Origin of the sequence: Amycolatopsis anabasis (assembly GCF_009765355.1) — a bacterium.
GTDB lineage: Bacteria > Actinomycetota > Actinomycetes > Mycobacteriales > Pseudonocardiaceae > Amycolatopsis > Amycolatopsis anabasis.
Genome location: NZ_VTHK01000032.1, coordinates 57,672 through 115,342 on the forward strand (window position 1 = coordinate 57,672; position 57,671 = coordinate 115,342).

A 57,671-nucleotide genomic window follows, 5' to 3' on the forward strand; every position below is an offset into this window, starting at 1 on the left:
GCGTCGTATTCCGCGAAGGGGGCGGCGTCGCGCCTGGTCCGGGACGTGCACGCGGTCCGCTTCCACCCGCCGACCAGGTTCGTCACCCGCCAGTTGCTCGGCCGGTGGGCGCTCGGCCTGCCGTGGAGCTTCGAGTTGACGGAGCAGCCGATGGAGGACGTGCTGCGTTGACACGGCCGCTCGGGGTGGCGGGACCGGCCGCGTGCTGGGCACAGCCGGTCCCGCCACCCGAAATCACGGGACGAGGCGCTTTCCGTCCCCGTCGCGCAGCACGGTGCACACCGACCGCAGCGCCGCCTCGGTGCGCTCGATGTCCTCGTCGGTCAGGTAGATCGACGGTTCGAAGCGCACGAAGTTCCAGCCGGGACCGGCCGGAAGCACGCGGATCCGGTGTTCGCGCAGGATGTAACCGGCGATGAGGAAGCCGAGGACTCCGGACTGGGCCTTCTCCCGGATGATTTCCGAAGCCGCGTTCGACTGGTCCTGCAGCTCCACCGCCAGCATGAGGCCGAGCCCCCAGACCTCCTTGAGCACCTCGGGGAAGTCCGCCCGCACCGCGTTGAGCATCGCGATCAGGCGCTCGCCGCGCTCCGCGGCGAGCCGGTAGGCCCGGCCGTCGTCGGCCTCCAGCATGTCCAGCACCTTGAGGGCGATGGCTCCGGAGAAGCCGTCCTTCGCGAACGTCGAACTGTGGATCACCTCGAACTCCGGGCGGAACCGGTCCTGGCGCACGAGCACGACGGAGTTCTTGGCGATCCCGCCGCCGATGCTCTTGGCCAGCGTGTAGTAGTCGCCCCGCAGCCCCATGTGGGAACTGGCGAGGAACGCACCGGACCGACCCATACCGCTCTGCACCTCGTCGACGACGAGAGGGCAGCCGAGGGCCTCGCAGACCTTCTCGATCTCGCGCGCGAACTCCGCGGTGACCGGTTTCATCCCGGCGCCGCCGCGGATCGGCTCGACGAAGAACGCGCCGACGGCCGGGAAATCCCGTTCGACGACCCGGACCACGCCCGCCTCGACCACGACGTCGTACAGGCTCTTGCGCTCGTCCTCGATGATCTTCGCGAGGACCTCGGGCTGGTCGACCGGGACGAATCGCGCCGAGGAGGCCAGGGAGGTGAACGGGGCCCGCCACTGCTCGTTCTGGGTGAGCTGGATGCTGCCGACCAGCTTGCCGTGGAACGCGCCTTCCAGGGTGAGGTACACCGGAGGCTGGGCGAGCCGTTCGGCGTTCCGGCGTTCGATCTCGGCGATCAGGCTCTCGAAATCGTGAGCGCCCCGACCGCTGGCCACGACGATCGCGTCGTCGGCGACGGTGGCGGAACCCGCCCGGACCGCCTCGCGTGCCTCGTCGAGGTGCGCGGTGATCTCCGCGGTGAGTTCGGCGATCCGGCCCTGCCGTTCGAGCTCGGCGTGCTTCATGCAGATCTCGATCGCCTCGGCGCCGCTGTTGGCGAATACCGCGGAATAGGGCTCATTGGTGCCCGTTTCACGGTGGATGATCTCGTTCAGCTTGGTGGCGATCCGATTGGCATGCGATTGGACCGACAGTTGCGCGTGCACCGGGTATTGGGTATCCAGCGCCGATTTGGCGTGCGCCACGATCTCCGGGTGGTGGTGGCCGAAGATCAGGGAACCGAATCCGCAGGCGTGATCGAGAACCGGGACCTCCTGGCCGTTTTCGTCCAGGTAGTACAGCGTGTTGCCCTCGGCACGAACGTACTCGACCCCGAGTCCCATACCGGACAGCCACTCGTTCAGGAGGGAGTCCGCGAAGGCGGGCTCAAGGGATGAAGCACTCATTGCTACCTCTTTCTGTTACCGGGTGACGACAACTTGTGTGTGATTCACCTGCGTCGGTTGCTGCCATTACAGTCCTTCCCGGCGACGCGTACAACGGGCTTAAATCGCGCGATATAAAACGACCCCCAACTTTCGGTTATGTTGTGCGGGCGTGATCTCCCTGCGAGGGTTGAGCGGTGACGGAGCGCCTTGTTGAAAGAGATCTGGAACCCTTCCAGCGGGAGGGCGAAATCAATGCTTCCGCGCGGAAGGCGGTGACGGTCACCCCGGACGACATCCGTTATGCACAACTGGGCAGGGCGGACAACTACCGATTCATCGCGCGACCGGAATACTTCCGGCTGGCCTACACCACCCGGCAGGTGGAACAGGCGGTCGGCGAGGCGGTGACCGCGGGAAAGCGGCTCACGGTGCGCTCCGGCGGGCACTGCGGCGAAGCGTTCGTCGCGTCCCCGGACGTCGAGGTCATCCTGGACCTCTCCGGGATGGACCGGGTCGACTTCGACCGGAAGCGCAACGCCTTCGTCATCGAAGCCGGCGCGACCGTGGGGCACATCCTGGAGACCCTCTTCCAGAACTGGGGCGTGACCATTCCCGGCGGCTTCTGCATGGGCGTCGGCGCCGGTGGGCACATCTGCGGCGGTGGCTACGGCCCGCTGTCCCGGCTGCTGGGCCTGACCGTGGACTACCTGGACGCGGTCGAGGTGGTGGTCGTGGACGAGCACGGCACCGCGTCGACCGTGGTGGCCACCCGCGCCGAGGACGATCCGAACCGGGATCTGTGGTGGGCGCACACCGGTGGCGGCGGCGGAAACTTCGGCGTCGTCACCCGGTACTGGATGCGGTCGCCCGATGCCACCGGCAACGATCCGGCCCAGCTGCTGCCCCGCCCGCCCGGCTCGGTGCACGTGGCGGAGGTGGAGTGGCCGTGGCCGGAGCTCACCGAGGCCGATTTCGTCCGGCTGGTGCGGAACTTCATCGACTGGCAGCTGGCGAACAGCGCCGTGGATTCCCCGAACGTGGGCCTTTACGCGCTGATCAGGTGCCTCCACCAGTCCGCCGGGCACGTCGCCATGCACACGCAGATACCGGTCGACGTGCCGGACGCGAGCGGGCGGCTGGACCGTTTCCTCGCCGAGCTCAACCTCGGCGTCGGGGTCAAGCCGGTGATCCGGCGGCAGACCCTCCCGTGGCTGGCCGCGAGCCAGTACCTCGCGGTGCCCGACACCGGTCCCTGGGCGATCGCGGTGCGGCGCAAGGTTAAATCGGCGGACCTGCGCGGCCCGCACAGCGAAGAGCAACTCGCCGCGGCCTACCGGCACCTCACCAACGCGGACTACTTCGGCCCCAATTCGTCGCTGGAGTACATCGGCTACGGCGGCAAGGTCAACACCGTTTCGGCCACCGCCACCGCCATCCCCCGGGCCGCGGTGCTCAAGACCTTCTACATGGCGGCGTGGAACGACCCCGCGGAGGACGAGCAGCACCTCCGCTGGATGCAGGAGATCTACCGGGACGTGCACGCCGCGACCGGCGGGGTGCCGGTGCCCAACGAGATCAACACCGGCGCCTACATCAACTACCCGGACATCGACCTGCTGGACCCGGAGTGGAACACCTCCGGGGTGCCGTGGTCCACTTTGTACTACCGGGAGAACTATCCGCGCCTGCAGCGGATCAAGGCGAAGTGGGATCCCCGGAACTTCTTCCGGCACGTCATGTCCATCCGCCCGAGCTGACCGGTTGCCGCTCGAGCTGGGTCCGGGTCCAGGCGAGGGCGACCGCGGTCCCGGCCACCGCGAAGAACACCGCGGCACCGATCAGCCACGGGTAGCCGACGCGCGCGACCAGGCCGAGGCCGGCGGAACTGACCACGATCCGGAGGATGCCGACCATCGACATCGGCAAGGTCACGTCGGTGGCCGCCGAGGATTTGCGGGCGAGATCCATGGAAACCGTCGAGACCCAGGTGAGCTTCGCGCCGTAGGCGACCGCCCCGGCGATCAGCGCGGCCGTGGTCAGCCCCGGGCTGTCGTGCCCGGTGGCGAGCGGGAGGAGCGCCGCCGTCGCCGCGACCGCCAGCACGCCGGCCACCAGCGCCGGTCGCGTTCTGCCGTACCGGGTGATGGCCGCGCCGGCGGCGAGCGCGGCGAGGATCTGGGTCCCGGTCGCCAGCGTGTACTGGACGAACGCGATCCGGTCCAGCGACCACCCGGCGGCGAGCAGCATGGGGGACTGGGGCACGTTCGCCAGCCAGTCGCCCAGGACGAACAGCGGGATCACCAGCACCGTCCAGGTGGCGGTTCGCCGGCGGCGGAAGAAGCTGAACAGCGCCAGCCACTGCGCGGCGCCGCGTTCCGGCCGCCCGGCCGGTGGTTCGGCGAGGCGGGCGAGCACGAGCAGCGGGATGCCGAACACCGCGGCGAGGGCGAACAGGGTGGTGGTCCAACCGGCGCGCGCGTAGAGCAGGAGGGCGCCGCCGGAGCCGATGATGATGGACAGGCTCGCGGCCGCGACCTGGATCCCGTTCGCGATGCCGTGGTCGGCCGCGGGCAGCATCCGCACGGCCAACCCGTTGATGGCGGTGTCGTGGAACGCCGAGAGCGCCAGGACGGCCGTCAGCAGGGCCAGGACCGCGGCCAGGTTCGCGATCGGATCCAGCAGGGCGACCCCGGCCAGGATCAGGATCATCGCGATCTGGGTGAGTACCAGCCAGCCGCGGTAGTGGCCGAGCCGGGGTGAGCCGAACCGGTCCACCAGCGGGCCGATCAGGAACCGGGCGAAGTAGATCATCCCGAGCAGGTTGATCAGGGCCACGGTGTTCAGCGAGACTCCCCGGCTGAGCAGGATGGTGCCCAGCGCGGCCAGGAAGAACGAATAACCGATGTCGCTCACCAGGTACAGCGAACCGATGACCAGCAACCGCCGCCGCCGCGACGACCCGGACCGGTCGCCGTGCCTCGCCGGATCATCGGGATTCGCCGGCGCGGCACTCCGTTGGGTTCCGGGGTCCGTTCCGGTCATCGGGGCTCCTTCCGAGTTTTAGCGAAAATGAATGTCATATACGCGGTAACGTTGGGCGTCTCGGCCGATAGGCTGAGCGGTAACGGAAGGGGACGAGGTGGCACGGACGAAGCCGGGCGAGCAGCGGCGGAGCGAACTACTCGACGCGGCGGAATCGCTCGTGCTGCGCGACGGCATCGATTCCCTCACCGTCGACGACGTCACCGTCGGCGCCGGTGTCGCGAAGGGGACCTTCTACCTGCACTTCACGAACAAGGCCGATCTCATCGGCGCGCTCCGGGACCGCTACCGGGAACGCTTCGTGAGCCGGCAGCGCGAGGCCGCGCGCACGGCCGAGGGCATCGCCCGGGTCGAACAGTGGATCCTGGCCGGTATCACCGAATACCTCGGTGACATCCGGCTCCACGACGTGCTGTTCCAGCACACCTCGCGGCCCGAGCAGCCGACCCCGAACCTCGCCGTCGACGCCCTGCGCGACCTGATCAAGGAAATCGGCGCCGGTGTCCCCGATCCGGAAGCCGCGGCGGTCGTCCTGTACCACGCGATGCACGGCACCGCCGACCACATCCTGCACTTCCCCGGCGACCGGGAACGCATGCTGGCCGAAGTCACGCGTCTCTGCCGCGCGCTGCTGGCCGAGGTTCCCTAGCGCCGGGGCTGATCCGGCCACACTGTTCCTCCCCGTCTTCGGTGGTCACGGCCCTGGTCGAGGGCTGCGAATTAGGTTAGCCTATCCTCTTGAAGATAAGTGACTGACTGTCGGTCATTTCACGGGGACACTGGGACGTAGTGGCGTGAACTGACGACACGACGGGAAAGGCTCATGACAACCACGGACACGGCGACAACCACGGACCAGAACCGGGCGGCCCGGCCCGCCACACCCGACAAGCCGGCGCCGCCCGATCGGGACGCCCCGCGGCTGATGCGCGCCGGTGCGCTGGCCCGGCTGCTCCGCCCGGTGCGGACCCACCTGGTCGTCTGCGCAGTGCTCTCGGCGGTGGGCGCGGCGGTCGGGCTTGCCCCGTACGTGGCGGTCGCGGAGATCGCGCGCGCGGTGCTCGGCGCGGGCGGGGCGTCGGCGGCCACCGTGTGGACCTGGGTCGGCATCGGCGCGGCCGGTGCGTCCCTGCGGCTGGTGCTCGTCTTCGTGTCCTCCCGCCTCGGGCACTACGCCGACGCGGAGACGCTGCACCACCTGCGGGTGCGGATCGTGCGGCACCTGGGCGTCCTGCCGCTGGGCTGGTTCCGGGCGACCGGTTCGGGCGCGGTGAAGAAGGCGATGACCGACGATCTGGAGGAGATGCACCAGCTGATCGCCCACTCGCTGGGCGAGATGGTGGGCGCGGCCTCCGCGATCGTCGTCGGTTTCGGCTACCTGGTGTTCGTGGACTGGCGGATGGCGCTGATCACCATCTCGGTCCTCGTCCTGATGGTGCTCTTCTTCCAGGTCGCGATGCGGTCGATGCCGGCCCACATGGCGCGCCTGTTCGCCGCCGAACGGCGGATCAGCACCGCCAGCGTCGAGTACGCCGACGGGATCACCGTGGTCAAGACGTTCGGCATGGGCGGCCGCATGCTGGAGCGGTTCTCCGACGCGGTGCGCGAGCACTCCGCGGCGTTCAAGGCCTGGATCGACGAGGTGAAGTACAGCTCGGCGCTGGACCGGTTGCTCGCGTCGGAGATGGCGGTCCTGGGCGTGGTGATGATCGCCGGACTGGGTTTCGTGAGCGCGGGCTCGCTCACCGCCGCCGATCTGCTGCCGTTCCTGATCGTGGGTGTCGGGCTGCCGACCTCGATGGTGCCCGCGGTGCACGGTTCCCAGGGGCTGCGCAAGGGGCGGATGGCGGCCGGGCACATCGAGAGCCTGCTTTCCCGCGAACCGCTGCCCGAACCCGCGCGGCCTCGGCAGCCCCAAGGGCACCGCATCGAATTCGACCGTGTGACGTTCTCCTACGACGGCGTCACCAATGCGGTCAGCGAGATCACCGCGGTCTGCGAGCCCGGCACGGTCACCGCCATCGTCGGTCCCTCCGGCGCGGGGAAGTCCACTTTGGCCAGTCTGCTGCCGCGGTTCTACGACGTGACCGATGGCGCGATCCGCATCGGCGGCGCGGACGTCCGCGACCTCGCCTCGACGGATCTGCTGGCGTCGATGTCGCTGGTGTTCCAGGACGTCGTGCTGCTGCGCGATTCCGTCACCGAGAACATCCGCATCGGGCGTCCCGGCGCCACCGACGAGGAGGTTCGCGCCGCCGCCCGGGCGGCCCGCGTCGACCACGTGATCGAGCAGTTGCCGGACGGCTACGACACGGTGCTCGGCTCCGCAGGGGGCGGGCTGTCCGGCGGGGAGCGGCAACGCCTGACCATCGCCCGCGCGATCCTCGCGGCGGCGCCGATTGTCGTGTTGGACGAGGCTACCGCCGCACTCGACCCGGACAACGAGACGGCCGTGCAGGACGCGCTGGCCGAACTCGCCGCCGGGAAGACCGTGCTCGTGATCGCGCACCGGCTGCACACGATCGCGGGCGCCGAGCAGATCCTCGTCCTGGACGAAGGCCGCCTCGTCGAATCCGGCACCCACCACGAACTCATCGCGCGCGACGGGTTGTACGCCCGCATGTGGCGAGCCCAGCAGAACGGAGACCACGCATGATCCGCCACCTCTACCGGCTGTGGCCGCACCCCGGGCTGCTGATCCGGCTGGGGCTGCTGCACGCCGTGCTAGCGGTCCTGCAGGGACTGCTGCTCGGCCTGCTGGTGCCGATCCTGCGGGCCCTGTTGCAGGCGCAGCCCGATTTCGCCGCGGCGAAGCCCTGGCTGATCCTGGGTGCGATCGGCCTCGCCGTTTACGTGGTGCTCAACGTGATTTCCACACCCATCGGGTTCGCCGCCAGCGGCCAGCTCACCGCGCAGCTCCGCCACCACCTGATGCGGCATGTGACCACGTTGCCGCTGGGCTGGTTCACCGCCGAACACAAGACGCGGCTCGCCCGCACCGTCACCGCGGCCGCCGGTGGGGTCGGCCAGCTGGCCGTGACGATCGGGGCTCCGGCCATCACCTCGACGCTCGTGCCGCTCACCATCGTCGGGGTCACCTTCGCGGTGGACTGGCGGCTCGCCTTGGTGTTCCTCGCCATCCTGCCCGTCGCGCTCCTGACGCTGCGGCGGGCCGGCCGGATCGCCGGGGTCGCGGAACGCAAGCTGGACGCGGCGGCGACCGAAATCGCCGGGCGCGCCATCGAACTCGGCCAGGCGCAGACCGTGCTGCGCGCCGCGGGCCACGGCGCCACCGGCGGCACCCGGATGCGGAACGCGCTGGACGTGCACCGCCGGACCTACCGGCAGGGGCTGAACCGGTCGATGGTTCCCGATCTGACCTACACCGGCGTGGTGATGGCCGGTTTCGTGGCCATTCTCGTGGTCGGCGCGCTGCTCCTGCTCAACGGAACCCTGATGATCGCCGACACGGTCGCGCTGCTCGTCCTGGCCGTGCGCTTCCTCGAACCGCTCGGCAACCTGATCGAACTCATCGGGGCACTGCGCGCGATGGACAACAACATCTCGCGCGTCGAGGCGATCCTGCACACCCCGGCGCTGCCGCACAGCCGGAATCCGGTGCGCCGCGTGCAGAGCGCCGACATCGAATTCGAGGACGTGACCTTCTCCTACGGGGACACCCCGGCCCTGTCGGAGGTGTCGTTCCGGTGCCGTCCCGGGACGACCACGGCGCTGGTCGGGCCGTCCGGCTCCGGGAAGACCACGGTCACCCGGCTCATCGCCCGGTTCTTCGACGTGGACTCCGGCAGCGTGCGGGTCGGCGGCGTGGACGTCCGCGAGTACGACCACCCCGTCCTCCTCGGCGATGTGGCCATCGTCTTCCAGGACGTCTACCTGTTCGACGACACCATCGAGGAGAACCTCCGGCTCGCCCATCCGGAGGCCACCCGCGCCGAACTCGAGGCCGCGGCCGCGGCGGCGCGCCTGGACGAGGTCGTCGACCGGTTGCCCGACGGCTGGCAGACCCGGGTCGGCGAGGGCGGCGCGCAGCTCTCCGGCGGCGAACGCCAGCGGGTGTCCATCGCCCGCGCCTTCCTCAAACACGCCCGGATCGTGCTCATCGACGAGGCCGCCTCCGCGCTCGACCCGGAGAACGAGCGGGCCATCAGCCAGGCCATCGCGAACCTCGCCCAGGACCCGGACCGCACGGTGATCGTGATCGCGCACCGGCCGGCGACCCTGGCCACCGCCGATCAGGTCGTCGCGCTCGACGGGGGCCGGGTCACCGAAGTCGGGACCCCGGCCGAACTCCGCGATTCCGCCGGGACGTTCGCCCGCCTGTACGACCAGTACGAACACGCGCGGAGCTGGCACATCACGGCGAAAGCCTGACGTCTCGCCGAAGTCGGGGTCGTGAGCGGTACGGGCGGTTCTGACCGGTCTGACCACGCGTTGTCGGCTAAGAGGGACCGCCACGAGGCCGTGCTCGTCGGGGTGCCCGGGGGGACCTACCGAAATGGGGAACTCGGCCTACCGAAACGAGGGACTCGCACGTCCGAAACGGGGGACACGCGCCAGCGGGATCCCCGCCCGCCGCGAGTCCCTCGTTCTGGTCGCGTGTGTTCCCCGTTCCGGTAGGCGGAGGACACCACTGTGGCTTTCGGGGCGTTGAAGGTACCGCTCACGACCCCTGCTTTATGTAATGGCCAAAGGGAATAGGCAGTGGCGCCTGGTTGCCTGCCAGAACACGGAGGTGCTTGACTCCTGCTCTCGCTCCTGTCGATCTTGGTACCCCGGGAATCGGTGACACCGGCCTACCCCTATGGTTAGGCTAACCTTTGTTGCTGGGTGGCCAGAGTCCGACGAAGTCGGCAGGTTGACGCTGGAGTTGTACGTATGACCGCGATCCCGGGTTCCGCCGTTGGCGTCGAGCCGTTCCTGCACTTCGACGCCGAAGTCGTCGCGGTGACCAGAATCGGCGAACATCTGGTCCGGGTGACCTTCGGCGGGGACGGCCTGCGGGGCATCGCGACCGGCGGGCCGGATCAGCGGATCAAGGTGTTCCTGCCGCAACCCGGTTCCGGTGAGCTCGCGGTGCCGACCGGTGCCGACTGGTACGCGCGGTTCCGGGAGATGCCGGACGAGCGGCGGCCGGTCATGCGCACCTACACCATCCGCGCGTTGCGGCCCGGCGAGATCGACGTGGATTTCGTGTTGCACGGCGACACCGGGCCCGCGTCGCGGTGGGCGGGCCGGGCGAAACCGGGGGATCGGGCGATCATCTGGGGCCCGAACGCCGAACACGGTTCGCCGCTGGGCGCGGAATACGGTCCGGCCGAGGACACCGCGTGGCAGCTCATCGCGGGGGACGAGACGGCGTTGCCGGCGATCGGCGGGATCGTGGAGAGCCTCCCGGCCGGTGCGCGGGCCCTGGTCTTCGTCGAGGTTCCCGGGCTCGGCGACCGGCAGGACTGGCGCACAAGCGCCGAGGTCGAAGTGCGCTGGCTGCCGCGGGACGGCGTCCCGGCCGGGCGGAGCACCGCACTGGTCGATGCGATCCGCGCCGCGGACCTGCCCGAGGGGCCGGTGTACGCCTGGCTCGCCGGGGAAGCCGGTGGGGTGCGGGCGCTGCGCCGCCACCTGGTGCGCGAGCGCCTGATCGATCGCCGCCGGATCAGCTTCTGCGGCTACTGGCGGTACGGCAAGAACGAGGACGCTCCGCACGTGGCCGCCGATCACCAGGACGACTGATCCGCGAAGAAGGCCGAACCGGGGGAACAACCGATGACCGAAGAGCAGGGCGTGCGCGGCTACCCGCGGCATGGCGCGGCGCGTCTGCTCGCCCATTGCCTGCGCCGGTATTGGCCGCTGCTGGCGGGTGCGGTCGCCGGCGGCACGATCTTCCAGCTGTCCACAGTGATCTTCCCGCTGTGCGTGCAGTACGCGATCGACACCGGAATCCAGCGCGGCGACCTGGCGGCCACCGCGCGCTGGGCGGCGGTGATCGTCGGCATCGCGGTGACCCTGGTGGCCGGGCTCGCCCTGATGCAGTGGCTGGTCACCGTCGCCGCGATCCGGGCCGCCAACGAACTCCGCGGCGCGCTGCTCGACCGCGCCCTGCGACTGGACCGGCGGACCCTGGCCCGGTTCGGGCGCGGAGACCTGGCGACGCGCGGAACCCGCGACGTCGATCTCGTGTACACCTGGCTCGCCGGATGCGCCTCCATGGTCACCGGGCTCGTCGGTTTCGCGGTGATCCTGGTGCTGGTCGCCGACCAGGACGGCGTGCTGGCGATCGCCGGGCTGGCGACCGTGCCGGTGCTGGTCGTGCTGAACATCGTGCTGCCCCGCCGGTTCGCCGCGGTCAATTCCCGGCTGTCCGCGGCACACGGCGCGCGGGCCGACGCGGTGGAGGAACTGCTCACCGCGAGTGCCGCGGTCCGGGGGATCGGCGGCGAGGGCCCCCTGGTCGAGCGGCATGCCTTGCGCAGCGCCGAAGTCACCCGGGAAACCGTGGCCACCGCCCGGGTCGCGGCGTGGTGGGCCGCGGGCGCGCCGTTCGTCCCCGGCGCCGCGACGGCCGTCGGCCTGCTCGTCGGCGGGCACGCGGTGATCGGCGGTTCACTCACCGTCGGCGGCCTGGTGGCGTTCACCAGCTGGATGAGCATGCTCGGCGTCTGGGTCGGGGTGCTGACCGGCCGGTTCACGCAACTGGGCGAGGCGTTCACCGCCGCCGGACGGATCAACGAGGTACTGCTGGTGACGCCCGCGTTCACCGATCCCGCGGATCCGGCGGAACTGCCCGCGTCCGGCACGCTGGTCGCCGACGGCGTGGCGGCACACGGCATCGGCCCGATCGAGCTGACCGTCGAACCGGGTGAGTTCGTGGCGGTCACCGGGCCGCTGTCGTCCGGGAAGTCCACGCTGCTGCGTTTGCTGGGCCGCTGGGACGATCCGGACGCCGGGGCCGTGCGGTACGGCGGCGTCGATCTGCGCGCGGCGCGGCTGGCGGAGGTGCGCCGGCGGTTCGTCGTGGTGGCGCAGCGGCCGGAGGTCGTGTCCGGGACGGTCGCGGACAACCTCCGGCTCGGCCGCCCCGGACTGACCGACGAGGAGTTGCGCGCGGCGTGCCGGATCGCGGCGATCGACACCCATTTCGACGCCCTGCCCGACGGGTACCGGACCGAGGTGGGGGAACGCGGCAACACCTTGTCCGGTGGGCAGCTCCAGCGCCTCGCCCTCGCGCGGGCCGTGCTGCACGGCGCGAATGTCCTGCTGCTCGACGACATCACCTCGGCCGTGGACGCCGCCACCGAGCGGCGGATCCTGGAGCGCCTGCGGGCGTGGGCCTCCGATCCCGCGGCACCGCGGACGATCGTGTTCGCGAGCCACCGGGAGGCGGTGATCGCCGCGGCGGACCGGCGGGTGGCGCTGCCGGATCCCCGGCGCGCGGGGGAATCCGCGGACCGGGCGCCGAGCCTGGCGATCGGGGGCACGGGTGGCTGAGGCCCCGGTTCTGAGCGAACGGCCGTCGCAGGCGCGGGTGCTGCGCCGGGCCTGGCCTTATCTGCGGCCGCACCGGCGGGCCGTGGCGGCCGCGCTCGTGCTCAGCGCCGCCGCCACGCTGGCCATGACGTTCCTGCCGCCGGTCGTCGGCTGGGCCGTCGACCGGGTGGAGCAGCGCGACGGTCCGGGCCTGTACGCGGTGGCCGGGGTGTTCGTCGTGCTGGTGGTCGCCCGGATGATCCTGTTGCGCAGCGCCGAGTTGTGGCTCGCGCGCGCGGGCGAGCGGGTGGTGTCGTCGCTGCGGGAGCTGGCGGTCGCCCGGCTCGCCACGGCGCCCCTGCGGTTCCTGGAAGCCCAGCGGTCGGGTGATCTGCTGCGCCGCACCACCAGCGAAATCGCCGACCTGTCCTCGTTCGTCCGGTCGGATCTGCCGGATCTGCTGTCGGTGGCCGGATACCTCGTCTTCACCACGGCGGTCCTGCTGGTCTACTCGTGGCAGCTGACGCTGGTGCTGGTGCTGGTGTTCCTGCCGCTGGCCGCGCTGACCATGCGCTGGTTCCAGCGGGGCGCCAAGGAAGCCTTCGCCGCGGAGGCGGCCGAGAAGGCGACCGTCGCCGCGACCTACGCCGAGGGTGTCGGTGCCCAGGAACTGCTGGCCGCGTACGGCGCGGAAAGCCAGTGGTCCCAGCGGTTCCGGCGCGATTCCGACCGGCTGCGCAAGGCCGCGGTGTGGTCGGAGTTCACGGTGCTGCGCGCCAGCGGGGTCACCCTGGCGCAGGGCGTCGCCGACGCGGTCATCCTCCTGCTGGGTGGCTGGCTGGTGATCGGCGGCGGGATGCCGGTGAGCACGGTGGCGGTGTTCGTGCTCGCGATGCGCCAGCTCTTCGAATCGGTCAACCAGCTCAGCGGCCTGGTCGGGCAGCTGCAGACCTCGCGGGTCGGGCTGGCCCGGTTGCTCGATCTGCTCGACGGGACCGCGCGGGCCGATCGCACGCCGAAGGCCGCGGCCGCGCCCGAACGCGGCGCCCTGCACGCGACCGGGTTGCGTTACTCCTATGTGGACGGTGTACCGGCGCTGGTCGACGTGTCCTGCGAGTTCCCGCCGGGTTCGCGGGCCGCGCTGGTCGGGCCGACCGGATCGGGTAAGACCACGCTCGCGAAACTGCTGGCCGGGCTGTACCTCCCGGACGAGGGCGAGGTCCGGTACGCGGGGATTCCACTGCCGGACCTGCCGCCGGACGAGCTGCGCCGCCGGATCATGCTGATCCCGCAGCGGGTGCACGTGGTTTCCGGGACACTGCGGGAGAATCTGCGGCTCATACCATCCACTCCGGACGATGACCGGATCGACCGGGCGCTGGCCGAACTGGGCCTGCGGGAGTGGGTCGCGAGCCTGCCGCGGGGTCTGGACACGCCGCTGACCCCGGCCGGGGACGCGCTGTCGGCGGGGGAGCGGCAGCTCATCGGGCTGATCCGGGCGGCGCTGGTCGATCCGGCGGTGCTCATCCTCGACGAGGCGACCGCGGACGTGGACCCGGTCACCGCGGAACGGATCGAGGCCGCCCTCGACCGGCTGCGGGAAGACCGGTCGCTGATCGTCATCGCGCACCGCAAGGCCACCATCGACCGCCTGCCGTACGCGGTGCGGCTGGAAGCGGGGCGAACCGCGGAGCTGGGGCGGCTGTGACGACACGTTCGGAATCACTGGTGCGGGACACGCCCGTCGCGTCCTGGCCCGTGCGCCGCCGCCGGGTCGCCGCGCGGAGCGGCGGGTTGCTCGTCGGCGCCGGGCTGATCCTGTTCGTCGGACTGGTCAGCGTCGCGGTGGGAGCCAAACCGATCCCGCTCGACGTGGTGTGGCACGCGATCTTCGGTTACGACGGGTCCTACGACGCCAACGTGATCTGGGACCAGCGGATGCCCCGCACCCTGCTCGGCCTCGCGGTCGGCGCGGCGCTGGGCGCCTCCGGCGCGCTGATGCAGGCCCTGACCCGCAACCCGCTCGCGGACCCCGGTGTGCTCGGCGTCAACGCGGGCGCGTCGGTGGGTGTGGTCGCCTCGGTTCTCCTGTTCGGGCTGACCCAGCTGGCGCAGTACGCCTGGTTCGCGTTCGCCGGCGCGGCGATCGCCGGGGTGGTCGTCTACCTCCTCGGTTCGACCGGGCGGGGCGGGCCGACGCCGGTCCGGCTCGCGCTCGCGGGCACCGTGGTCGGCGCCGTGCTGACCGGGATCATCACCGCGATCACCACGACGAACGCGCAGTCCTGGCAGCTGATGCGGTTCTGGACGATCGGTTCGCTGGTGAACCGGAACGCCGAGGTGCTGGTGCAGGTCGTGCCGTTCCTCGCCATCGGCGCGGTCATCGCGTTCTCCATCACCGGTGCGCTGAACGCGCTCGCCCTCGGGGATCAGGTGGGCCGCGCCCTGGGCGCCCGCGTGGGCCGGACGCGACTGCTGGCCGGGGTCGCGATCGTGCTGCTGTGCGGCGGCGCGACCGCGGCGGCCGGCCCGATCGGGTTCGTCGGGCTGGCGGTGCCGCACGCGGTCCGCGCGATCGTCGGTCCCGATTACCGGTGGGTGGTGCCCTATTCGCTGGTGGCCGCGCCGCTGCTGGTACTCGGTTCGGACATCCTCGGCCGGGTCGTGCTGCCGTCCGGGGAACTCGAGGTCGGCGTGGTCACCGCGGTGGTCGGGGCGCCGGTGTTCATCTACCTGGTGCGCCGGAGGCGGGTGGCGGCCCTATGACCGCGAATCGGTGGATCCTGCGCACCGCAAGCGAAACGGTGGCCCTGCGCGTGCACCGGCGCGCCGCGGTCGTCGCGCTGGTGCTCGCCGTGCTGTGCCTGGGCGTGGTGCTGGTCAGCCTGTTCGCCGGGAACTTCCCGATCTCGTTCGGCCAGGTGTTCCGGGCACTGGCCGGTGAGGGGACGCGGCAGCAGCGTTACTTCGTCAACGACGTCCGCCTGCCCCGTGCCCTGGTCGCGGTGCTGGTGGGCGCCGCGCTGGCCGTGGCCGGGGCGATTTTCCAAAGCCTCACCGGGAATCCGCTGGGCAGCCCGGACATCATCGGCTTCAACGGCGGCGCCGCGCTCGGCGCGGTGTTCTGCATCCTCACCCTGAAGGGCGCCGGACTGGTTTCGGTCGGCGCCGGCGCGATCGTCGGTGGCGCGGTGATCGCGGGCCTGGTGTACCTGCTCGCGTACCGGGGCGGGGTGCAGGGTTACCGCCTGGTGCTCGTCGGCGTCGGCATCAGCGCGCTGCTGAGCGCGGGGACGGCGTACCTGCTCAGCCGGGCGGAGCTGACCGATTCGCTGAACGCCCAGGTCTGGATGGTCGGCAGCCTGAACGGCCGGTCCTGGGACCAGGTCTGGATCCTGCTCGTCGTGCTCGCGGTGGCGCTCCCGGCGGCGTTCGCGCTGAGCGGTCCGCTGCTGACCCTGGAACTGAGCCCGGACACGGCGACCGGGCTGGGGCTGCGGGTCAACCGGATCCGGCGACGCGCCATCGTGGTGACGGTCATGCTCAGCGCGGTGGCCGTGGCGACCGCGGGGCCCATCACGTTCGTCGCGCTGGCGGCGCCGCAGATCGCCAAACGGCTCGCGCGTTCGGCGGGCCCGTCGCTGGTCGTCTCCGCGCTCGCCGGTGGGTTCCTGCTCGCGCTCGCGGACCTGGTGGCGCAACGGGTCCTGCCGTCCACGCAGCTCCCGGTCGGGGTCACCACGGTGGTGTTCGGCGGGCTCTACCTGGGGTGGTTGCTGATTGGCGAATCGCGGCGCGGAAAAGCTTGAGAGGTCACACGTTCGCCTCTGCCACCCGCGAGGAAATTAGGCTAGGCTCACCTAAGAGTTGATCAAGATCGCCTGGGTGGAGAAGTACAGATGACGAATCCCTTCGATGACGAGAACGGCCGGTTCCTGGTACTGGTGAACGCGGAGAACCAGCATTCGCTGTGGCCGTCCTTCGCCGACGTTCCGGCCGGCTGGGAGATCGTCAAAACCGAGTCGAGCCGCCAGGAATGCCTGGGCTACATCGAGGCGAACTGGACCGATCTGCGCCCGAAGAGCCTCATCGACGCGATGGAGGCGGCGGGGACAGACCAGGCGTGAGCGGGGTCAACCGGCGTGACTTCCTGATCAAGGCCGGGGCGACCGGCGCGGTCGCGCTCGGAATCGCCCAGGTGACCGCGGAATCCCGGCCCGCGCGGACCGGCAGCGGCGCAGCGGCGGCGGGCGCGCCCGCGGCGGGACACGCGCACGGCGCCGCCGCACCGGTCGCGGACCCGGCCCCGGCCGCGCCGGTGACGCGGGTGCCCGGCGGCACGGTCACCACGCTCGAAGCGTTCCGGGACCCGCTGCGGATTCCGCCCCGGATCCGGGGTTACCGGGCGGACGGGACCACCCAGCTGACGATCCGGATGCGTCCACTGTGGACGAGGCTGCACTCGCAGCTGCCGCCGTCGTACCTGTGGGGCTACGAAGGCCAGTTCCCCGGTCCGGTCATCGAAGCCCGGCGCGGGCAGCGGTTGCGGATCACCTGGGTGAACGAGCTTTCCGGGCGGTACCCGTTGCCGGTGGTGGAGGTGCCCTTCGACGAGAACGCCGATCCCTTCCAGTGGGACGTGCCCGGCAGGGAGGGCGTCGAGCCGCGCGCGGACGTGGCGGCGCTGCCGCCGTGGACGTCGGTGCACCTGCACGGGGCGTTCAGCAACGGCAGCAGCGACGGCTGGGCCGAAGACGCGATCCTGCCCGGGAACGGGCAGCCCGCGGAATACGCGAACGACCAACCGGCCACCGCGTTGTGGTACCACGACCACGCCATGCACATCACGCGCTGGAACGTGATGTCCGGGCTGCTGGGGATGTACCTCCTGCGCGACGACGAGGAAGCCGCGCTGCGGCTGCCCGCCGGGGACCGCGAGGTGCCGCTGATCCTCTGCGACCGCAATTTCGACACCGACTCCGCCGGTCGGCTCACCGGAACCGTCCTGCACAAGACCACGGTCATGCGGACCGAACCGCTGCGGCAGGTCCGCTCGTTCGCCGGGCCGTACACCCTGGTCAACGGGACGGTGTGGCCGCACCTCGACGTCGCCCCCGGCTGGTACCGGTTCCGGATGCTCAACGCCTCCAACACGCGGCCCTACACCGTGCGGCTGGTCGGGGAGGACGGGAATCCCCTGCCCGCCGGGACGATCTTCGTGATCGGCACCGACTCGGGCCTGCTTGCGGCGCCGGTCGACGTCCGCGACGGGTTCGGGCTCGCCGCCGCCGAACGGGCCGACGTGCTGATCGACTTCCGGGCGCTCGCCGGGCGGAAACTTCGGCTGCGCAACGTCGACTACGACCCGGGTCCCTGGCCGGAGTTCCTCGAGTTCCGGGTGGGCACGCGGCGCACCGCCGAATCGTTCACGCTGCCGCCGCGGTTGTCCCGGTCGTTCGCGCGGGTCACCGCCGAGGCCGTGCGGGACAGGCCGGAGCGGATGGTGATGCTCACCCCGGTCGGCGTGAGCCACGCGCGGATGTGGGAGATGACCCGGATCGATCCGCCCGCCGGGCCCGGTCCGGTCGACGGGGTGGTGCAGGTCCGGGAGAAGGACGGATCGGTGACCACCTGGCGGCGCCTGGCCTACCGGTGGAGCGATCCGGTGCAGTACGCCGCCGAGACCGGCGGCTGGGAGCGGTGGCGGTTCCTGAACCTGGACTATTCGGGCTGGCCGCATCCGATGCACCTGCACGTGTCCGCGTTCCAGCCGCTGTCCCGGGAGTTCTACGACATCGACGGGTTCCAGTTCCTCGACCTGCCCGGCGGCGGGATCGGGGGCGGAACCGCGAAACCGGTGGCGTTCAAAGAAACCCAGCCGATCGCGCCCGCGGAACAGGGCTGGAAGGACGTGATCACCGTCGCGGCCGGGGAATGCGTCGACCTCGCGGTGAAGTTCACCGAGGTGAGCGGCAAGTTCGTCTACCACTGCCACATGTTCGAACACGAGGACATGAGCATGATGCGGCCGTTCCTCGTGCAGCCCAGGCAGGTGCTCGCCATCGCGCGCTCGATGGAACACGAACTCGGCCACGGGCAACACTGACCACTGTGGACATTCGAAAGATTTGGGGGATTCGTTGGCAGGGAACGAGCCGACCGGGGCCGGGAACCGGCTGCCGCTGACCGCGGCCCAGCTGGGCGTCTGGTTCGGCCAGCGGATCGATCCGGCGAGCCCGGCCTACAACACCGCCGAGTACGTGGACATCCGCGGCGACCTCGACGTGGCCGCGTTCGCCCGGGCGATCCGGGAAACCTCGGCGGAGGCGGAGATCTTCTCCGTCCTGTTCGGACAGGACGAGAACGGTCCGTGGCAGCGGACCGGCGCGTCCGTTCCGCCGGTCCCGGTGCTGACCGATCTCACCGGTGAGGAGGATCCGGAACGCGCGGCGCTTTCCCTGATGCGGGCCGAACTCGCCCGGGTGCCCGACCTCGAGCGCGGCCCGCTGGTCACCCAGTTCCTGCTGCGGATCGCCGCGGACCGGTACCTCTGGTTCCAGCGCTGCCACCACATCCTGCTCGACGGCTACGGGTTCTCGATCGTCGCGCGCCGGGTCGCCGAGTTGTACACGGCCGCGGTGACGGGAACCGAGGGCGGGGAAAGCCCGTTCCGGCCGCTCGCCGAGCTGGTCGCCGAGGACCTGGCCTACCGCGAGTCACCCCGTCACGCGGCGGACCGGGAGTTCTGGGCCGAGCGGTTCGCCGATCGGCCAGCGGTCGTCTCGCTCGCCGAACCCGCGCCGCCGAGTCCCGAATTCCTCCGCGAACGCGCGACGGTCCCGCCGGAAACCGTCGCGGCCCTGTCCGCGCTGGGCAAGCGGATCCGCGTCGGTTGGGCGGAACTGGTCGCGGCCGCGGTCGCGCTGTTCGTGCACCGCGCGGCCGGCGCCGGGGAGGTCGTGCTCGGGCTGCCGCTGATGAACCGGCTCCGCTCGGTCGCCGCGCGGGTTCCGGCGACCACGGTCAACGTCGTGCCGCTGCGCGTCGCGGTGACCCCGGCGAGCACGGTCGCCGAACTCGCGGCCGCGGTCACCGCCGAGCTGAAGGCCGTCCGCAAGCACCACCGGTACCGCGGTGAGGACATCCGCCGGGATCTCGGCCTGCTCGGCGCCGGGCGGCGCGCGGTGGGACCGTGGATCAACATCAAACCGTTCGACGGCGAACTGCGGTTCGGCGAACTGCCCGGCACCACCCACTATCTGGCGGCCGGTCCGGTCGACGATCTGTCGATCACCGTGCAGGGCGGCCCCGGCGACGACGGCCTCGCGCTGGAGTTCGACGCCAATCCGGCGGCCTACGACCGGGAGGCGCTGGGCGCGCACGCCCGCCGGTTCGTCGCGCTGCTCGGCCGCCTGGCCCACGCCGAACCGGACGATCGTGCCGGAACCCTCGACCTGGCGACCGCCGCGGAACTGCGTACCGCCCTGGCGCACGGCCGGTACGAGCGAACCGGGCACGACGAGCTGGATCTGGTGGCCTGCCTCGCCGGACGGGCGCGCACCGCACCGGAGGCGGTCGCGGTGCGCGACGCGGCTGGCGCCCTCACCTACGCCGAACTCGACGAGCGGTCCACCCGGCTCGCACGCGGCCTGGCCGCCCGCGGCGCCGGACCCGGCGCGGTCGTGGCCGTCGTGCTGCCGCGTTCGGCCGAACTCGTGGTGACGCTGCTCGGGGTGCTCAAGAGCGGCGCCGCCTACCTGCCGGTCGATCCGGACTTCCCGGCCGAGCGGATCGAACTCATGCTCGCCGACGCCAAACCCGCGCTCGTGGTCACCCCGGACGAGGTGGTCGAGGGTTCCGGCGAGGCGTTGCCGGTGGTGCCCGCCGACGCACCCGCGTACGTGCTGTACACCTCCGGTTCGACCGGGCGCCCCAAGGGCGTGGTGGTCACCCGCCGGAACCTGGCGAACTTCCTCGGCTCGCTGCGCGAACGGTTCGGTTTCGGCTCCGGGGACCGGTTTCTCGCGGTCACCACGATCAGCTTCGACATCGCCGCGCTGGAACTGTTCCTGCCCCTGCTCGGCGGCGCGACCGTGGTGCTGGCCGGGAAGGAGGACGCCCGGGACCCGGTCCGGCTGGGCGAGCTGATCCGGACCGAGCGGATCACCGCGATGCAGGCCACCCCGTCGCTGTGGCAGGGGCTGGCCGATCTCGCGCCGCACGCCCTGTCCGGTCTGCGCGTGCTCGCCGGTGGTGAGGCGCTGCCCGCCGCGCTCGCGCGCACCCTGACCGCCGCGGCCGCCGAGGTCACGAACCTGTACGGCCCCACCGAAACCACCATCTGGTCCACCGCACGCACGCTCACCACCGACACCGGGCGGCCGCCGATCGGACGCCCGATCCACAACACCGCCGCCTACGTGCTGGACGCCGCGCTGCGCCCGGTGCCGCCGGGGGTGACCGGCGAGCTGTATCTCGCCGGAACCGGGGTCGCGCTCGGCTACCTCGGGCGTCCCGGGCTGTCCGCGGAACGGTTCGTCGCCGATCCGTTCGGACCCGCGGGCAGCCGCATGTACCGGACCGGTGACCTGGCGCGCCGGCTGCCGGACGGGGAACTCGACTGCCTCGGCCGGGTCGACCAGCAGGTGAAGGTCCGCGGGTTCCGGATCGAACTGGGCGAGATCGAATCGGTGCTCGGCGAGGTTCCCGGGGTCAATACGTGCGCGGTGGTCGTGCTGGGGGAGGGAATCGCCACCCGGCTGATCGCCTGCTTCACCCCGGCCGCCGGAGGCCCCGGGGAGGACGAGGCGCGTGAGCACCTCGCGGCCCGGCTGCCGGAGTACCTCGTCCCGTCCCGGTTCGTGGCCATGCCCGCGCTGCCGCTCACCCCGAACGGCAAGATCGACCGGCGGGCGCTGGCCGCCGTCGCGGCGTCCCGCGCGGGCACCAGGGAGACCGCGCCGGGCGATCCGCGCGCCGCGACCCTGGCGGCGATCTTCGGGGCGGTCCTCGGCGTGCCGGATTTCGGGGTGCGTGACGACTTCTTCGCGCTGGGCGGGCATTCGCTGCTCGCGATCCGGGTCATCGGCCGGATCCGCGCGGAACTCGGCGTCGAGGTGCCGGTGGGCGCCCTGTTCGACGCGCCCGCCCCGATCTCGCTGGCCGAGCGGCTCGGCGAGGCGGTCTCCGCCCGGCCGGTGCTGCGACCGTACGAGCGCCCGGACACCGTGCCGTTGTCCGCCGGGCAGCGCCGGTTGTGGGTGCTGCAGGCGCTCGAAGGCCCGAGCGCCACCTACCACCTGCCGCTCGCGCTGCGGCTGCGCGGCGCGGTCGACCGGGACGCGCTGGCCGCGTCCGTGCGGGACGTGGTGGCGCGGCACGAAATCCTGCGCACGGTGTACCTCGAGCAGGACGGCGAGGTGCGGCAACGGATCCTGGCCGACCCGGCGGTGCGGTGCCGCTTGGCCACCACCACCGCGGCCGAACTGCCCGGCCTGATCGCCGAAGAAGCCGCCCGCCCGTTCGATCTCGTCGCCGAGCCGTCCGTGCGCGCGGCGCTGTACTCGGTCGCGGCGGACGACCACACGCTGGTGCTCGTCGTCCACCACATCGCGACCGACGAATGGTCGCTGCGGCCGCTGCTGGCCGATCTGGAAACCGCGTATGCCGCCCGCCGGGATGGCCGGGCCCCGGACTGGTCCCCGCTTCCCGTGCAGTACGCGGATTACGCGCTCTGGCAGACCGAACTGCTCGGCGATCCGGCGGAGCCGAGCGCGCTGGCCGCGGCACAGCTGGACTTCTGGGCGGATGCCCTGGCCGGGCTGCCGGACGAGATCGCGCTGCCCGCCGATCGGCCCCGCCCGGCGCGGCCGAGCCACCGGGGAATCGTGGTGGACCTGACCGTCCCCAGTGGACTGCTCGAGCGGATTCGCGCGCTGGCCGCGGACACCGGCACCAGCGTTTTCCTCGTGCTGCACGCCGCGTTCGCCGCGCTGCTGTCCCGCTGCGGCGCCGGGCCGGACGTGCCGATCGGGGTTCCGGTGGCGGGTCGCCAGGATCCGGCCGCGGACGAGCTGATCGGCTTCTTCGTCAACACGCTGGTGCTGCGCGCGGATCTGTCGGGCGCTCCGACCTTCCGTGAACTGCTCGACCGGGTGCGCGCGGCCGATCTCACCGCGCTCGCCCACGACGACGTGCCCTTCGAACAGGTCCTGGACCGGCTGAACCCGCCGCGCTCGGCCGCGCGCCACCCGCTGTTCCAGGTGATGCTCGCCTACCGCAACACCGCCGCCGACTCCGATCGGTTCGCCGGGCTGCCCGCGACGACAGAACTGGTCACCACCGGCACCGCGAAGTTCGACCTCACCCTGAACGTCACCGAAACCGCCACCGGGTTGCACGGTTTCGGCGAGTTCGCCGCGGACCTGTTCGACCCCGACACCGCGACGGCGCTGACCGAACGGTTCACCGCCTTTCTCGCCGCGGCGGTCGGCGAGGCGGACCGGCCGCTCGGCGCGCTGCCCCTGCTGCTGCCGCGGGAAACCGCGGTCCTCGACGCGGTGCACGACACCGCCCATCCGGTGCCGGACACCACGCTCACCGCGCTGCTGACCGAAAGCCTCACCGCGCACGGTGACGCCGAGGCCGTGGTGTCCGCCGGGCGGCGGCTGACCTACGCCGAACTCGGTGCACGGACCGCCCGGCTCGCGGGCGCGTTGCGGGCCCGGGGAGCCGGGCCGGAGCAGGTCGTGGCCGTGGTGCTGCCGCGGTCCGCCGATCTCGTGGTCACCCTGGTGGCCGTCCTGCGCGCCGGGGCCGCCTACCTGCCGGTGGATCCGGAGCTGCCGCCCGCGCGCATCGCGGAACTGCTCGCCGACGCCGCGCCCGCGTTCGTGCTCACCGAGGACTCCCTGCCCGAACTGCTGGCCACCCCGATCGAGTCCACTGTGGACACGATCGTCGCGCCGGAGCACCCGGCCTACCTGATCTACACCTCGGGATCGACCGGGCGGCCCAAGGGCGTGCTCGTCGAGCACCGCGCCATCGTCAACCGGCTGCTGTGGATGCGGGCCCACTACGGGATCGACCACACCGATCGCGTGCTGCAGAAGACCCCGGCCGGGTTCGACGTCTCGGTGTGGGAGTTCTTCCTGCCGCTGATCACCGGGGCGACCCTGGTGGTCGCCGAACCGGGCGACCACCGCGATCCGGCGCGGCTCGCGGCGCTGATCGCCGGGGAGCGGGTCACCACCGTCCACTTCGTACCGTCGATGCTCGCCGCCTTCCTGGCCGCCGAACCGACCGGATCGTTCGAGACGCTGCGCCGCGTGCTGTGCAGCGGGGAGGCGCTGCCCGCGGATCTGGTGCCCCGGGCGCGGGCCGTGTTCGGCGTGGCGCCGCACAACCTGTACGGGCCGACCGAGGCCGCGGTCGACGTGTCCTTCTTCGAACCTGCCGGTGCGGACGGGCATCGCCCGATCCCGATCGGGTGGCCGGTGTGGAACACCACCCTGCACGTCCTCGATGCCGAGTTGCGCCCGGTCCCGCCGGGCACGCCCGGGGAGTTGTACCTCGGTGGCGGGCAACTGGCGCGGGGTTACCGGGGTCGGCCGGGGCTGACCGCGGAACGGTTCGTGGCCAACCCGTTCGGCGCGCCGGGAACCCGGCTGTACCGGACCGGCGATCTGGTCCGCCACCGCGCGGACGGGGCGCTGGACTACCTCGGCCGGACCGATCACCAGGTCAAGATCCGCGGGCAGCGGATCGAACTCGGCGAGATCGAGGCGCGGCTGCGCGAGGCCGCCGACCTCGACGGTGTGGTCGTGGTCGCCCGCGGCGACCGGCTGGTGGCCTACTGCGTGCCTGCCGTGCGGCTCGACCCGGCGGCGGTCCTGGCCCGGCTCGCGGCCACCCTGCCCGCGGCCATGGTGCCGTCCGCGCTCGTCCCGCTGGCCGAGTTCCCGGTGAACCGCAACGGAAAACTGGATCGGGACGCGTTGCCCGAACCGGAGTTCCCGGGGGCATCCGGTCGCGCCCCGCACACCGCGGAGGAGATCGAGATCGCCCGCGCGTTCGCCGCGGTGCTCGGGGCCGAAGTGTCCGGAGTGGACACCGGATTCTTCGAGGCCGGAGGCGACAGCATCCTGGCCATCCACCTGGTCGCCACGCTACGCCGGGCGGGCCTGGCGGTCACCGCGCGGGACGTGGTGGAGGCCGGAACCGTGGCCCGGCTGGCCGAACGCGCCGCCGCCCGCGACGACACCCCCGCCGAACCGGCCGAGTCCCGGACCGGAATGCTCGCGCCGACCCCGATGCTGCGCTGGCTGACCGGGCGCGGTGGGCCGATCGACCGCTACAGCCAGGCCACCCTGCTGCGCGTCCCGGCGGGGTTGACCGAAGCCGACGCGGCGGTCCTGCTCGCGGCGCTGACCCGGCGCCACGATCTGCTGCGCGCCCGGCTTTCCGGGGAGGAGCTGGAAATCCGCGCGTCCGCGGCAACCGCACTGCGCGTGGTGCCCGCGGACGCCGATCCGGCCGCGGTGCTCGAGGAAGAACTCGCCGCGCTCGATCCGCGCTCGGGGCCGATGCTGCGCGCGGTGCTCTTCGATGGCGGTCGCCTGCTGCTGGTGGCCCACCACCTGGTGATCGACGCGGTGTCCTGGCGGGTGCTCGTCGCGGATCTGGCCGACGGGGACCCGGAACCAGCCGCGTTCCACGCCCGCGCCTGGGCCGCCGGACTCACCGAAGAGGCCACCCGCCGCCGCGCGGAACTCCCGTTCTGGCAAGCGATGCTGGCGCCCGCGCCGAGCGCGGTGCCGTCACCGGACGGGCACACCGTGGGCGAGGTGCGCCACCACGTCGTGGCGGTGACCGGTGAACTCGCCCGCGCGGTGACCGAGGACGTGCCGCGTGCCTTCCACACCGGGGCCCGGGAAGTCCTGCTCACCGCGCTCGCCCTGGCGCTGGGGGACGGCGTGCTGCGGGCCGATCTCGAAGGGCACGGCCGGGACGCGGTGCCGGAGGCGGCCTCCGCGGTCGGCTGGTTCACCGCCCTGTTCCCGGTCCGCGTCGACCTGGGCGACCTCGACCGCACCGACGCCTTCGCCGGGGGAGCGGCGGCGGGGGAGGCGCTGCGGCGGGTGAAGGAAACCCTCGCCGGGGTCCCGGCGGACGGCAGCGGCTACGGGCTGCTGCGGTACCTCGATCCGGAGTCCGGGCTCCCGGACGCGCCGCGCCCGATCCTGGTCAACCACCTCGGGCGCACCACGCACGAGGACGGCGACTGGACGCCGACAGGTGAACTCGGCTCCCTGCCCGGCGGCGCGGATCCCGGGCTCGCCGCGTCGCACACCCTCGAACTCGCCACCCTGATCGAGGACGGCCCGGCCGTGCGGGCCCGGTGGTCCTTTGTGGACTCTGTGCTGCCGGAGGCGCGGGTGCGGGCGCTGGCCGATCGGTGGCGGGCCGCCCTGGACGCCCTGGCCGCGCACGCCGCCGCGGGCGGAGGCGGGCACACGCCCGCCGATTTCGGATTGGTCCGGACCGAGCAGGCCGAGATCGACGCCTGGTCGGCCCGGCCCGGCGGGCTGGCGGACGTCCTGCCCCTGGGACCGTTGCAGGCGGGCCTGCTGTTCGAGGCGGCGACCCGGACCGGGGACCTCGACGTGTACACCGTCCAGCTCGCCTTCGAACTGACCGGCCACCTCGATGCCGGGCGGCTGCGTGCCGCCGCGGACCGGTTGCTGTGGCGTCATCCCGCGTTGCGTGCCGCGTTCCTCGCCCGTGACGACGGCGATCCGGTGCAGCTCGTCGCCGCCCGGGCCGAGCTGGACTGGCGCGAGGCCGATCTCACCGGCAAACCAGGCGAAGCCGACCGGGTGGCCGAACGCGACCGGCGCACCTCCTTCGATCTCGGAAGCGCCCCGCTGATCCGGTTCACCCTGCTCCGGCTCGGCACGGACCGGCACCGCCTGCTGGTGTGCCACCACCACATCCTGCTCGACGGCTGGTCGTCGGTGTCCCTGGCTCGCGAGCTGTTCGCGGACTACACCGGTTCGACGCCCGCGCCCCGGCGGCCCTTCGCCGACCACCTGGCCTGGCTGTCCACAGTGGATACCGAAGCCGACCGGGCCGCGTGGGCCCGCGCGCTGGCCGGACTGGCGGAACCCACCCTGCTCCTGCCCGCTGCCGCCGAAACGCCGCCGGAATGGCCCGAGCAGGTGGCTCGCGAACTCGGCGCGGAGTTCACCCGCGCACTCACCGGCTGGGCCCGCGCCCACGGCTGCACGGTGAACACCGTCGTCCAGGCCGGGTGGGCGGTCCTGCTGGGCAGGCTCACCGGCCGGGCCGATGTCGTGTTCGGCACGACCGTGTCCGGCCGTCCCGCCGAACTCGCCGGGGCGACCGAGATGGCCGGGTTGTTCATCAACACCGTGCCGGTCCGGATCCGTCTCCGTCCACAGGAGACGGTCCGGGCGCTGGTGGCCCGGGTCCGGGACGAACAGGCCCGGTTGCTGGCGCATCACCAGCTCGGGCTCGCCGCGATCCAGCGCCTCGCCGGGCTGGACGCGCTGTTCGACACGCTGGTGGTGGTCGAGAACTACCCGGCCACCCGCGACTGGGACGCGGGACCGGGGCTGGCGGTGACCGGCGGGGTGCCGGTCGACGCCACGCATTACCCGCTGACCCTGATCGTCGCGCCCGAAGAAAAGCTGTACCTGGCGGCCAAGTACCAGCCGGGCGCGCTCGACGGCGAGGACGCGCGGGACCTGCTGGACCGGTTCGTGCGGCTGCTCGAACTCGTCGTCGCCGACGCCGAGCGCCCGGTCGGGCGGATCGGGCTGACGACCGCGGCCGAACGCGATCGCGTCCTGCGTTCCTTCAACGTCAGCGAGGAGATCCCGGGCGGACAGACTTTGCCCGCGGCCTTCGCGGCTCAGGCCCGCCGGACCCCGGAGGCGGTCGCCGTCACCGCACCGGACGCCGAACTCACCTATGCCGAGCTGTACGCGCGGGCCGCCGCGCTCGCCCGGGTGCTGGCCGATCGGGGCGCCGGGCCGGAAACCCTGGTCGCGCTGGCGGTGCCGAGATCCGCGGCGATGATCGTCGCGGTGCTGGCGGTGCACCTGGCGGGCGCCGCCTACCTGCCGATCGATCCCGCACATCCGCCCGCCCGCACCGCGAACGTGCTCGCCGAGGCGCGGCCCGTCCTGCTCGTGGGCGCAGGGGCGGTTCCAGCGGTGGAGGTGCCGGTGCTGCTGCTGGACGATCCGGCCGTACGCGCCGACCTGGAGCGCGGTCCGGCCGGGTTCACCGCGGTACCCGTGCGCCCGGACAACGCCGCGTACGTCCTCTACACCTCCGGCTCCACCGGGCGCCCCAAGGGAGTCGTGGTCGCGCACGCGAGCGCGGCCGAACTCGCCGCGTGGGCCCGGGACACCTTCGGCCCGGCCGGTCTCGGCCGGGTGCTGGCCTCGACCTCGCTCGGCTTCGACGTGTCGGTGTTCGAGATCTTCGGCCCCCTGCTGTGCGGCGGGAGCATCGAGGTCGTCCCGGATCTCCTCGCCCTCGCCGACCGGCGCGGCCGCGACCGGCTGAGCCTGATCTCCGGGGTGCCTTCGGCCGTCGCCGGGGTGTTCGGGGAGAACCTCACCGGGCTCGAGGCGGACGCGCTCGCGCTCGCCGGGGAGGCGCTGTCCGCGGAGTTGGTGCGCCGGATCCGGTCCGCGTTGCCGGACGCGCGGCTGCTCAACATCTACGGTCCGACCGAGGCCACCGTCTACGCCACCAGCTGGGACGTGGGCGCCGAGTTCGACGGGACCGGCCGGGTGCTCATCGGCGCCCCGATCTCCGGGGCGCGGTGCTACCTCCTCGATGCCGGGCTCAACCCGCTGCCGCCGGGTGTGCCGGGGGAGCTCTACCTCAGCGGCGGGCTCGCCCGCGGTTACCTGGGGCGGCCCGGGCTGACCGCGGAACGGTTCGTGGCCGACCCGTTCGCCCCGCCGGGAACGAGGATGTACCGCACCGGCGACCTCGCGCGCTGGACGGCCGACGGCCGGATCGACTACCTCGGCCGGGTGGACCAGCAGGTGAAGGTGCGCGGGTTCCGGATCGAACTCGGCGAGATCGAGCACGCCCTGGCCACCGCGCCCGGGGTGGCGACCGCGGCCGTGGCGGTCCGCGACGGCCGCCTCGACGCCTTCGTCACCACGGAGTCCACAGTGGACACGGAAACCGTGCTGGCGCACTGCCGCGCGTTGCTGCCGGGGTACATGGTGCCCGCCCGGATCGCCGTGCTCGAGGAGCTTCCGCTGACCGCCAGCGGGAAACTCGACCGGGCCGCGCTGCCCGAGAACGACCGGCGCACAGCCGCGGACGCGCGGTCCGGGGATGCGCGGTCCGCGGCGCTCGCCGGGATCTTCGCCGAGGTACTCGGCCTGGACGCCGTCGGCGACCGGGACAACTTCTTCGCCCTCGGTGGCGACAGCATCCTGTCGCTGCGGGTGGTCAGCCGCGCTCGGTCCGCCGGACTGGACATCGGCGCCCGGGACGTCCTCGAACTCGGCACCCCCGCGGCCCTGGCCGAACGGCTCGCGCTGCGCACCGAAACCGGGGGCGCGGCGCGGTCCGGCGAGGATCCCGCGACGATCGCGCGCACCCCGATCATGGCCTGGGCCGCCGAACGCGGCGGCGAGCCGAACCGGTTCACCCAGGCGATGCTGCTGCGCACCCCGGCCGGGCTCACTCCCGAGGCGCTGGACGAACTCCTCGCCACCTTGTACGCCCGCCACCCCGAACTCGGCGCCCGGTCGCGCGCCGACGGCACCCTCGAGCCCGGGTGCACCGGACCCGCGCCGGTGCGGATCGTCGAGGCCGGTGACTTCGAGACGGCCGAGTTCACCGAGCTGTGGCAGGCCGAACGGGACCGGGCTGTGTCCACATTAGACGCTGAAGCCGGGATCATGTTGCGCGCGGTGTTCTTCCCCGGCGGCGCCGACCCCGGCCGCCTGCTGCTGGTGGCCAACCACCTCGTCGTGGACGGCGTCTCCTGGCGCATCCTGGCCGACGATCTGGCCGCCGGGGCGGATCCGGCGGCCACGCCCGCGGGCACCCGGTTCGCGCGGTGGGCGGCGGCCGCCACCGCTGTGCGGAACGGCGCTCTCGCCGAGTGGACCGCCCTGCTGGACCGCCCGTTCGCCCGGCTCGGGCGCCGCGCGGTCGATCCGCGCGTCGATCTGGTGTCCACCGCGCGCCACGTGCGGACGGAACTGCCCGCCGACCTCACCGCCGCGGTCCTGACCACCGCGCCCGCGCTGGCGCACGGCAACGTCCAGGACGTCCTGCTCACCGCGCTGGCGCTGGCGGTCGCCCGGTCCGCGGGCGCGGCGCTGGTCGTGGTCGAAGGGCACGGCCGGGAGGAACCGGAACCCGGGATGGACCTCTCGCGCACGGTCGGCTGGTTCACCGCCCGCTTCCCGGTGCCGCTCGATCTGGACGGCATCGACCTGGCGGACGCGTTCGCGGGCGGGGAATCCGCGGCCATCGCGCTGAAGCGGGTCAAGGAGGCCGTGCGCACGCTGCCCGGTGGGGCGCTCGCCGGGCTCGGCTACGGGCGGCTGCGGTACCTCGACCCGGCGGCCGCCGAAGTCCTCGCCCCGCTGGAGGGTCCGGCGATCGGCTTCAACTACCTGGGCCGGTTCGCCCCGGGTGCGGACGGCGACTGGACCCCGGCCGCCCCGCTGAGCGGAACCGTCGATCCGGCGGCCGCGGTCGCCGCGGCGCTGGACATCACCGCGATCGCGGTCGAGGACCCGGCGGGCACCCGGCTGCGGCTGTCCTGGGCGTTCGCCGGCGAGATCCTGGGCGAGCACGAGGTGCTCGAGCTGGCCCGGGACTTCCGGACCGCGCTGGAGGCGCTGGCCCGCTGCCCCGCACGACCCGGCCACACCCCCGCGGACTTCCCGCTGGTCCCGATCGGACAGTCCGCTGTGGACGAACTGGACGCGGCCGTGCCGGACCTCGCCGACGTGCTGCCGCTGACCCCGTTGCAGCAAGGGCTGTTCGCCCTCACCACCCTCTCCGGCGAGGGGGCGGACCCGTACCTCATGCGATTCCGGCTCGAGTTCGGCGGGAAGGTGGAATCCGATCGCCTGCGCCGGGCCGCGGCGGCCCTGCTGGACCGGCACGCGGTGCTGCGATCGGGTTTCCGGTACGCCGCCGGGGGCACCCCGATCCGGTTCGTACCGGGCCGGGTCGAACCGCGCTGGGCCGAGCACGCGGTCACCGAGGCCGAGGCCGAGCGGATCGCCGCCGCGGAACTGGCCGAACGGTTCGATCCCGCCGATCCGCCACTGGCCCGGCTCACCTTGCTGCGCCTGCCCGGGGACCGGTCGGTACTGCTGTTCACCGCGCACCACCTGCTCTTCGACGGCTGGTCCGGTCCGCTCGTGGTGGGGGATCTGCTGCGGGCCTACGCCCGGGACGGCGCCCCGGACCGACCTGCGGGGACCTTCCGCGAGCACCTCGAATGGCTCGCCGGACGGGACGCGGAGGCGGCCGCGCGGGCGTGGCGGGCGGCGCTCGACGGCCTGCCCGGGCCGACCCTGCTCGCGCCCGAAGGCACTCGCGCCCGGATCGCGCGGCGCCACGACACCGTGCTGCCCGAGGAGCTGACCGCCGAACTCACCGCACTGCTGCGGGCCCGCGGGCTCACCCTGAGCACGCTCGTGGAAGTGGGGTGGGGCCTGCTGCTCGGCCGCCTGACCGGGAGCGCGGATGTCGTCTTCGGCGCGGTCGTCTCCGGCCGTCCGCCGGAACTGACCGGCTCGCCCGCGATGATCGGCCTGTTCGCCAACACCGTTCCGGTCCGGGTGCGCATCGATCCGGACGAACCGCTGTCCGCGCTGCTGGCCCGCGTCCAGGCCGAGCAGGCCGCGCTGCTGGACCACCAGCACACCGGTCTGGCCGAGATCCAGCGGCTCACCGGGACCGGGGAACTGTTCGACACCATGCTGGTGGTCCAGAACTACCCGCTCGACGGCGACGAGGTCCGGGCGGCCGCCGGGGAACTGGACCTGCGGTCGGTCGAAGTCACCGACGACACGCATTACCCGCTGGCCCTGGTCGCCGAGCCCGGCGATCGCTTGCGGCTCACCTGGAAATACTCGGAAACCGCGTGCACCGCGGGCGAGGTCGAGCGGCTCGGGGAGCGGTTCACCGCGTTCTGCCGCGCCCTGGTCGCCGCACCGGAAACCCCGGCCGGGGCGCTGGACGTCCTCACCCCGGCCGAACGCCGCTACCTGGTCGCCGAGGTCAACGACACCGCGCGCGAGGTCCCGGCCGCGACGATCGCCGAGCTGTTCGCCGATGTGGCCACCGCGCATCCGGCGGCCGCCGCGGTGATCGACGGCGAGGACGCGTTGACCTTCGCCGAACTCGATCGCCGTTCGGACGCGCTCGCGCACGCCTTGCTCGCCCGCGGGGCCGGGCCCGAACGCGCGGTGGCGGTCGCACTCCCGCGTTCGGCGGAACTGATCGTCGCGCTGCTCGCCGTGCAGAAGGCGGGTGCGGTCTACCTGCCGGTCGATCCGCACTACCCGCACGACCGGATCGCGTACCTGCTGGCGGACGCGGCGCCGGTGGTCACCGTGACCCGAGCGGACGTCGCGGCGAACCTGCCCGGGGACGGAACCCGTTTCCCGCTCGACGCACCGGAGGCACGGGCCGAACTGGCCGGGTACCGCTCGGTGCCGCGCCGGGCGGTGCCGGTCACCGCGGCCGCCTACCTGATCTACACCTCCGGTTCGACCGGGCGGCCCAAGGGCACCGCGGTGAGCCACGCCGGAATCCCGAGCCTGGTGCACACGCTGCGCACCGAGTTCGCGGTCGGCGCGGGCAGCCGGGTCCTGCAGTTCGCCTCGGTCAGCTTCGACACCTCGGTGTGGGAACTGTGCATGGGTGTGCTGACCGGCGCCACGCTGGTGCTCATCCCGGACGACCAGCGCGCGGGGCGGCCGCTCGCGGATTTCCTCACCGCACACCGGATCACCCACGCCACCCTGCCGCCCGCCGCGCTCGCGTCGATCCACCCGGACCAGGTGCCGCCGGAGCTGACGGTGATCGCCGCCGGGGAGGCGTGTCCACCGGCGCTGGTGGCCGAATGGGCGGGCGAGCGCCCGATGTTCAACTCCTACGGGCCCACCGAGACCACGGTGGACATCACGCTGTGGAAGTGCGCCCGGGAACCGGGGATGACCGCGGTGCCGATCGGCTCGCCGGTGCACAACACCGCGGTGTACGTGCTGGACGATCGGCTGCGCGCGGTGCCGGTGGGCACGGTCGGCGAGTTGTACGCCGCCGGGACCGGGCTCGCCCGCGGGTACCCCGGACGATCGGGGCTGACCGCGTCCCGGTTCGTGGCGAATCCGTTCGCCGCCGACGGTTCCCGGCTCTACCGCACCGGCGACCTCGCGCGGTGGCGGGAGGACGGCACCCTGGTCTACGCCGGGCGAGCCGACGACCAGGTGAAGATCCGCGGTTTCCGGATCGAACCCGGCGAGGTCGAGGCGGTGCTCGGCGCGCATCCCGCGGTGGCCCGGGCCGCCGTGGTCGCCGTTCCGGACGGCCGGGGCGGGCACCGGCTCGCCGCGTACGTGGTGCCCCGGACGGGTATGGCATTGGACACCGCGGCATTGCGGACCGCGGCGCTCGCCGAGCTTCCCGAGCACATGGTGCCCGCGGTGTTCGTCGAACTCGACGCCCTGCCGCTGACCCCGCACGGGAAGCTGGATCGCCGGGCGCTGCCCGAGCCCGAACCGCCGCGCCCCGCCGATCTCACCGGCGCCACCGCGGCGGAAACGGCACTCGCCGGGATCATCGCCGAGGTGCTCGGTCTCCAGGCGGTCGGCCCGGATGACGACTACTTCGTCCTGGGCGGCGACAGCATCCTGTCCATCCAGGTCGTGAGCCTCGCCCAGGCCGCCGGACTGCCGATCCGGGCCCGCGACATCTTCGAACTGCGCACCGTGGCCGCGCTCGCCGGACACGCCGAGCGCGCGGGCACCGCGGACCGGCCGCGGGAGGTCACCGCGATCGGGACCGTTCCGGCGACCCCGGTCATGCACTGGCTGGCCGGGCTCGGCGGGCCGATCAAGCGGTTCAGCCAAGCCCAGTCGCTGGTCCTGCCGCCCGGGGTGGCCGAAGCGGATCTGGTGGCGGCCGTGCAGGCCGTACTCGATCGGCACGAGCTGCTGCGCGCCCGCCTCGCCGAAGGGCGCCTGGAGGTGCCCGAACCGGGCGCGGTCGGCGCGCGCGACCTGTTCACCCGGCTCGATGCGTCCACTGTGGACGAGTACCGGCTGGCCGCGGTCACCCGGGACGAGATCGACGCGGCGGCGGATCGGCTGGACCCCGAGCACGGGGTGATGGCGCGGTTCGTCTGGATGGACCGCGGCGAGCACGCTGCCGGGCGGCTTTTGGTTGTCATCCACCACCTTGTGATCGACGGCGTCTCCTGGCGGGTGCTGCCCGGTGACCTCGAGGCCGCCGCGGCGGGCCGCGAACTCTCCCCGCCCGGAACCCCGTTCCGCGCCTGGGCGCTCCGGCTGGCCGAGGCCGGTACCTCCGGCGAATTCGCTGCCGAGCTGCCGCACTGGCGCGCGACCCTGGCCGATCCGCCCGCGGCGCTTCCCGCGCGGACGCTGGATCCCGCCCGGGACGTGGTGGGTTCGGCGGTCCGGGTGCGCCGCGTCCTGCCCCCGCACCGCACCGGCCCGCTGCTGACCTCGGTGCCCGCGGCCTTCGGCGCCGGGGTGCAGGACGTGCTGCTGGCCGCGCTCGCGATCGCGGCCGTGCACCGGAGCCGGTGGTCCGGTCGGGACGCGCGGGCGGTGCTGGTCCAGCTCGAAGGGCACGGCCGGACCGAGCTGCTGCCCGGCGCCGATCTGGCGAACACCGTCGGCTGGTTCACCAGCGCCTATCCGGTCCGGCTCGAGCTGGACGGGGTGGACGTCGGCGACGCCCTGCGCGGCGGTGAATCGGCGGGCCGCGCGGTGAAGGCGGTCAAGGAACAACTGCGCGCTGTCCCCGGGGAACAGGGCCTGGGTTACGGCATCCTGCGGTACCTCGATCCGGCCGCGAGCGCCGAACTGGCCGCGTTCGGCACGCCGCCGATCGCCTTCAACTACCTCGGCCGCCTCGGCGCCGCGGGAACCGGCTGGGCGCCGGACCCGGCCGTCGCGGGGATCGGCGGGGCGTCCGAACCGGCGCTGCAGATGGCGCACGCGCTGGAGATCACCGCCGCGGTCACCGAATACGACGGCGAACCGGAACTGTCCGTGGACTGGCTGTTCCCGGCGGCGGTCCTCGACGAGGACGAGGTGCACGCCCTGGCGGACGCCTGGTTCGACGCGCTCGACGCGGTGGCCGGGCACGCCGAGGCGCCGGATTCGGGCGGGCACACCCCGTCCGACCTTTCGCTGGTCTCCCTGAACCAGCACCAGATCGACCTGCTCGAAGCGAAATGGGGGAAGGCATGAGTCGTGCGGGCCTGGAGGACGTCCTCCCGCTGACACCGTTGCAGGAAGGGATGTTCTTCCACGCCGCGTTCGACGCGGACGGCCGCGACGTCTACACCGTGCAGCTGCGGTTCGAACTGGCCGGGCAGGTGGACGCGGCGGCGCTGCGTGCCGCGGCGCAGGGCCTGCTGGACCGGCACGCGAACCTGCGGGTGGCGATCACCGCGACCGGGGTGGAGAAGCCGGTGCAACTCGTGATGCGGCGGGTGGCGGTGCCGTTCACCGAACTCGAGGTCGCCGGGCGGGCCGAGGCCGAGCGGATCGCCGAGGCGGACCGGCGCGCCCGGTTCGACCTGGAGACCCCGCCGCTGATCCGGTTCACGCTGCTGCACCTCGGCCCGGACGAGCACCTGCTGCTGCTCACCCACCACCACCTGCTGCTGGACGGCTGGTCCGGGCCGCTGCTGGGCCGGGATCTGTTCGCGCTCTACGGTTCCCGGGGCGACCCCGCCGCACTGCCCCGGGTCCGGCCGTTCCGCGACCACCTGGCCTGGCTCGCCCGCCGGGACCACGCCGCGGCCCGCGATGCCTGGGCCAAGGCACTGTCCGGAGTGGACGGACCGACACTGGTCGCGCCCGCCGGAACGGGCTCGGCCCCAGCACGCCCGGAGCGCGTACGGCAGGCACTGTCCGCAAGGGACACCGCGCGCGTGACCGGGTTCGCCCGCGAACACGGGGTCACGCTGAACACCCTGGTCCAGGCGGCCTGGGCACTGGTGCTCGGCCGCCGGACCGGACGCGGCGACGTGGTCTTCGGCGGCACCGTGCACGGGCGCCCCGAGGATCTGCCCGGCGCCCGCGAGATGATCGGGCTGTTCATCAACACCGTTCCGGTCCGGGTCGCCCTGCGCCCGGCGGAAACCGTCGGCGCCTTCCTGCGCCGGATCCAGGCCGAGCAGGCCCGGCTGCTGGACCACCAGCACCTCGGGCTCGCCGAGATCCAGCGCCTCGCCGGGGGCGGTGACCTGTTCGACTCGCTGGTCGTCGTCGAGAGCTACCCGGTCGACGAGCGCGCCCTGACCGAGCAGCAGCAGGCGGCGGGGCTCACCGTGACCGCGGTGTCCACAAAGGACGCGGTGCACTACCCGGCGAGCCTGATCGTGGTTCCCGGCGACCGGCTGGAACTGGCCTGCGGTTACCGGGCGGACCTGAACCCGCCCGCCTGGGCGCGGCGCCTGCTCGACGCGGCCACCCGGGCGCTGCTCGAACTGACCGCGGACGCGGGACGCCCGGTCGGCCGCCTCCCGCTGCTCGACGCCGCACTGAGCGCCCGGGTGCTGCGGGAGTGGAACGACACCGCCCGGGAGCTGCCCCCGGTCACCCTGCCGGAGCTGTTCGCGGAGCAGGTGCGCCGCGCACCGGACGCCCCGGCGGTGCTGGCCGAGGACACCCGCTGGAGTTTCGCCGAATTCGACGAGCGGATCGCGCGGTTCGCGGGAGCGCTGCGGGCCGAAGGGGTGCGCGCCGGGGACATCGTGGCCGTCGCCTTGCCGCGGTCCGCGGAACTCGTCGCCGTGCTCTACGCGATCCACCGGCTCGGGGCGGCCTACCTGCCGATCGATCCCGGGTACCCGGCCGAGCGGGTGGACTTCATGATCGCCGACGCCCGGCCCGCCCTGCTGATCACCGCGGAGAAACTGGCGGCCCTGCGGGCTGGCACCGCGGGGCCGGTCACCGCGGCGGCGGCGATCACCCCGGGGCACACCGCGTACGTGATCTACACGTCCGGTTCGACCGGCCGCCCCAAGGGGGTGGCCGTGCCGCATGCGGCGATCGTGAACCGGCTGCGCTGGATGCGGGACGCCTACGCCCCCGCCGCCGACGACCGGATGCTGCTCAAGACCCCGATCTCGTTCGACGTCTCGGTGCCGGAGCTGTTCTGGCCGCTGGCGACCAGCCGCGCCCTCGTGGTCGCCCGCCCGGACGGGCACCGCGATCCCGCCTACCTCGCCGCGCTCGCCGCCCGCGAAGCGGTGACGATCCTGCATTTCGTCCCGTCGATGCTGGGCGCCTTCCTCGCCGAACCGGCGGCACGGGAACTGCCGTCGGTCCGGCTCCTGCTGTGCAGCGGGGAGGCACTGCCCGCCGAACTGTTGACGCGCGCCCGCGAAATCCTGCCGTCCGCCCGGCTGCTGAACCTCTACGGACCGACCGAGGCGGCCGTCGAGGTGTCCGCTTGGGACACCACCGGCGAGGACGCGACGAGGCCGGTGCCGATCGGCCGTCCACTGTGGAACACCAGGTGGTACGTCCTGGACGCCGCGCTGCGCCCGCTCGCCCCGGGGGAACCCGGCGAGCTGTACCTCGCGGGCGCACAGCTCGCGTCCGGCTACCTCGGCCGCCGTGGGTTGACCGCCGAACGGTTCGTCGCGGATCCGTTCGGCGGCCCGGGCGACCGCATGTACCGCACCGGCGACCTGGCGTCCTGGAACCCCGACGGCACCGTGGCCTACCTGGGCCGCATCGACCACCAGGTCAAGGTCCGCGGGTTCCGGGTCGAACTCGGCGAGATCGAGCACGCGCTGCGCGCCATGCCGGGGGTCGGCGAGGCGACCGTGGTGGCCCGTCCGGCGCCCGACGGCACACAGGTCCTGATCGGGTACGTCACCCCGGCGACCGCGGACGTGGCGGCCACGCGAACCGCGCTGGCGGAGCGGTTGCCCGAACACCTGGTGCCGCAGGCGATCGTGGCGCTCGCCGAGTTCCCGGTGACCGCCAACGGCAAGCTCGACCGGGCCGCGCTGCCCGAACCCGCCCGTGCCGCCGGGGAAGTGCACCGGGATTCGCGGACGGTGACCGAACAACTGGTCACCGAGCTGTTCGCCGAGGTGCTCGGGGTGCCGAAGGTGGGCTTGGACGACAACTTCTTCGCACTCGGCGGGCATTCCCTGCTCGCCATCAAACTGGTGGGCGTGCTGCGCACGGCGCTGGGCGCCGAACTGACCCCGCGCACGGTGTTCGAGCACACCACCCCCGCCGCGCTCGCCGCCGCACTGGACACCGCGGGGCCCGCTCGCCCGGCGATCACGGCGGGACCGCGCCCGGAGCGGGTGCCGCTTTCGGCCTCGCAACGCCAGTTGTGGTTCTTCGCCGAACTGGACGGGCCGAGCCCGACCTACAACCTGCCGCTGGTGTGGCGGATCTCCGGACCGCTCGAGGTGGACGCGCTGCGCGCCGCGCTCGCCGATCTGACCGCACGGCACGAAATCCTGCGGACGGTGTTCGAACAGCACGACGGGAATCCCTACCAGCGCGTGCTCGACACCACCGAGGTCGCCTGCCCGGTGGCGGAGGTGACCGAAGCCGGCCTCGCCGACCGGCTGACCGCGGCCGTCACCCACCCGTTCCGGCTGGACCGGGAGCCGCCGCTGCGCGCGACCCTGTTCCGGCTCGGCGACCGCGAGCACGTGCTCGTGCTGCTGCTGCACCACATCGCCGGGGACGAATGGTCGGCGAACCCGCTGCGCCGGGACCTGTTCACCGCCTACCGGGCACGGCTGCGCGGTGCGGCGCCGGACCGGCCGCCGTTGCCGGTCCAGTACGCGGATTTCGCGCTGTGGCAGGCCGAACAGCTGGCCGGATCGCTGATCAAGGACCAGGTCGAGTTCTGGCTGGACGAACTCGCGGACCTGCCCGAATGCCTGGACCTGCCGCTGGATCGCCCGCGTCCACCGGTCGCCGGGCAGGACGGCGACGCCGTGGAGTTCACCGTGCCCCCGCAGGTCGCCGAACGGCTGCGCGCCCTGGGCGCGGAATGCGGGGCCACCCAGTTCATGCTCGCGCAGGCCGCGGTGGCGACCCTGTTGCACCGGCTGGGCGCCGGAACCGATATCCCGCTCGGCACCCAGGTGGCCGGGCGCGGCGACCCCGCACTGGACGAGGTCGCCGGGTTCTTCACCAACACCGTGGTGCTCCGCACGGATCTGCGCGGGCGGCCTGCCTTCCGGGAACTGGTGGACCGGGTGCGCACGGCCGACCTCGCCGCGTTCGCGCACCAGGACCTCCCGTTCGACCGGTTGGTGGACCGGCTCCGGCCGCGGCGTTCGCTCGCGCACCATCCGCTGTTCCAGGTGGGCATCGCCTACCAGCACGCCGATTTCGAGCCGGAAGCGCACGGGGAGCTGACCGTGGCCCCGCAGCGGGTGCACTTCCCGGTGGCCAAGTTCGATCTGGACTTCGAGTTCGTCAACCTCGGACCGGGCGACGTGCGCGGGGCGGTGCTCTACCGCACCGACCTGTTCGACCGGTCGACCGCCGAGCGGATCGCCGCGTTGCTGGTGCGGCTGCTCACCGAACTGGTCGCCCGGCCCGACCGGCCGGTGACCGCGGCGGACCTGCTCACCGGGGACGAGCGGCGGCTCCTGCTGGACCGGGGACGCGCCGAACCGGCCGCCGATCGGCGCGGGATCGCCGGACTGTTCGCCGAAGCCGTGGTGCGAGATCCCGGCGCCGAAGCGGTCCGGACCGACCGGCGTTCGCTGACCTACGCCGAACTCGACGCGGAGAGCGACCGGCTGGCCGGGCGGCTCGCCGCGTGCGGCGCCGGGCCGGAGCGAACCGTGCTCGTCCTGCTCGGCCGGGGTGCCGAAGCGGTGGTGGCGTTCCTCGCCGTGGCCAAGGCGGGCGCCGTGTTCGTCCCGGTCGCGCCCGGGACCCCACCGGCCCGGCTGGCCGAACTCACCGCGGCGACCGGCCCGGTGGCCGCGGTCGCCGAACCCGGCGCGCACGTACCGGACGGCGTGCCGGTGCTGCATCCCGGCGAAGACTCCGAAGCCGCGCCGGTTCCCGGCCCCGCGCGGACCGGTGGCGCGGCGTACCTGATCCACACGTCCGGATCGACCGGGCGGCCCAAGGGCGTGCTCGTCTCGCAGGCGGCGATCGGCGCCCTGGTGCACACCGCCGTGCACACCTACGGCGCCGGTCCGGGTGCGCGGGTCCTGCAGTTCACCACGCCCGCCTTCGACGTGTTCGCCGAGGAACTCGCGATGTCCGTGCTGTCCGGCGGGACCTTGTGCATTCCGGGGGAGGAAGAACGGCTCGGCGCGGGGCTCGCCGCCTACGCGGCCCGGCACGACCTGACCCATGTCGACCTGCCACCCGCCGCGCTGGATTCCCTGCCCCCGCGCGGGTTGCCCGCGGGCACCACGATCGTGGTGGGGTCCGACCGCGTGCCCGCCGAACTCCTCGCGCGCTGGGCGCCGGGGCGCCGGGTGTGCAACGCCTACGGTCCGACCGAGACCACGGTCAACGCGACGGTGTGGACGTGCCCGGCGGAGTTCACCGGCCGGGTGCTGATCGGGCGGCCGGACACCGGGCGCGTGGTGTACGTCCTGGACACCGCGTTGAATCCGGTTCCGGCGGGCGTGCCGGGGGAGTTGTACGTCGCCGGGGACGCGCTCGCCCGCGGCTACTGGCGGGCGCCCGCGGCAACGGCCGAACGGTTCGTCGCCGATCCGTTCGGCAAGCCGGGAACGCGGATGTACCGCACCGGGGACCGGGTGCGGTGGGCGGACGGGGACCTGGAGTTCCTCGGCCGGATCGACGACCAGCTCAAGATCCGCGGGTTCCGGATCGAACCGGCCGAGGTGGAGGCCGCGCTCGCCCAGCGTCCCCAGATCGCCGCCGCCGCGGCCGTCGCGCGGCGGGACGGCGGTGAGCCCAGGCTGGTGGCCTACGTGGTGCCCGCAGCCGGGCAACGGCTCGAACCCGGGCAACTGCGGCGCGGACTCGCCGCGGTCCTGCCCGACTACCTCGTGCCGTCGGCGGTCGTGGTGCTGGACACCCTGCCGGTCAACGCCAGCGGCAAGGTCGACCGGCGAGAACTGTCCACAGCGGACTGGGCGGCGCCCGAACCGGACGCGGACACCGGCGCGGAACCGGGCACCGCGGCCGAACGGGCGGTCGCCGAGGCGTTCCGGCAGGTGCTCGGCCTGGACACGATCGGGACCGGCGCCGGGTTCTTCGCGCTCGGTGGCGACAGCATCTCGTCGATCCAGGTGGTGTCCCGGCTGCGGGCCGCCGGATGGCGGGTCACCGCGCGCCAGGTGTTCGAACGGCAGACCGTCGCCGAACTCGCCGCGGTGGCGGTGCGCGACGAACCCGCCACCGGCGCCGAGGTGGCGCTCACCGAGGGCGCCTGGCCGCTTTCCCCGTTGCAGGAAGGGCTGTTCTTCCTCACCGAGCTCGGCGAGGCCGCGGTCTACACCGTGCAGCAGGTCTTCGAGCTGACCGGCGAGCTGGACACCGGCCTGCTGCGCCGCTGCCTGCACGCCGTGCTGGACCGGTACCCGAACCTGCGGGCCGGATTCGCGCAGCACGATGCGGGACGTCCGGTGCAGTTCATCCCGGAACGGGCCGAGGTGCCCTGGCGGAATCTCAATTTGTCCACAATGGACTCAGTGGCCGCCGAGGCGGAGTGCGCCCGGCTGATCGCCGAGGATCGCGAGGCGCCCTTCGACCCGGCCGCGCCGCCGCTGCTGCGGGCCCTGGTCGTGCACCGGCCGGACGGCGGCCACCGGTTCGTGCTCACCCACCACCACCTGCTGATGGACGGCTGGTCCGGTCCGCTCTTCGGCCGCGAGCTGTTCACGCTCTACGGGAACGGCGGAAACCCCGCGGCACTGCCCGCGGCCGCCGACTACCGCGAATACCTGCGGCGGCTCGCCGGACGGGATGCCGAGGCCGAGCTGCGGGCCTGGCGGACCGCACTGTCCGAAGTGGACACGGCCACCCTGGTCGCGCCCGGTGCGACCCCGGCCGGGCTGCCGGAAGACCTGCGGGTTCCGCTGCCGGTGGTGGCTTCGCGGGCGCTGGCCGCCCTGGCGCGCGAACAGGGGCTGACCCTGAACACCGTCGTCCAGGCCGCCTGGGCGCTCACCCTGGCGGCCTGGACCGGGCGGACGGACGTCGTGTTCGGCGCGACCGTGCACGGGCGCCCGGGAGACCTCGACGGCGCGGACCGGATGATCGGGTTGTTCATCAACACCGTTCCGGTCCGCGTCCGGTTCCGGCCCGCGGAGACCGGAGCGGAGCTGCTCGGCCGGATCCAGGCCGAGCAGGCCCGCCTGCTGGAGCACCACCAGATCGGGCTGGCCGAGATCCAGCGCGCCCTCGGCACGGGCGAGCTGTTCGACAGCCTCCTGGTGTTCGAGAGCTACCCGGTCGACGAGGTGGCCCTGGCCGAGGCCGAACGGGTGGCCGGGCTCACCGTCACCGGAGTGTCCGAACGGGACGCGACGCACTACCCGGTGACCCTGCTGGCCGCCCCGGCGGACGGGCTGCGCCTCACCCTGCGCCACCGGCCCGGGTCCCTGGACTCCGCCGCCGCGGCCCGGCTCGCCGGGGTGCTCACCCGGGCCATCGCCTGGCTGATCGGCAACCCCGCCACCCCGCTGGCCCGCGCCGACCTGCTCACCGGCGGCGAACGGGACCGGGTGCTGCGGCACTGGAACGACACCGCGCATCCGGTGCCGGAAACCACGCTGCCCGACCTGTTCGCCGCCCAGGTGGCGCGGACCCCGGACGGGATCGCCCTGTCCGAGCACGGCCGGGAGCTGACCTACGCCGAACTCGACGCCCGGGTGAACGCGCTGACCACGGCGCTGCGCGCTCGCGGCGCGGGACCGGGCGCCGTGGTCGCCGTGCGCCTGCCGCGGTCGGCGGACCTGGTGGCCGTGCTGCACGCGGTGCACCGGTGCGGTGCGGCCTACCTGCCGGTCGATCCGGGCCTGCCCGCCGGACGGGCGGAGTTCCTGCTCGCCGACGCCGAGCCTTCGCTCCTCGTCACCCCGGAATTCGTGTCCTCTGTGGACGGACCGGTCGGACCGGAGCCGGTCGCGGCGGGCCCCGGCGACGCGGCGTACGTGCTCTACACCTCGGGTTCGACCGGGCGGCCCAAGGGGGTCGTGGTCGAGCACGCGGCCATCGTGAACCGGTTGCTGTGGATGGCGGACGAGTACGGGTTCGCGCCGGGGGAGAAGACCCTGCAGAAGACCCCGGCCTCGTTCGACGTCTCGGTGTGGGAGTTCTTCCTGCCCCTGCTCACCGGCGGCACGCTCGTGCTCGCCGAGCCCGGCGGGCACCGCGATCCGGCCTACCTGGCCCGGGTGATCCGGGAGGAGCGGATCGGGACCATCCACTTCGTACCGTCGATGCTGGCCGCGTTCCTCGCCGAACCGGCCGCCGCGAAGTGCGCCGGGGTGCTGCGCCGGGTGCTCTGCAGCGGTGAGGAACTTCCCGCCGAACTCGCCATCCGGGCCCGGGAGGTGCTCGGCGTGGCGGTGCACAACCTCTACGGTCCGACCGAGGCCGCCGTCGACGTGACCGCATGGGACACCGCGGAAGAGAACGGTTCCCGTCCGGTCCCGATCGGACGTCCGGTGTGGAACACCCGCGCGTACGTCCTGGATGCCGCGCTGCGCCCGGTCGCCCCGGGCGTGCCCGGCGAGCTGTACCTGGCCGGTGCCCAGCTCGCGCGGGGATACCTGCGCCGGGCCGGGCTCACCGCGGAGCGGTTCGTCGCCGATCCGTTCGGCGCGCCGGGGGACCGGATGTACCGGACCGGGGACCTGGCATCCTGGCTCGGCGACGGCACGCTCGCCTACCACGGCCGCACCGACGACCAGGTGAAACTGCGCGGACAGCGGATCGAACTCGGCGAGATCGACCACGCGCTGCGCGGCGTCCCGGGGGTCATCGGCGCCGCCTCCCGCGTGCACACCGGGCAGGCGGGCCCGGTGCTCGCGGGTTACGTGACCGGGGACGTGGAGCCGGAGGCGGTCCTCGCCGCGGTGCGCGAAACGCTGCCCGAGACGTTCGTGCCCGCGACCGTGCTGGTCCTGCCCGCGCTTCCGCTCACACCGAGCGGGAAACTCGATCGGGCCGGGTTGCCCGCCCCCGATTTCGCCGCCGCGACCGGGAAGCTCGCACCGAGCGGACCGGTGGAAACCGCGCTGACCGAAGCGTTCGCCGCGGTGCTCGGGCTCGAATCGGTCGGCGCCGGGGACGACTTCTTCGCCCTCGGCGGGGACAGCATCTCGTCCCTGCAACTGATCGCCCGGCTGCGCAAGGCGGGATACCGGGTGACCCCGCGGCAGGTGTTCGAGCGGCGAACCCCGGCCGCGCTGGCGCCGCTCGCGGAACCCGACCGGCCGATCGTCTCGGTTGGTGGCTTGGCGCCGGACGGTTCCGGGATCGTTCCGCTGCTGCCGGTGATGGAATCGCTGCGCGCGCTCGGCGGGGACACCCGCCGGTTCAGCCAGTCGATGCTGGTCACCGTTCCCGCCGGGGCCACGTTCGCCGAGCTGACCACGCTGCTCGGTGCGCTGCTGGACACCCACGACGCGCTCCGGGCGACGCTCGAACCCGAGTGGGTCTACCGGATCCGCCCGCGCGGCGCGGTCGTCGCCGCGGATCTGCTGCGGCGCGTCGAGGAGCCGGTGGTCCCGGAACGGATCCGGGCGGAGTTCGCCGCGGAGCTGGCGGAGCTGGATCCGGCCGCCGGGCGGATGCTGCGCGCGGTCTGGTTCGACGGCGGCCCGGACCGGCCCGGGCGGTTGCTGCTGGTGGCCCACCACCTGGTGATCGACGGGGTGTCCTGGCGGATCCTGCTCGACGATCTGGCCGAGGGCTGGACCCAGCTGCGCGCGGGGAGACCCGTCGCGCTGGCGCCCGAGGCGACTTCGCTGCCCGCCTGGTCGGCCGCGCTGCGCGAACGCACGGGCGCCGGACCGGAAGCCTGGGCCGAGGTGCTGCGCGGGTCCCCCGCGCTCGGCGCGGAACGCGCCCTGGACCCGGCCCGCGACACCAGGTCCACAGTGGACACCCACGAACTGGTGCTGCCCGCCGAGCTGACCGAGCCCCTGCTCGCCCGGGTTCCCGCCGCCGCGCGGGCCGGGGTCCAGGAGGTCCTGCTCGCCGGGCTCGCCCTCGCCGCCGCGCGCTGGCGTGCGGAACGCGGTCTGGCCGACACCGGTGGCCTGCTGCTGGACCTGGAAGGCCACGGCCGGGACGAGCATCTGGTCCCCGGCACCGACCTGTCCCGGACCGTCGGCTGGTTCACCACCGTGTACCCGGCCCGCGTCGGCGGCGTCACCGGCGAACCGATCGACTGGCTCAAGGCGGTCAAGGAGCAGCTGCGCGCGCTGCCGGACGCGCTGGACCGCGGTTTCACACCGCGCGAAGAGACGCCGTCGATCCTGTTCAACTACCTGGGGAGATTGGGATCCGCCGACGGGACCACCGCATGGGCGCCCGCGCCGGAATCCGCCGCGCTCGACGGGAGCGCGGATCGGCTCACCCCGGTGAGCCATCCGCTGGAGATCAACGCGGTGACCGTCCGGCATCCCGAGGGGCCCCGGCTGCACGGGGAATTCGCCTTCGCCCGAGGGATCTTCGCCGCGGACGACGTGCGTTCGCTGGCCCGGGAATGGCAGGCGGCGCTGACCGAACTCGCCGCTGCGGTGAACAAGGCGTCCGCGCTCACCCCGTCGGACTTCCCGCTCGCCGCGCTCACGCAGTCCGATGTGGACGAGCTGGCCGATTCGGAACCGGCGGACGTGCTGCCGCTCTCGCCGTTGCAGGAAGGGCTGTTCTTCCGGGCGGCCTTCGACGAGGTGGACGTCTACACGGTCGCGCAGGTCTACGAGTTGTCCGGGCCGGTGGAGCCGGATCGGTTCCGCGCCGCCGGAAACGCGTTGCTGGTGCGGCACGCGAACCTGCGGGCGAGCTTCCGGCAGCTCCGGTCCGGGGCCGCGGTGCAGGTGGTGCCCGTGTCGGCCGAACTGCCGTGGCGGTTCGCGGACCTGTCCGGGCGACCGGAAGCGGAACTCGAGCGGGAGACCGCGGAAGCGGCGACCGCGCGCTTCGACCTCGGCTGCGGGCCGCTGCTGCGGCTGACGCTGCTCCGGATCGGCGCGAACCGCCACCGGCTGGTGCTCGGCTACCACCACATCCTGGCCGACGGCTGGTCCGGCCCGCTCCTCGCGGACGAACTGTTCACCCTCTACGGCACCCGTGCCGACCCCTCGGCGCTGCCGCCGGTCCGCCCGTACGCCGACCACCTGGCCTGGCTCGCGCGGCAGGACACCGCGGCGGCGGAGCGCGCCTGGCGGGCCGCCCTGTCCGGAGTGGACGGTCCCACCCGGCTGGCCCCGGCGGTCGCGGGCACCGCCCGGCCGGAGCGGATCACGAGCGAACTACCCGCTGCGGTGACCGCGCGGCTGAGTGCCTTGGCACGTACGGAAGGCATGACGCTGAGCACCCTGATCAGCACCGCCTGGGCGGTCGTGCTGGGGGAGCTCACCGGGCGCGCGGACGTGGTGTTCGGCACCACCGTGCACGGCCGCCCCGCCGAACTGCCCGGCGCCGACCGGATGATCGGCCTGTTCATCAACACCATCCCGGTGCGGATCCGGCTCGATCTCGGCGAGACGCCGGGGCAACTGCTGCGCCGCGTGCACGCCGAGCAAGCGCGCCTGCTCGATCACCAGCACACCGGACTGGCCCGGATCCAGCGCTGGGCGGGCACCGGCGAACTGTTCGACACCCTGCTGGTGTTCGAAAGCTACCCGGTCGACCAGGACGGCCTGGACCGTGCCGAGGCGGCGGCGGGCCTGGTGGTCGAATCGGTCACCGGTGCGGACGCCACCCACTACCCGCTGACCGTGGTCGCCGTGCCGGGGGAGCGGTTGACCCTCGGTGCGGACTTCCGGCCGGACGCCGTGGACCGGGCCTCGGCCCGGGCCGCGCTCGAACGGCTGTCCGGGGTGCTCGCCGAGTTCGCCCGCGATCCCGCGCTCCCGCTCGGGCGGCTGCCGCTGCCCGGCGGGGAGTCCCCGACCGAATCCTTCGGTGCGGCAAGGGAAATCGAACCGGCGACCTTGCCGGACCTGTTCGCCGCGCAGGTCGCGCGCACCCCGGACGCGGAGGCGATCACCACCGCCGATCGTTCGCTGAGCTACGCGGAGTTCGACGCGCTCGTCGCCCGCCTGGCCGCCGGACTCGCCGATCGGGGCGCGGGCCCGGGCACGCTCGTCGGCGTCGCGCTGGACCGGTCGATCGAGCTGGTCGCGGTGCTGCACGCGGTGCACCGCTGCGGCGCCGCGTATGTGCCGATCGATCCCGGCTACCCGGCGGCGCGCCGCGAGTACCTGACCGCCGACGCGGCCCCGGCCGTGCTGGTGACCCCGGAACTGCTGGCCACCCTGCTCGCGGGTACCGGAGCCTTGGCCGCGGTCAGCGTCCCGGACACCGCCCCGGCGTACGTCATCCACACCTCCGGTTCGACCGGGCAGCCCAAGGGGGTCGTGGTCGACCACCGGGCGATCGTCAACCGGCTGCGCTGGATGGCCGCGGAGTACGGGTTCGGCCCGGACGACCGGACCCTGCAGAAGACCCCGATCTCCTTCGACGTCTCGGTCTGGGAACTGTTTCTCCCGCTGCTCACCGGGGGCACGCTGGTGGTCGCCGAGCCCGGGGGACACCGGGACCCGGCCTATCTCGCCGGGCTGATCCGGGATCAGCGGATCACCGCCGTCCACTTCGTACCGTCCATGCTCCGGCCGTTCCTCGCCGAACCCGCGGCCGCCGGGCTGGCGCCGCGGCGGGTGTTCTGCAGCGGGGAGGCGCTCACCGGCGAGCTGGTGCGCACTGCGCGTTCGGTGCTGCCCGGCGCCGAACTGCACAACCTCTACGGGCCGACCGAGGCCGCGGTGGACGTGACCGGTCACGACACCCGGTCCGGCGATCCGGGTGCCGCGATCCCGCTGGGCCGCCCGGTGTGGAACACCGGCGTGCACGTGCTGGACCGCGCGTTGCGGCCAGTTCCGCACGGGCGGACCGGGGAGATCCACCTCTCCGGTGTGCAACTCGCGCGGGGTTACCTGAACCGCCCCGGGCTGACCGCGACCCGGTTCGTCGCGAATCCGTTCGGCCCACCGGGTTCCCGGCTGTACCGCACCGGCGATCTCGGCCGCCGCCGCGCGGACGGCGTGCTCGAGTACCTCGGGCGCACCGACGACCAGGTGAAGATCCGCGGCCTGCGGGTGGAACTCGGGGAGGTCGCCGCGGCCCTCGCGAGCCTGCCCGGGGTCACCGGCGCCGAGGTCGTCGCGGACGGCGGCCCCGCCGGGACCCGGCTGATCGCCTACCTGACCGGGCAGCGCCGGTCGGCCACCGAGCTGCGGGCGGAACTCGGCGAACGGCTGCCCGAGCACCTGCTGCCCGCCGCGTTCACCTGGCTGGCGGAGTTCCCGTTGACGCCCAACGGAAAGCTCGACCGGGCCGCACTGCCGCGGCCGGACGCGGGCGCCGAGTCCGGTGCCGTGGCGCCGCGCACCGACACCGAACAGCTGCTCGCCACCTGCGCCGCGGACGTGCTGGGGCTGGACCGGATCGGGGTGCTGGACGACTTCTTCGCCCTCGGCGGGGACAGCATTCTCGCGCTGCACCTGGTCGGCCGGGCCCGCGCCGAGGGGTTGCGCCTGACCCCGCGGCAGGTGTTCGAACTGCGGACGATCGCCGCCCTCGCCGAGACCGCGGTTCCGGTGGGACCGGACCAGCCGGCGGCGCCGGAGACACCCCTGCTCGACCTGGACGACGACGAGTTCGCCGAACTCGCCGGAGATTGGAGCGATGCGTGACCACCGCCCGCGGCGTGCAGGACGTCCTGCCCCTGTCCCCGCTTCAGGAGGGCCTGCTGTTCCTGTCCACATGGGACAGCGAGGCGGCGGACGTGTACACCGTCCAGCAGGTGTTCGACCTCGACGGCCCGCTGGAGCCGCAACGGATGCGGGCGGCCGGAGCGGCGCTGCTGCGCCGCCACCCGAACCTGCGGGCGGCGTTCCGGCCGCGCAAGTCCGGGGAGACCGTCCAGGTGATCCCGCACGGCGTCGAACTTCCGTGGGAGGAAACCGATCTCTCCGGCACCGGCGAGCCGGAGGCCGCGCTGGCCGAAGCGCTTGCGGCGGACCGGACCCGGCGGTTCGACCTCACCCGGCCACCGCTGGTGCGGCTGCGGCTCGTCCGGCTCGGGGCGGAGCGGCACAGACTGGTCTTCACCGCCCACCACCTGCTCCTGGACGGGTGGTCCGGACCGTTGATCGGCGAGGAACTGCTCACCCTGTACGGGACCGGCGGGGACGAAAGCGCGCTCCCGCCCGCTCCCGCCTATCGCGACTACCTCGGCTGGCTCGCCCGGCAGGATCGGGACGCGGCCCGCGCGGCCTGGCGCGAAGCGCTGTCCGGCCTCGCCGAACCGACCCTGCTCGGCCCGGACGGCGCCGATCGCACGGTCGCCTTCCCCGAGGAGCTGGTGCTGACCCTGCCCGCCGAGCGGACCGCGGCGCTCACCGCCTGGGCCCGGGCCCACCGGATCACCCTCAACACGGTGCTGCAGGGGCTGTGGGCGGTCGTGCTCGGCAAGCTGACCGGCCGCCGGGACGTGGTGTTCGGGACCACGGTCTCCGGCCGCCCCGCAGAACTGTCCGATGTGGACCGGATGATCGGGTTGTTCATCAACACGCTGCCGGTCCGGGTGCGGCTGGATCCGGGGGAGCGCCTCGGTGACCTGCTGACCCGGGTGCAGGACGCGCAGACCGCGCTGCTGGACCACCAGTACCTCGGCCTCGCCGAGATCCAGCGCCAGACCGGCCACGGCGAACTGTTCGACACGCTCACCGTTTTCCAGAACGCCCCCGCCGACGCGGGGCGGCTGCGCCGCGCGGACGAGGCGGCCGGATTGCGCGTGGCGGCGGTCGACGTCCGCAGCGTCACGCATTACCCGCTGAGCCTGGTCGCCCTGCCCGGCGACGAACTGGGCCTGGTGCTGGCTTACCGCGCCGACGTGCTCGGCGCGGATCTGGTCCGCCGCGTCGGCGACCTGCTCACCGGCCTGCTCGCCACCCTGCCCGAACGGGCCGGGGTCCGGGTGGGTTCGGTCGAACTGACCACCCCGGAGGAGCGCCACCGCGTGCTCACCGGATGGAACTCCGCCACCCTGCCCCGGGCCGGGGAAACCCTCACCGAACTGTTCACCGCGCAGGCGCTCGCCCGGCCGGACGCCCCGGCCGTCGAGGACGGCGACCGCGCGGTCACCTACGGCGAACTGCACGGCCGGGCCGCCCGGATCGCGCGGCTGCTCATCGGCCGGGGCATCGGACCGGAACGGATCGTCGGCATCGCGCTGAACCGGGGTCTGGACTTCCTCACCGCGATGCTCGGCGTCGAACTCGCCGGAGCGGCCTACCTGCCGCTCGATCCCGAATACCCCGCCGACCGGATCGCGCACATGCTCACCGACGCCGATCCGGCGCTGGTGCTCACCGGCCTCGCGGCGGCCGACCGGCTGCGCGAGCACGACGTCCCCCTGGTTCTCCTGGACGACCCCGAAACCGCCGCCGCACTGGCCGCGCTGCCCGCGGGCCCCGTCGACGACGCCGAACGCGTGGCCCCGCTGGATCCGGACCATCCCGCCTACCTCATCTACACCTCCGGCTCCACCGGGAAACCGAAGGGGGTGTTCGTACCGCACCGCGGGGTGCCGGATCTGGTGGCCATGTTCGCCGACTCCGTCCGAAGTGGACCCGGCTGCCGGGTGCTCGGGTTCGCCTCCCCGAGTTTCGACGTCTCCCTGGCGGAACTGTCCACGCAGCTGCTGGTCGGGGCGACCGCGGTCGTGGTGCCCGAGGAGAGCCGCCTGGGCCCGGAACTGGCCGAGTTCGCGGTGGCGCACCGGCTGACGCACATGTTCGTGCCGCCTTCGGCACTCGGCACGATCCCGGACGGCAGCCTGCCGCCCGGAATCACGGTGATCTCCGGAACCGACGCGTGCACCACGGATCTGGTGGACCGGTGGACCCGCGAGCACCCGATGTTCAACGCCTACGGGCCGACCGAGGCCACGGTCAACGCCACGCTGTGGCGGTGCCGTGCCGGGTCGCCGGTGCTGATCGGCCTGCCGGACCCCAACAAGAAGGCCTACGTGCTGGACCCGGACCTGCGACCGGTGCCGCCCGGATTCGCCGGGGAGCTGTACCTGGCCGGCGGGCTCGCGCGCGGATACTTCGGCCTGCCCGGGCTGACCGCGAACCGGTTCGTCGCGAACCCGTTCGGCGCGCCGGGGGACCGCATGTACCGCACCGGAGACCTGGTGCGGTGGACCGGGGACGGCGAGATCGAGTTCCTCGGCCGGGTCGACCACCAGGTCAAGATCCGCGGTTTCCGCGTCGAACTCGGCGAGGTGGAGACCGCGTTGCGGAAGCAGCCGGGGGTCGCCGACGCGGTGGCGGTGATCCGCGAGGACCAGCCGGGGGTGCGCCGGATGGTGGCCTACGTCGTCGCGGAAGCGGGTGCGCGTCCCGTTCCGGCGGGCTTGCGGGCGGAACTCGCCGCGCGGCTGCCCGACTACGCGGTGCCCGCGGTCGTGGTGGTGCTCGACCGGTTGCCCCTGACGGTCAACGCGAAGGTCGACCGCGGCGCCCTGGCCACCGGAGCGGAGTTCGCCCCGGACCTGTCCGGGCTGGTCGGCCGGACGAATCCGCGCACGGGCGAGGAAACCGTGCTCGCCGAGGCGTTCGCCGCGGTGCTGGGGCTGCCGTCGATCGCGGTGGAGGACGACTTCTTCGGGTTCGGTGGCGACAGCATCCTGTCCCTGCAGGTGGTCGCCCGCGCCCGGCAGGCGGGGCTGCGGGTGACACCGCGGCAGATCTTCGAACACCGCACGGTCGCGGCCCTCGCCGAGGTGGCCGTTCCGGTGGATCCCGCCGCCGGAACGGCCGTGTCCGCGATCGGCGAGGTGCCGCCGACTCCGCTGCTCGCGGCGTTCCGGGAGCGCGGGGGAGTGCCCGCCCGGTTCAGCCAGTCGGCCGTCGTGCGCACCCCCGCCGGGCTGCGCGCCGAGGAACTGGGCGCGGTGCTGGGCGCCGTGCTCGACCGGCACGACGCGCTGCGGGCCCGGCTCGGCGCGGACGGGCGGCTGCACATCCCGCATCCGGGCACGGTTTCCGCTGCTTCGCTGCTGGTCCGGGTCGCGGTGGACGGCGACCCCGCGGACACCGTCGTGCACGAGCACGCGAACACGGCCGAACGCGCGCTCGATCCGGCGGCCGGGATTCTGGTCCGCGCGGTGTGGTTCGACGCGGGCTCCGAGCGGCCCGGTCGCCTGCTGCTGGTCATCCACCACCTGGTCGTCGACGGAGTGTCGTGGCGCATCCTGTTCGCCGATCTGGCGCGGGCGTGGCAGGCGGTGGCGCGGAACGAGCCGCCTCGCCTGGACCCGGTGCCGACCTCCGTGCGGGCCTGGGCCACCCGGCTGGCCGCCCGCGTGCCTGGACACCTGCCCGAACTCGGCCACTGGCGTGCGGTGCTCGGCGGCCCCGCCGCCCGGCTCGCCCGTCGCCCCCTGAATCCGGAGACCGACACCGCGGGCGCCACCCGCGACGTGCGGATCACCCTGCCCGCCGACATCACCGCGACGATGCTCGCCGGGGTGCCGCGGTACCGGGCGAGCATGCAGGACGCGGTACTCGCGGCCCTCGCCGTCGCGATCACCCGGGTCCGCGGCGGGGACGCGGTGCTCGTGGAGACCGAGGGCCACGGCCGCGAGGACGACCTCGACCTGTCCCGCACGGTCGGCTGGTTCACCACGGTCGTCCCGCAACGGCTCGACCTCGCCGGGATCGATTCGGACACGAACCCCGGCCGCGTGCTCACCCGGGTCAAGGACGCCCGGTCGCGCGTGCCCGCGCACGGGCACGGCTTCGGGATCCTCCGGTACCTGCACGCCGAGTCCGCCGCCGAACTGGCCGCACTGGGCCGGGCCGAGGTGCTGGTGAACTACCTCGGCCGGTTCGGCACGGACGAACCGGGCGCCGAACGGGACTGGGCACCGGGCGGGCGGTACGCGGGCCTGGGCGGTGACCTCGATCCGGAGGTGCCGGTGACCCATCCGCTCGAGGTCAACGCCGTGGTCACCGAGCAGGACGGCGAGCCGGTGCTCACCACGACCTGGACCTACGTTCCCGACGCACTGTCCGAAGAGGACGTTAAAGAGCTGACCGCGGAATGGGAGCTGGCCTGCATGATCCTGGCGGACCATCTGTCCACAGCGGACATCGGTGGCTGGTCGCCCGGCGATTTCCCGTTGCTGGACCTCACCGAGGACGAGGTGGACGAGGCCACCGCGGGGATCGCGGGGCTGACCGAACTGTGGCCGCTCTCCCCGTTGCAGGAGGGCATGCTGTTCCTCGCCTCCTTCGACGACCCGGACTCCGGCGGGCTGGACGTCTACGTCACCCAGCAACTGCTCGACCTGCGGGACGCCGACGCGGACCGGCTGCGCCGCGCCGCGGGCGCCCTGCTGCGCCGCCACCCGAACCTCACCGCCGGGTTCCGGTACCTGAGCACCGGCCGCGCGGTGCAGTACGTCGGCACCGGGCCTGCCCTGGACTGGCAGGTGGCCGAACTGACCGGGGAGGATCCGCTCGCCGAGAAACGCGTCGCGGAACTCGCCGCCGAGGAGCGGATCCGCCCGTTCGACCTCGACCGCCCGCCGCTGGTCCGATTCCTGCTGTTCGACCTCGGCCCGGCCGGGCACCGGCTGCTGATCACCAGTCACCACATCGTGCTCGACGGGTGGTCCGCGCCGCTGCTCGGCCAGGAGCTGCTGGACCTCTACGCCGATCCCGCGGCGCTGCCGCGCCCGCGGCCGTACCGGAACTTCCTGGAATGGCTGGGAAAGCAGGACCGCGAAGCCGCGACCCGGGCGTGGCGTGCCGCGTTGTCCGATGTGGAGGGTCCGTGCCTGCTCGCCCCGGGGGCGGGCCGGGTGGGCTCCCTGCCGGAGAAGCTCACCGCACGGCTGAGCGAGGAGCGGACGGACCGGCTCACCGCCTGGGCGCGCGACTCCGGTCTGACGCTCAACACCGTCGTCCAGGGACTGTGGGCCCTGCTGCTCGGGCACCGCACCGGGCGGCGGGACGTGGTGTTCGGCGCGACCGTGTCCGGGCGCCCGGCCGATCTCGCCGGGGCCGACCGGATGATCGGGTTGTTCATCAACACCCTGCCGGTGCGGATCACGACCCGTCCCGCCGAAACGGTCGCCGCATTCCTGGCCCGGATCCAGGACGAGCAGGCCGCGCTGCTCGATCACCAGTACCTGAGCCTGGCCGAGATCCAGCGACTCGCCGGAACCGGGGAACTGTTCGACACCCTGGTGATCTTCCAGAGCTATCCGGTCGACACCGAAGCGCTGCGCGAGAGCCAGCGGTCCGCGGGCATCCGGGTCGCCGGGGTGGACGCCGAGGACGCCACGCACTACCCGCTGACCGTCGTCGCCGCGCCCGGCCCCCGGTTCGAGCTGATCCTCGAATACCGCCCGGAACTGCTCGCCGCCGAGGACGTGCGCGCGCTCGCCGACACCTTCACCGGGCTGCTCGGCGCGCTGCCGGAGCTGGCGGACCGCCCGTTCGCCCGCGTCGATCCGCTCGGTCCCGGCGAGCGCACCCGGATCGTGCGGACCTGGAACCGGACCGAGCTACCGGTGCCCGAAACGACCGTGGTGACCGCGTTCACCGAGCAGGCGCGCCGGACACCGGACGCGCTCGCGGTCCGCGGCGGCGACCGGGCGCTGACCTACCGCGAACTCGACGAGCGGTCGAACGCCGCGGCCCGGCTGCTGATCGCCCGCGGAGCCGGGCCGGAACGGCTGATCGCGCTGAGCCTGCGGCGCACCGAGCGGTTCCCGGTCGCCATCCTGGGCGTGCTGAAGTCCGGCGCCGCCTACCTGCCGCTCGATCCGGACCATCCCGCGCAGCGGAGTGCGGAGATCCTCGCCGACGCGAAACCGGTCCTCGCGATCACCGACGGCGGCCCGCTCGAGGGCCTGCCCGCGCTGACGTTCGACGAGATGGAGCGCTCGGCGGTGGCCACCGGGCCGATCACCGACGCCGAACGCGGGCGGCCGCTGCTGCCCGCGCATCCGGTGTACGTCATCTACACGTCCGGTTCCACCGGGCGTCCCAAGGGCGTGGTCGTCCCGCACCGGAACATCCTGAACCTGTTCGCCAACCACGACCGCGAGGTGTTCCAGCCCGCGCTGGCCCGCACCGGCCGCCCGGCGCTGCGCATCGCCCACATCTGGTCGTTCGCGTTCGACGCTTCCTGGCAGCCCATGCTCGGCCTGCTCGGCGGGCACGAACTGCACGTCGTGGACGAGGACACGCGGACCGACGCCGAAGCGCTGGCCGCGTTCCTGGCCGAGCGCGGGATCGACTTCGCCGAGGTGACCCCCGGCCATTTCGCCCAGCTCGCCGCCGCCGGGCTGGTCCGCGACGGGCGCTGCGCGCTGACCGTCGTCGGGGTCGGCGGCGAGGCGGTGCCCGCTCCACTGTGGACGGAAATCCGCGGCTACCCGGGCAGCGAGGGGTTCAACTTCTACGGGCCGACCGAGTGCACGGTGGACACCGTGGTCGCCCGCATGGCGGAGACGCGGGAGCCGTTGCTCGGTCGTCCGGTCGCGAACACCCGGGCCTACCTGCTCGACCACGCGCTCCGGCCGGTCGCGCCGGGGACCACGGGTGAGCTGTACCTGGCGGGCGACCAGCTCGCCCGGGGTTACCTCGGCGCGGCCGCGCTCACCGCTCGCCGGTTCGTGGCCGATCCCTTCGCCGGGCCGGGGGAGAGGATGTACCGGACCGGGGATCTGGCGCGCTGGACCGAGGACGGCCGGATCGTCTTCCTCGGCCGCGCGGACGACCAGGTCAAGGTGCGGGGACACCGGGTCGAGCTCGCCGAGATCGAAACCTGCCTCGCCGATCACCCCGCGGTGTCCGAGGCGCAGGTCGTCGCGCGCCGGATCGGCGGAGCCCAGCGGCTGGTGGGCTACGCCGTAGCGTCCGAAGTGGACGGCCCGGCGCTGCGTGCCCACCTCGCGGCGCGGTTGCCCGACTACCTGGTGCCGGTGGCGGTGGTGGTGCTGGAGAGGTTCCCGGTGACGCCCAACGGGAAGATCGACCGGGCCGCACTGGCGACCGCGGACTGGGCGGCACCCGACCCCGCGGGGAGCGGTGGCACGCCACCGAGGACCCCCACCGAACGCGTCCTGGCGGAGGTTTTCGCGCAGGTGCTCGGGGCTCCTTCGGTGGGCATCGAGGACGACTTCTTCACGCTGGGCGGCGACAGCATCCTGTCCATGCAGGCGGTGAGCCGGGCGCGTGCCGCCGGGCTCCGGCTGACACCCCGGCGGATCTTCGAGGCCCGCACGGTCGCCGCGCTCGCCGAAGCCGTGACCGCGGTGACCGGACCGGCGGCTCCGGTGGCCGCCGAGACCGGGGACTACCCGCCCACGCCGATCATGCTGGCCCAGCGGGAACGCGGTGGCCCGGTCGGGCGGCTCAGCCAGTACGCGATCTTCCGGGTTCCGGCGGGGATCGACCTGCCGAAGCTGACCGGGGTGCTCGCCGGGTTGCTCAAGCGGCACGCCGTCCTCCGGGCCCGGGTGGGTCCGGATTGGACGGTCACCGTCCGCCAACCGGACGAGGTGGATCCCGCCGCGCTGCTGCGCCGGGTCGACCGCACCGGCTCTCGGCTGTCGAACCTGTTCGAAACGGAGTTCGGCGAGTTCGAACGGACCGTGCGCGAACTCGACCCGTTCGCCGGGGAGATGGTGCGTGCGGTGTGGTTCGACGCGGGCGCGGACCGGCCGGGGCGGTTGCTGCTGATGGTCCACCACTTCGTGATCGACGCGGTGTCCTGGCGCGTGCTCTTCGCCGATCTGGCCGAACTCGGCGCCGGGCGGGGTCCGGTGGCCCCGCCGGTGGAGGTTCCGTTCCGGGCCTGGGCGCTGCGGCTGGCGGAGCTCGCGGAGGAGAAACGGGCCGAGCTGCCCTACTGGCGCGAGGTGGTGACCGGGGCGGACATCCGGCTGGGCGACCGGGAGCTGGATCCGGCCCGCGACACGATCCGCACCGGCCGCAACCGCCGGGTGACCGTATCCGCGGCCGCCACCCGGGAACTGATCGGCGCGATTCCGGCCGCGTTCGAATGCGGGGTGCAGGACGTGCTGGTCGCCGCCCTGGCCACCGCCGCGGCCCGGCACCGGGGCGGCACCGGATTCCTGGTCGACGTCGAAGCGCACGGGCGCGAGGAGAAGTTGATCGGGGACGCGGACCTGTCGCGCACGGTCGGCTGGTTCACCTCGCTGTACCCGTTCCGGCTCGAGCTGCCCGCGGGAACCGAGCCCGTGCGGGCACTCGCCCGGCAAGCCCGCGAGCGACGGGACTTCGTGCCGGACAACGGAATCGGATACGGCCTGCTGCGCTACACCGTTGACGCCGGACTGGCGAGCCTGCCCGCCGCCGAGGTGCTGTTCAACTACGTCGGCCGGTTCGAGGTCGGCGGTGTCCAGGACCAGGACTGGCGCTTGGCCGACGACGAGAACGCGCTCGGCGGGGACGTCGATCCGGACGCGCCCGCGACGCATCCGCTCTCGATCAACGCATCGGTCACCGACACCCCGGAGGGACCAACGCTCACCGCGGAATGGTCGTACCTGCCGGAAGTCATCCCCGACGAAATCCTGGATTCGATCGCCGATTTCTGGCAGCGGATTCTGGAAAGCCTGGCGTCCGGCGATGCTGATAGTTGACCCAAAGCAAAAGGAGGATGTTGTGACAGTTCGCGTTCATCGGAAGAAGGTGGGCGCCGCGCTGACGGCGGCGATGCTGCTTCTGGCGACGGCCTGCGGCTCCACCGACGAGAACGCCGGCGCGGACGGCGCCAAGCGGC

General features: G+C 73.1%; 18 protein-coding genes (2 of these 18 cut by a window edge). 16 read left to right on the plus strand and 2 right to left on the minus strand.

The window, feature by feature from the left end:
• Positions 1-171: the 3' end of an acyl-CoA dehydrogenase family protein gene (locus tag FXO23_RS33440; protein WP_158889683.1), read on the plus strand. 1,065 nt of this gene lie to the left of the window's left edge; 171 of the gene's 1,236 nt are visible here — the last part of the coding sequence; its start codon lies off the left edge, out of view; the stop codon is at positions 169-171.
• A 63-nt stretch (positions 172-234) separates the two neighbouring features.
• Here the strand turns inward: FXO23_RS33440 and FXO23_RS33445 are convergent, their stop codons facing one another.
• On the minus strand, positions 235-1,806 hold the full coding sequence (locus FXO23_RS33445) for an aspartate aminotransferase family protein (RefSeq protein WP_158889685.1): 1,572 nt from the start codon (positions 1,804-1,806) through the stop codon (positions 235-237).
• Positions 1,807-1,982: 176 nt separating this feature from the next.
• Between FXO23_RS33445 and FXO23_RS33450 the strand changes: the two genes are divergently transcribed.
• A complete protein-coding gene (locus FXO23_RS33450; RefSeq protein WP_246258186.1) occupies positions 1,983-3,545 on the plus strand; it encodes an FAD-binding oxidoreductase in 1,563 nt (520 codons plus the stop codon).
• On the opposite strand, the gene FXO23_RS33455 is transcribed toward FXO23_RS33450, so the two are convergent.
• Positions 3,523-4,830 (minus strand): MFS transporter, encoded by a 1,308-nt coding sequence (locus tag FXO23_RS33455; RefSeq protein ID WP_158889687.1) that lies wholly within the window; start codon positions 4,828-4,830, stop codon positions 3,523-3,525. The genes FXO23_RS33450 and FXO23_RS33455 overlap by 23 nt on opposite strands.
• 97 nt (positions 4,831-4,927) lie before the next feature.
• Here FXO23_RS33455 and FXO23_RS33460 point away from each other — a divergent pair, with 97 nt between their 5' ends.
• The 14 genes from FXO23_RS33460 to FXO23_RS33525 all read left to right on the plus strand — a co-directional run.
• Positions 4,928-5,479: a TetR/AcrR family transcriptional regulator gene (locus FXO23_RS33460; protein ID WP_158889689.1), complete on the plus strand. Its 552-nt coding sequence runs from the start codon at positions 4,928-4,930 to the stop codon at positions 5,477-5,479.
• Between the two features lie 174 nt (positions 5,480-5,653).
• Positions 5,654-7,486, plus strand: a complete 1,833-nt coding sequence (locus tag FXO23_RS33465; RefSeq protein WP_158889691.1) for an ABC transporter ATP-binding protein — start codon at positions 5,654-5,656, stop codon at positions 7,484-7,486.
• Positions 7,483-9,222 (plus strand): ABC transporter ATP-binding protein, encoded by a 1,740-nt coding sequence (locus FXO23_RS33470; protein WP_158889693.1) that lies wholly within the window; start codon positions 7,483-7,485, stop codon positions 9,220-9,222. Before FXO23_RS33465 ends, FXO23_RS33470 begins: the two co-directional genes overlap by 4 nt.
• Positions 9,223-9,726: 504 nt before the next feature.
• Positions 9,727-10,581 carry a siderophore-interacting protein gene (locus FXO23_RS33475; RefSeq protein ID WP_158889695.1) on the plus strand — a complete coding sequence of 285 codons (855 nt, stop codon included), beginning with the start codon at positions 9,727-9,729 and terminating at the stop codon, positions 10,579-10,581.
• 33 nt (positions 10,582-10,614) lie between these two features.
• Positions 10,615-12,336, plus strand: a complete 1,722-nt coding sequence (locus tag FXO23_RS33480) for an ABC transporter ATP-binding protein (protein ID WP_158889697.1) — start codon at positions 10,615-10,617, stop codon at positions 12,334-12,336.
• A complete protein-coding gene (locus tag FXO23_RS33485) occupies positions 12,329-14,023 on the plus strand; it encodes an ABC transporter ATP-binding protein (RefSeq protein ID WP_158889699.1) in 1,695 nt (564 codons plus the stop codon). The genes FXO23_RS33480 and FXO23_RS33485 overlap by 8 nt, the downstream gene beginning before the upstream one ends.
• Entirely contained in the window at positions 14,020-15,081 is a 1,062-nt protein-coding gene (locus tag FXO23_RS33490; protein ID WP_246258187.1) for a FecCD family ABC transporter permease, read from the plus strand. The genes FXO23_RS33485 and FXO23_RS33490 overlap by 4 nt, the downstream gene beginning before the upstream one ends.
• Positions 15,078-16,124 carry a FecCD family ABC transporter permease gene (locus tag FXO23_RS33495; protein ID WP_158889701.1) on the plus strand — a complete coding sequence of 349 codons (1,047 nt, stop codon included), beginning with the start codon at positions 15,078-15,080 and terminating at the stop codon, positions 16,122-16,124. The genes FXO23_RS33490 and FXO23_RS33495 overlap by 4 nt, the downstream gene beginning before the upstream one ends.
• Before the next feature lie 90 nt (positions 16,125-16,214).
• Positions 16,215-16,442 carry an MbtH family protein gene (locus FXO23_RS33500; RefSeq protein ID WP_158889703.1) on the plus strand — a complete coding sequence of 76 codons (228 nt, stop codon included), beginning with the start codon at positions 16,215-16,217 and terminating at the stop codon, positions 16,440-16,442.
• Positions 16,439-18,421: a multicopper oxidase family protein gene (locus tag FXO23_RS33505; protein WP_246258188.1), complete on the plus strand. Its 1,983-nt coding sequence runs from the start codon at positions 16,439-16,441 to the stop codon at positions 18,419-18,421. The genes FXO23_RS33500 and FXO23_RS33505 overlap by 4 nt, the downstream gene beginning before the upstream one ends.
• Positions 18,422-18,455: 34 nt before the next feature.
• The gene (locus tag FXO23_RS33510; protein WP_158889707.1) at positions 18,456-34,850 is read left to right on the plus strand and encodes a non-ribosomal peptide synthetase; all 16,395 of its coding nucleotides are present in this window, start codon (positions 18,456-18,458) and stop codon (positions 34,848-34,850) included.
• On the plus strand, positions 34,847-48,529 hold the full coding sequence (locus FXO23_RS33515; RefSeq protein WP_158889709.1) for a non-ribosomal peptide synthetase: 13,683 nt from the start codon (positions 34,847-34,849) through the stop codon (positions 48,527-48,529). The genes FXO23_RS33510 and FXO23_RS33515 overlap by 4 nt, the downstream gene beginning before the upstream one ends.
• Positions 48,526-57,531 carry a non-ribosomal peptide synthetase gene (locus tag FXO23_RS33520; RefSeq protein WP_158889711.1) on the plus strand — a complete coding sequence of 3,002 codons (9,006 nt, stop codon included), beginning with the start codon at positions 48,526-48,528 and terminating at the stop codon, positions 57,529-57,531. Before FXO23_RS33515 ends, FXO23_RS33520 begins: the two co-directional genes overlap by 4 nt.
• 22 nt (positions 57,532-57,553) lie before the next feature.
• Positions 57,554-57,671, plus strand: the 5' portion of a protein-coding gene (locus FXO23_RS33525; protein ID WP_158889713.1) for an ABC transporter substrate-binding protein. 851 nt of this gene lie beyond the right edge of the window; only the first 118 of its 969 coding nucleotides appear in the window; its start codon is at positions 57,554-57,556; its stop codon lies off the right edge, out of view.

Bases quoted from the DNA above. Each gene is read 5' to 3' on its own strand.
- FXO23_RS33445 (WP_158889685.1), bottom strand. From the start codon at position 1,806: ATGAGTGCTTCATCCCTTGAGCCCGCCTTCGCGGACTCCCTCCTGAAC.
- FXO23_RS33455 (WP_158889687.1), bottom strand. From the start codon at position 4,830: ATGACCGGAACGGACCCCGGAACCCAACGGAGTGCCGCGCCGGCGAAT.
- FXO23_RS33465 (WP_158889691.1), top strand. From the start codon at position 5,654: ATGACAACCACGGACACGGCGACAACCACGGACCAGAACCGGGCGGCC.
- FXO23_RS33470 (WP_158889693.1), top strand. From the start codon at position 7,483: ATGATCCGCCACCTCTACCGGCTGTGGCCGCACCCCGGGCTGCTGATC.
- FXO23_RS33475 (WP_158889695.1), top strand. From the start codon at position 9,727: ATGACCGCGATCCCGGGTTCCGCCGTTGGCGTCGAGCCGTTCCTGCAC.
- FXO23_RS33480 (WP_158889697.1), top strand. From the start codon at position 10,615: ATGACCGAAGAGCAGGGCGTGCGCGGCTACCCGCGGCATGGCGCGGCG.
- FXO23_RS33495 (WP_158889701.1), top strand. From the start codon at position 15,078: ATGACCGCGAATCGGTGGATCCTGCGCACCGCAAGCGAAACGGTGGCC.
- FXO23_RS33500 (WP_158889703.1), top strand. From the start codon at position 16,215: ATGACGAATCCCTTCGATGACGAGAACGGCCGGTTCCTGGTACTGGTG.
- FXO23_RS33515 (WP_158889709.1), top strand. From the start codon at position 34,847: ATGAGTCGTGCGGGCCTGGAGGACGTCCTCCCGCTGACACCGTTGCAG.